This is a genomic window from Polymorphobacter sp. PAMC 29334 (genome assembly GCF_019431245.1).
Lineage (GTDB): Bacteria > Pseudomonadota > Alphaproteobacteria > Sphingomonadales > Sphingomonadaceae > Polymorphobacter_B > Polymorphobacter_B megasporae.
On record NZ_CP080242.1, the window covers coordinates 114,483 to 171,342 of the forward strand.

Here is a 56,860-nt window from a genome sequence, read left to right on the forward strand (position 1 = left end):
GCGCCGATCCGGCTCATCTGCGCGGCGTTCCCGATCACGACCGAACGGCCGCCAATCGTAGCGCTGACCCCCAACCCGGTCTGCGAGATGAAATCGGCAACCGTCCCGAGCTGCAATTTACGTTCCTTGGCGGCAACGACAATCGCGTGGGCGAGCGGATGCTCGGATTGCCCTTCAACCGCGGCAGCGAGGGCGAGCATGTCGTTTTCCTCGACAGCGCCGACCGTCTCTATCGCGATCAGCGACGGCTTGCCTTCCGTGAGCGTGCCCGTCTTGTCGATGACGAGCGTATCGACCTTTTCGAGCCCCTGTAGGGCTTCGGCATTCTTGACCAGCACGCCGGCCTGAGCGCCGCGGCCAGTCCCGACCATGATCGACATCGGAGTTGCGAGACCCAGCGCGCAGGGGCAGGCGATGACCAGCACGGCAATGGCATTGAGCAGCGCATGGCCCATGCGCGGTTCCGGGCCGACCAGCGACCACACCACGAATGTGGCGATCGAAATTAGCACGACCAGCGGCACGAACCAGCCCGACACTCGATCGGCGACCGCCTGTATTGGCGCACGGCTGCGCTGCGCGTCCGCGACCATACGGACGATGCGCGCGAGCATCGTATCCGAGCCGACTGCGCGTGCTTCCATGACAAGGCTTCCCGTGCCGTTGACCGTTCCCCCGGTGACGGCCGCCTCGACCTCCTTGAGGACGGGCGCGGGCTCTCCGGTGAGCATGGATTCGTCGACCGAGGAGCGTCCCTCGACTACCACGCCATCGACGGGGATCGCATCGCCAGGGCGAACGCGCAGTCGATCACCGGCCGCCACGTCGGCAAGGCTGACTTCTTCCTCGAACCCGTCCGATCGCAACCGGCGCGCCGTCTTGGGGGCAAGATCCATCAGGGCGCGGATCGCGCGCCCGGTCGCCGCCCTAGCACGCAATTCAAGGACTTGGCCCAGCAGCACCAGCGCCACCACCACCCCGGCCGCCTCGTAATAAACCGGGACCACCCCCCCGTGCATTCGGAAGGTCGGGGGAAAGATGCCAGGCGCGACTGTAGCGACTAGGCTGTAGACGAAGGCGGCCCCGACCCCGATCGAGATCAGCGTGAACATATTGAGATGGCGGGTACGAAGTGAGGTCCATCCCCGCTCGAAAAAGGGCAAGCCCGCCCACAGCACGATCGGAGCGCTGAGCGCGAGCTGTATCCAAGGTGATGAGGCAGGACTGACGACATGGATGCCGAGCATCTCGGCGACCATCGAAATCGCCAGCAGCGGCACGGCGAGCACACCCGCCACCCACAGACGGCGCGTGAAATCGACCAGCTCAGGATTGGGGCCATCGTCGAGCGACGGTTCTTCCGGTTCGAGCGCCATGCCGCAAATCGGGCACGTCCCAGGTCCCTCCTGACGGATTTGCGGGTGCATGGGACATGTCCAGATAGCCCCCGTTGTCCTCGTTGGCTCAGGCGTCGGCTTGTCGCCGAGATAGGCATTAGGGTTCGCGACAAACTTGGTTAGGCAACCGGCGCTGCAAAAATGATAGGTTTGGCCGGCGTGCTCGGCATGATGTGCCGTTTTCGCCGGATCGACCGCCATCCCGCACACCGGGTCCGTAACCGTCGCCGCGCTCTCGGCGGCCTTGCCGCCAGAGCAGCAACCGCCTGTTTTGCTGGTTTGTTCGGTCGTCACGGGGTTGTCAGAGCAGCAGGACGAGGGCGCGACAGCTGCCTCCTCCGCTGGCTTTGCCGAACAGCCGCAGCCCTTTGCTTCGGATCCGGATTGAGGGTCGTTCATGACATGAAACTCCTTCGACCCAAAAGCATGTAGGGTCTGACATCATGTCAGGGTCAAGGCCTATCCGCTGCGATGGTCAACTATCGGAATCTACGCGGCGCAGGCGGTTAACCCTCACGAAGTCGGATCAGCACGACCGCTCACTTCTTTTGCCTACCCTTCATTGCAATCCATGCTGAGGGGTAGGAGCCGCCCTCGCGTAACCTATGCTAGAGAGGAGGAGTGAACGATATGGACGACCTCGACAAAGTATTGAAGAGGCTGGCGAATGAACCCATGCCCGCGAGCCTCGACGGAGTAGAAGCCAGGGTGTTGGCGCGCATCGCCGCTCGACCCGCTGTGCGCGCCGGCATGGGCGTCGGCGCAATGACGATCGCTGCGGCGCTAGTCATGGGCATATTCGGGGCGGGCTTTCCCGCACGCGAGGCCCGTGCTGTATCGGTCCTTTCGCCGTTGGGGCCAGTGTCACCGCTCGCACCATCGAACTTGCTCATCGGGGCGCCATGAGCGGGCACGCGCGTCTGACGTTGTGCGTGATCGCGTGCTTCATCGCCGCCATCGGTGGTGTGTTCGTCGGCCGCGCGCTTCTTCCCGCCCCCGTGCCGCCCGGCGCGGCACTCCACGACGTGCTGCATCACAAGCTGGCGCTGGACGCAGAACAGGAAGCGCGTCTGCAAGTGCTGGAACAGCGGTTCGCGGTGCGACGGCGCGCACTCGAGCTCGAGTTGAGAGCTGACAATGCCAAGCTCGCGGAGGCGATCGAGGCCGAGCACGGCAACGGCCCGCGTGTCGCCGCCGCGGTCGATCAGAGCCACGCCGTCATGGGCGAGCTACAAAAGGCGACGCTCGCGCACATATTTGCAATGCGACAGCTTCTCCGGCCTAACCAGACCGGGAAGTTCGATCAGGCGGTGGTCAAGGCGCTTACTGACGACGCGCGGTGAGACTCGACTGGACGACGCTATCCGAGGGGGAGCTTGCGACACTCAGCATCGCCGGCAGGCAAGCCGCCTTTGCCGAGATCATGCGTCGGCATCGCCAATCGATCTTTCGCACGGTCCGGGCCTGTTGTGGCGACGCCGACGAGGCGCTCGACCTGGTGCAGGAGACATTCGTCGCCGCCCATCAGGCGCTACCCCGCTATCACGGTGACCGTTCGATGCGCGCATGGCTATCGACGATCGCGATCAACAAATGCCGTGATTGGGGCAGGAAGCGGACAGTGCGCCGCTTTCTGTCTTTCGCAATCCCGCTCGGCATGGAGGCCGAGGCGGTCGCGGACGACAGGGGAGCGATCGACGATGTAGCCGGCGATCGGCAGGAGCTGGACCGCGTCACACGCGCCATTTCCCGCCTGCCCCACAATCTGAAGGAGCCGTTGGTCCTCAGAACGATCGAAGGGCTGAGCCAGGCCGAGACCGCGGCCGTTCTATCGATCAGCGAGAAGGCGGTAGAAACCCGCTTGTATCGTGCCCGCGCGAAGCTGTTGGAACAATTGAGCCGAGTTTGAGGGCTAGCGCGGCGGGCCGCGTATGAAGGCTAGAGGGACACTCCCGTTTGAGAGCCTTGAGGATCGTATGAGCCGCATAATCGACCGCCGTCAGATGCTGCGCGGAGCCGCCCTAGCGGGAGGCGGACTCGCGCTATCGGCTTACATGCCGGCCTGGGCGCAGACCAATTCGGTAGGGATGACGACCCCGCGCCCGACCGTCACCGGTAACGACATCACGCTGCGGATCGCGCGCCAGACGATGATGATCGACGGTCGCCCGTCCAAGGCGATCGGCATCAACGGCACTGTGCCAGCTCCGCTGATCCGGTTGCGCGAGGGGCATAACGTGCGCCTCAGCGTTATCAACGATCTTGACGAGGACAGCTCAATCCACTGGCATGGGTTGCTCGTTCCGACACAGTTCGACGGCGTGCCGGGTGTGTCGTTCCCGGGCATCAAGCCCCGCTCGACGTTCGTCTATGAATTTCCGATCAAGCAGAACGGCACGTACTGGTATCACAGCCATTCGGGGCTTCAGGAGCAGCTTGGGCATTACGGCCCGATCGTGATCGATCCGGCCGGTGTTGATCCGGTTCAGTTCGATCGCGAGCACGTTATCGTGCTGTCCGACCACAGCCAGCTCAGCCCCGAAGCCATCTTCCGCGACATGAAAGTCGATCCTGGCCACTTCAGCTATCAGCAGCAGACGTTGGTGGGCCTTCTTGCCGGTGCGGATCAGCGGCTTAAGGATCGAATTCAGTGGGGCAAGATGCGGATGTCCCCGACCGACATCTCGGACGCGACCGGCCCCGCCTACACCTACCTCGTCAACGGGCATGGCCCGCGCGACAACTGGACGGCGCTGTTCACCCCCCGGCAGCGCGTGCGGCTGCGCGTCATCAATGCGTCGTCGATGACGACCTTCAACGTCCGCATCCCCGGCCTCAAACTCACCATCGTTCAGGCGGACGGGCAAAATGTTATGCCCGTCGAGGTCGACGAGTTCCAGATCGGCGTCGCTGAAACATACGACGCGATCGTTACTCCGAACGACGACCGCGCCTATACGCTTGTGGGCGAAGCCATCGACCGATCGGGCCTGGCGCGCGCGACGCTTGCCCCGCGCGCGGGCATGGCGGCCGAGGTTCCAGCACTTCGGCCGCGCCCACTTGCGACGATGAAGGACATGGGCATGGATATGTCGTCGATGGGCGGCATGGATATGTCGGGCGGCCAGATGCGCGGCCCCGACCCTACGGCCGAGAAGAATCCTTCGGCCAAACTTACCACCTTCGGCGCCGGTACGGCTGCGGGCGCGATGGCTGTGAGCAGCATGACGTCGGGCGGTAGCGCAATGCCCGGCATGGACCACGCGGCCATGAACCACGGCGCGATGGCGGTCGGCGGCAGCGCCGGAGGCATGGCCGGCATGGATATGTCCCAGCAAGGCGGCAACGGCGCGATGGACATGGGCTCGATGAAGATGCGCGACTTCTCGAATGCGCCCGAGGTGAAGAAGGGACCGGGCGTACAGACAATGTCGCCGATGCCCGTGGACCGGACCGGCGACCCGGGTCAGGGACTGGAGAATGTCGGGCATAAGGTGCTCGTGTACCGCGATTTGATGGCGCTCGACCGTAACCCCGACGTCCGCGCACCCGCACGCAGTCTCGACATCCACCTGACCGGCAACATGGAGCGCTTCATGTGGTCGTTCGACGGCGTGAAGATGTCCGAGACGATGGAGCCCTTCGCGTTCCTCGAGGGCGAGCGCGTACGCGTGACGCTCATCAACGACACGATGATGGGACACCCGATCCACCTGCACGGGCACTTCTTCGAACTCGTAACGGGGCACGGTGACCACGCGCCGCGAAAGCACACCGTCATCGTGCAGCCGGGCAGCAAGGTGACGTGGGATCTGACCGCCAATGCCGTCGGCGATTGGGCGTTCCACTGTCATCTGCTCTACCACATGCACGCAGGGATGATGCGGACCGTCAGTGTCCGCCCGCGTGGAGAGGCGGCGTGAAGCGCCTTACTTCCATGCTGGCGGGGACCGCCATGCTTATGATCGCGGCTCCTGTAGCAGCGCAGTCGATGCAGGGCATGAATATGCCCGGGATGACGATGCCGGCCAAGCAGAAGCCCGCCGTCGCAACGCCAAAGAATAAGCGACCCGGCAAGGCGAGCCACGTCTCCGCGAAGCGCAAAGCGCCGCGCTCGGCCGCACCGATGGCCGGCATGAACGGGGTGGACCATTCGGCGATGCCCGGGATGGACATGCCCGCCAGAACGCCCCCACAGGCACCCGGCGCGCAACAGCCGATGGCAGGGATGCAGCCGATGTCCGGCATGAAGATGCCGGACGATCAGCATGGCGGCCACGACATGCAGGGCATGGCGGGGATGGCCGGGATGGCGATGCCCGGTGTGGAGCAGACCGGCACCGCGCTTCCTGCCGGAAACGCGCCCGCACCCGCGCCGCCCACGGATCATTATGCCGATCGGTTCTTTCCGAACGACAATATGGAGCACGGGCGCGCGGCGCTGATGCGGCAGGAGGGCGGCCAGAATTTCTACCAGGTGATGTTCAATCTCGCGGAGTTTCAGGCGCGGCAGGGCCACGACGGCTATCGCTGGGATGGCGAGGCGTGGTTTGGCGGCGACATGAACCGCTTGTGGCTCAAAACCGAGGGTGACGGCGCTTTCCGACAGGGCGTCGAAAACGCCGAGGTGCAGGCGCTCTACAGTCGCGCGGTCGGGCCGTATTTCAACCTTCAGGCTGGCGTCCGCCATGACTTTCAGCCCTCGCCGACCCGCACCTATGCGACGGTCGGGTTCGAGGGCCTCGCGCCCTATATGTTCGAGGTCAACGGCGCGCTGTTCCTGTCGAACAAGGGCGATTTGCTCGGCCGTCTTGAAGGCTATTACGATCAGCGCATCACCCAGCGGCTGATCCTGCAACCTCGGGTCGAGCTGAACCTGGCGGCGCAGGACGTGCCCGAGAACCGGCTTGGCGCAGGGCTGACCGACGCCGAGTTAGGACTGCGGCTTCGATACGAGCTGCGCCGGCAGTTCGCCCCCTATGTCGGCGTGTCTTACCTCGCGCAGACCGGGCGCACCGCCAACTTCACTCGTGCCGAAGGCAAGAAGCCGCAGACGACGAGCTTCGTTGCCGGCGTGAGGTTTTGGTTTTGATAAGCCGGGGGATCAAGGAGGTGCAGCATGAATCGAAGTGACTTGAGGCGGCACCTGCCCAGCTTACCCTTTGTCGGCTCGCTGGCCGGGATCTTGGCGCTTGGCGCAGCTGCGTTTATCTACTTTGGCGTTTATAATATTGCGGCGGACGAGCCCCACACACCGGCTGTTTACGCGCTGTTGGAAAACCTTCGCGATCGGTCAATCCAGGCCCATGCACGCGGGATCGCGCCTCCGGCCGATCTTGCTTCCGCGCAGCGGATATCGACCGGTGCCGGCCTCTACGCCGAAATGTGTTCGGGATGCCATTTGGGCCCAGGCGTTGAGAAGTCCGAAATGAGCCAAGGACTTTACCCGCAAGCCCCCGAGCTGGCGACGGCTCAAGACCTCACCCCCGCCCAGCAATTCTGGATCATCAAGCACGGCGTCAAGCTGAGCGCGATGCCGGCATGGGGTAGCACCCATCCCGACCCGCTGATCTGGGATATGGTCGCGTTCGTCCGAAAACTCCCGGGTATGACGCCTGCACAATACAAGGCGACCGTCGCCAGCGCACCCGAAGATCACGATGCGATGATGAAAGATATGGCGCACAAATAGGGAGACCGGGAAATGGATAAACAGGAGGGCGGCGGAATGGGCCACGGCCGGTTCGCCGCAATGATCGCGACCCCCGGGAACGTATTCGCAGACGGAAAGCTACACCCGGCAGCCGTTCCGATAAGCCAGTCCATGCAATGATGTTCGCGACGTTTCCAGCTTGGCTTCATACGCTCGCGATCATCTCGCTAGCGGTAGGCGCAGTGTGTGCGATCACGATCGCGCTCGATGAGGCGCGACGCCCACAGAAAATGTGGATTATGAATCTGGTATGGCCGTTGACCGCGCTGTTCGGTAGCCTCCTATGGACAGCAGGCTATTATATCTGGGGACGCGCAACGACCGAAAACCAAAATGACGAGGCGAAACCGCCGTTCCCGGTCATGGTGGCCAAAGGGTCGAGCCATTGCGGCGCGGGCTGCACGCTTGGGGACATCATCGCGGAGTGGGCAGCGTTCGCAATCCCATCGATCGCGGTATGGTTTGGTTGGCACAGCATCTTTGCCGAGAAGACGTTTGCGGTCTGGATACCCGACTTCATTCTCGCTTTCGGGATCGGCATCGTCTTCCAGTATTTTACGATCGCACCAATGAGAGGCCTTGGCTTGGGTGAGGGTATCGTAGCTGCGGTGAAGGCCGATATCGCGTCAATCAGCGCGTGGCAGATCGGCATGTACGGGCTGATGGCCGCTATCCAGTTCGGATGGTATTCGAACGCTTTTGGCGGCATCGCAGCGGTGAATACCCCCGAGTTATGGTTCGCGATGCAGCTCTCGATGTTGGCGGGGTTCTGCACTAGCTATCCCGTTAACTGGCTGTTGATCCGCGCGGGATTGAAGGAAGAAGTGTAGCCAGAGTGCTGATGTCAAAACCGGTTGGTTTTAAAACCTGCGCCACGCTACCCGTCGATGCGGCTCTGCGAAGGTGAGAACCCCGCTCGACATGGTCGGCGTCTGCTATTGGCATTCGGGCTCGGTGATGACCGACACGGGGTCGCTAGCCGCTATCGGAACCGCAACTATGCGAACGGCAGCTATCCTGCGTACCACGCCCGAAAGCTGCCAGGCAGTTACCGGCCCCATGACGGCAATCAAATGTGGTGAGGTAGTCGGGTCTATGGCTAGTTGCGACTGCCAGTCCGCCTAATCTTGCCCAATTATGTTACACCGACAGCATTTGGTGTGGAAAGGCGTCGAAGCCGGACCCCGCTAGGTTCAAGGCAAGTGATTGTAATCTTTGCTTCCTCTTCCCGCAGAGGGGGTCATGATCGGCGCCGATCGGGACCCCCTGTTAATGGCCTTTTCAGTGTGACGTCAAGGGGTTACGAAGCGGAACAGGCGGGTCCCGCTTCGACGCCTATTCACAGATGAAAACGTGGTTGGGACGAATATCGAGCCCCTCGACGATCAGGTCGACCGGCATGCGCGTGTGGTACGGAAGAAGCTCATGGAGTAGCGTCGACACGGTCCTGAGGTGGTTCACGATTACAATCGCCGCTCCGAGGTCGATCGGGAAGTTTTCGAGCAGAAGCTTGTAGGCGTCCAAGCCGCCCGCCGAACCTCCCACGCATATGATTGGCACGTCCCGACCATCCATCGATTCATCTGGCTCCTTCGGAACTCTCAGCATCGGCGAATACCAAGTTAATAACATTGCGGCGCTTCGGGAAGGACTGAAGCACGCTCTGTGATATTTCCAGAGCTTTAGCAGGCTGGACAACATTGCTACCTGAACGGACCCGCCTATTGTCGGCAGTGGTCTCTCATCGCATTACATTTAGCCGTCAATACGTACGCGATGGCTCTGCCGGAAGCGAGTAAGAAGGGCGACCATGACCGATGCGAACGAGCCCGCCGCCGACAATTCTCCCGGTGCGGGTAAGCAGCCTAAACGACTGGGATTGCTCTTGGTTCTCGGCCCTGGGCTGATCACAGGGGCATCTGACGACGACCCGAGCGGCATCGCCACCTATTCGCAAGCCGGGGCGCAGTTTGGCTATGGCCTAACGTGGGTGATGCTGTTCAGCTGGCCACTGATGTGCGCAATTCAGGAAACGAGCGCGCGGATCGGCCGTGTCACCGGGCGCGGCATCGCGGGCAATCTCAAGCAGCATTACCCCCGCCCGATCCTCTACGCGTTGGTCGGCCTGTTGCTGATAGCGAACACGATCAATCTCGGAGCCGACCTTGGGGCGATGGCGGCGGCTGTCAAACAGGTCGTCGGCGGGCCGCAGCTGCTCTGGGTTGCCTCGTTCGCCGTCGTCACTGTGCTCCTTGAGATGTTCGTCAGCTATTCCCGATACGTGTCGGTGCTAAAATGGCTGACACTTTCGCTGTTCGCCTACGTCGGGGTCGCTTTCGCGGTCGCCGTGCCTTGGCCGACCGTCATGCGCAGCCTCGTCATCCCGCACCTTGCGATCGACAAGAATGCGCTGACCGTTGTCGTCGCCATTCTAGGCACGACGATCTCCCCTTATCTTTTCTTCTGGCAAGCTGAGGAAGAGGTTGAGGAGACCCAGGTGCGCGACGATGCGCGCCCGCTTGTCCGTGCCCCCGAGCAGGCAACGGCCGAGTTTGGGCGCATCCGCTGGGATACCTATCTCGGTATGGGGATTTCTAACCTAATTGCGCTGTTTATCATCGTCACGACGGCGGCGACGCTGAACACCCATGGAATCACCAATATCCAGACATCGGCACAGGCCGCGCAAGCGCTTCGGCCGATCGCTGGGCAGTATGCGTTCATCGTCTTCGCCCTCGGCGTGGTCGGCACCGGTTTACTCGCCGTGCCGGTGCTCGCAAGTTCGGCGGCGTACGCGATTGGGGAGACCGCGGGCATACACGTCGGGCTGGCGCGCAAGATCGGTCGTGCCAAGGGCTTTTACGCAATCATCGCCGCGGCGACGGCGATCGGGGCGCTGCTAAACTTCACACCTCTGGATCCGATCAAGGCGTTGTTTTGGACCGCGGTCATCAACGGCGTGGTCGGTGTGCCAATCATGGTTATGATGCTTCTGCTCGCAACCCGGCGCGACGTCATGGGCAACTTCAGTCTACCCCCAGTTCAAAGGCTCCTTGGCTGGGTCGCGACCGCTTTGATGGCACTTGCTGCGGCGGGAATGTTTGCGACGATGTGACCTCGCACAAGCCAGTCGATCGGCTTGTCCACATCGACGTCGTGGCATTGTTTAAACCGGACCATCGCGTTGTTCCAAATAGTAATCGCCCAAATGATGCTGAGAAAAGACCGCTTTCGGGTACCTCGTACGGCAAGACTCACGTCGCCAAAGGGGTCGGGAGCTGCCAGCTGGCTCGTGCGTCGGCGAAGGTCAGCTTTTCCCAATTACACTTCCGGAAGCGGTCAGGCGGCAAATGATGCGGTGGACGGCTCTCCTACCCAACCTGCGGTATAAGTCGCGGGTTGAGCCGGAAGGAGAGCAATGATGACGAAGGCAGTTGTAATGACGATCGGGCTAGATATCGCGAAGTCGGTGTTCCAGGTGCATGGGGTCGATGGGGCAGGGCAGGTGGTTGTTCGCCAGCGCCTGACGCGAGGTCGGATGCTGGGGTTCTTCGAGAAGCTGGCACCGTGCGTGATCGGGATCGAGGCGTGCAGCAGCTCGCATTACTGGGCGCGCGAGCTGATTGCGCGGGGGCATGACGTGAAGCTGATGCCGGCGCAGTACGTGAAGCCGTATGTCAAGCGCGGCAAGAACGATGCGGCCGATGCCGAAGCGATCTGCGAGGCGGTGACAAGGCCGACGATGCGCTTCGTCGCGGTCAAGACACCCGAGCAGCAGAGCGTAATGATGCTCCATCGGGTGCGACTGATGCTGAGCCGCCAGCGGACGCAGGTGTCGAACGCGATGCGAGCGCATCTGTCGGAGTTCGGCATTGTCGCGGCGATAGGGCGCGGCGGGATCGAGCAGCTCCTGGCGGTGCTCGCCGACCAGAGCGATGCGCGCGTCCCGCCCGACGCGCGGCTGTGCCTCGAGATGCTGGCGGCGCAGCTGGCGGTGGTGAAGGCGCAGATCCTCGACAACGACCGCCGCATCCGGGAGAGCGCGCGCGAGACCGAGGTCGGCCGCCGACTGATGGAGATTCCCGGCGTCGGCCGGGTGATCGCCAGCGCATTCGTCGCCGCGGTTGGCGACCCGGCCGTGTTCAAGAGCGGCCGCAACCTTGCGGCGTGGATCGGGCTCGTCCCGAAGCAGAACTCGAGCGGCGGCAAGGAGCGGCTGGGCGGGATCACGAAGGCAGGCAACAGCTACCTGCGCCAGATGCTGGTGGTCGGGTCGATGGCGGTGATCCGTACCGCCGAGCGACATGGCACCCGGCGACCGTGGGTGCTGCAGCTGTTGGCGCGACGATTGAAGGAGGTTGCCGCCGTCGCGTTGGCCAAGAAGATGGCGCGCATGATCTGGGCGCCGATGACTAACGGCGAGCGCTACCGCGATCCCGTCGTCGCGGCCGTCGCGGCATGAGCATAAGGACGCGGGAATAGGCGCGCACCGAAGCGCCGATGAAGTTGGGAAGGGCGGACACCAGTTAATGCACCAAGCCGGTCGATACCGCCGGATCAGGAAATCCCAGTGGGGCCGTGGCACGTTCGAGTGCGAGCAAACGATCGGGACCTGAGACGCGCGAATGGCATTATGGCCAGCGGCACATGATAAGGCCGCACTACAGGTCGAACACATGGCCGCACCGACCAACGAAAGTGCAGAAGCTCAAGAAAGCCCTTGCCAACCGAGAGCCGTCCACACACGGCCCCATGGCGCTAAATTGGTTTGAGCGGAGATCAAATAAAAGAAGATCGGATGAGCCAGTTTGCTATCGCAGGTCGCTGGCGGGGGAGATAGCAGATGTTATACCAGCTGGCGATTTAAGGATGGCGATGAACCAATTGTGGAAGCTTCGGTTACGAGCTGTGGTCCGTGTCGCGCTTGGCAGTGCCGCGATCATCTTGTTGGGCTTGCCGTTTGTCGACCCGGCGCCGACAATAGCACGGGGCCTGACTTCGGTTTCCGAGAACCGTTCCGAGCCGCTGCGTCCGCCGCTGGAATATCGTAGTGCCAATGGCGTGCTCGCTGTGACGATCGTCGCCGCGGAGACGCGTGTTCCGCTCGGCGACCGGACGATTGACGGATCGACCTTCAACGGCAGCTACGCCGGTCCGATCCTGCGTTTAAAGCCGGGCGACATCTTGAAGATGCACTTCATCAACAATCTGCCGCAGGTCACCAACGTCCATTTCCATGGCCTCGAGGTGTCGCCGCAAGGGCACGGTGATAACTCGATGTACATGATCGGACCGGGCAAGACCTGGGACTATATCATCCCGATCCCTAAGAATCATCCGCCCGGCGTCTATTGGTTCCACACCCACGGCCATGATTTCGCCGAGCACCAGGTGATGGGCGGGCTGAGCGGCACCCTTGTCATCGAAGGCTTTCAGGATGAGGTGCCCGCGACAAAGCCGCTGGTCGAGCGAATGTTCGCGCTCAAGGAGTTCTCGCCGTCGGGCTTGGGCAAGCTCAACAAGGTGCCTAAGCCAGTCAATGGCATGATCGACACGATCGCCGGACAGGTCGACCCCTTGGTGACGATGCAGCCCGGCGAGACGCAGCTGTGGCGATTCAGCGGTCAGACGGCGAACGGCTATTACCGGATGCGGCTCGCAGGCCTGAAGCTGGTAGAGGTCGGACGCGACGCGCGTCCCATCCTGCACCCGCACGAGGTCAACGAAGTTATCGTCGGACCGAGCGAGCGGGTCGACGTCCTCGTTACCGCCGCGGCGGCAGGCGCATTCCATCTCATGCAGGCAGGCTCGGCGACCGGTCCGGCGGGAGACCGCTTTCCGCGCCAGGCGCTGGCGGAGGTCGTGGTCGCGCGCAATCCCGCGCTTCCCGAGCCCGCACCGCTTGGCCCACTCGTCGTCAATGCGCCGGACCAGAAGCCGGTCCCGGGCGACCGGATCGCGGCGCACCGGCTCGTTGTGTTCTCCGAGGATCCGGTCACCGGCCTGTTCTTCATTAATCACCAGACCTTCGATCCGATGCGGGTCGATCTCAAGGTTCCGCTCGGTTCGATCGAGGAATGGACAATCCGCAACTCGTCGCAGGAGCTCCACGTCTTCCACATCCATCAGCTGGGTTTCGAGGTGCTCAGCATCAACGGCAAGCCTGTCCCGTTCCAAGGGCTGCAGGATACGATCGACGTGCCGATCCACGGAGAGGTCAAAATCCGGATCCCTTTCACTAACCCGTTGATGGTCGGCCGCTTCATGTACCACTGCCATATCCTCGAGCATGAGGACAAAGGTATGATGGCGCAGATCGAGGTGTTCGATCCCAAAACGGGACCGATGAAGGACATGCCGGGCATGGACGCGAAACCGCATGCGGGTTGAGTGTTGGGGCGGCATCGTCGCGGCCATGCTGATCTTCTCGCCGGTGGTGGCGCAGGTTCAGACGCCGGGCTCCGGGACGCTGCTCGGGGCCGCCTCTGCCCTGCCGCCTCCCGACGGCATGGGTGCCGAGCCGGTCGGCGATTTCCCCAAGTTAAGCTTAGCGACACTGGCGAACCTCGAATATTCCGGGCTCGGTGCCGCTTCCGGACCGAGCCGGGGTCCCCAGCCCTATTTCCGCTTCGATACGACAATGCTCGTCGACGTCAGCGACAAGCTGTCGTTTGACGGGCTGTTCCAGTTCAAGGCGCGCAAGCCACGGCCGGCGGACGATCCCAATCGCGATTTATACATCAACCAAGGTGCCGGACGGCGCGTCGGCGGCAAGATGCTCGAGCTGTACGCGCGGTACGATACGTGGCGCGTCGGCAAGTTCGTCCAGAACTTCGGTCGCGCTTATTATCTGCTGCCGGGGCCGTTCTCGGCCGACTTCATCGAAGAAGCCGAGGCCGGCTATGAACCCACTGAGATGATCGGGGTCGAGAAGCTCCATGTCTTCGGCAACGAGGACCACGGCTGGCAGCAGCTTTCGGTCTCTGTTTTCTTCGTCGACCGGACCTTCCTCCACGAAAGCCTGCCCTACAACGAAGGCATCGTCCATTACCGCGACGGCGGGGTCGGCAACACCCACCTGCCTGAAAACGTCATGGTCACTTACGACGTCCTCAACATGCCGGTTGGTCATGGTGCGCAGGCGACCTTCCAGGCGAGCGTGATCCGCTACGGGAAGAGTTATCAGGCGCAGCGCGGGGAGATCTGGACGACGCTTGGCAGCGACATCGCCATCCCGATCAACGGCAGCGTCGCCGCCACGCTGGAGGGCCGGTATTCGCAGCTTCACCTCTATGTCGAGGCAGCCCGGCGCGATAATTTCGAGGGCTTCGCGGGGCGGGCGCGCAACTACGTCAGCGTTTCTGCCGACTATCTGGCGGGACCGTGGGTCGTCGCCCTGACGACGACCCAGCGCTGGACTACCGACCGCGTTCTGCCTATCCAGAACGACGCGATCTACACTGCGACCATCGGACACGACCTGTCGTCGGCAATTCTCGGGTCGCTCAGCGTGGCGCAGGAGCATGTCGGCGACCGTTCGGGCGTCTACGCCGGCATCCGGTTGACGAAGACCTTCACCACCTGCGCCCGCTGTCTCACTCGTGGTCGTGCTTTTTGATTCAGATAGCATTGCGCGGATTGGTTACGGCAATTGGTCTCGATCAAGGTCACTGCGAGAGTAGGTATATATATGACAATGTCCTTTATCACATATAGCGTGCGGGCTAGTGAGGGCCGATGACCTACCGTGTTTGCATCGCCCCGATTCCCACCGTCATCGACGACAACGACGCGCCAGTTGTCGGCGCGCGGGTTCTGGAAATCATCTTCCCCGGCGACACCATCGAAACCGCTGCGGGCCGGATCAATATCATCGTCGGTGCCGGTACCGCCAAGATCATGGTCGCCGGCAAGATTTTGCGAAGCGTCCCGCTATGCTGAGCCGCATCGTTCCACTGCAGACGTTTGCGTTGCCGACCCTCGTCGCCACGGCTGACGATCGTACCCGCACCCGCTTTCTCGAATTCTTCGCCGTGATGATCCGCAACCCGAATACGCGCCGTGCTTATGTCCGGGCGACAGGTGAGTTTTTGGGCTGGTGTGAGGGCAGGGGGGTCGCGTCGATCGTCGCGGTGCAGCCGCTGCACGTTGCCGGCTATGTCGAGGAGCTGGGCCGGGTTCGCAGCGCGCCGACGGTCAAACTGCGCCTGGCAGCCGTCCGCCACCTGTTCGACTGGCTGGTGGTCGGCCAGGCAGTGCCGTTCAATCCTGCCGCCTCGGTGCGCGGACCGAGCCACAGTGTCCGGCGCGGCAAGACGCCGATGCTGGCTCCGGCCGAGGCCCGGCAGCTGCTCGATGCGATCGACGTGGCGACGCCGGCGGGCCTGCGCGACCGCGCCCTGATTGGGCTGATGGTCTATTCGTTCGCGCGGATCGGCGCTGCGCTGTCGATGCGGGTCGAGGACGTCTACGTCCAGAATCGGCGGCTATGGGTGCGGCTGCATGAGAAGGGCGGCAAGCGGCACGACATGCCGTGCCACCACAATCTTGAGGAATACCTGACCGCATATCTCGACGGGTGCGATCTGCGTGAGGACCGCAAGGGTCCATTGTTCCGGACATTGGCCCGGGGAACCCGACAACTAGGCGAGAGACCGCTGCCGCAGGCCAACGCCTTTGCCATGGTCCGCCGTCGGGCGGCCGCCGCAGGCATCGCGACGGCGATTGGCAACCACTCGTTTCGGGCGACGGGGATTACCGCCTACCTCAAAAACGGCGGCACACTGGAGAAGGCGGCGGCGATGGCCAACCACGCATCGACGCGAACAACCCAGCTCTACGATCGGCGTACCGACGAGATGAGCCTCGACGAGGTCGAACGAGTGCTGATTTAATTGGTTAACGTAAGTTAGCGTTATTTCATGTGACGTTAAGATATGCTATTCTCGATAGACAAACATAAAGGGGATAGCATCGCCATGAACCGTCTTATTTATGCCGCGTGTGTTGCTTCAATCACACTCACGGCCGCGCAAGCAGGCGCGTCGACGACGTTAATCGACTTCAATAACGGATCGGCCCCCGGGTTTTCCGGTAATTACAAGGTCACGTCGGGAACGGACGCGACGGCAGCCGCGCCAGTCATCAATGGCGTGCGCGACGAAACCAAGTATCTGGCTGTGCCTGGAACCGGTTCTTCGGGCAGCGCCTTCCTCAACGTCGGCGCACTTGGCGGTGGCAGCGTATTGACCCGTTTGAACGCCGACTGGGGTTCGATCGACAGCTACAACACGTTGACGTTCTACGCCGGAAACACTCTCGTTCAGACGATCACCGGGAGCATGTTCCCGCCCGCAAACGGCGATCAGAGTGCAGCAGATACTAATCGTAACGTCACCCTCGATTTTAACCGCAATCTCGGGATTACTCGCGTAGGCTTCAGCTCGGGCCAGTTGGCTCTTGAACTCGACAACCTTTCAGTCGGAGCTGTTCCTGAGCCAGCAACCTGGGCCATGATGCTGCTAGGCTTCGGCATGGTCGGCGCTGCCACACGGCGTCGCTCCACAGCGGTTACTGCCTGATTCAAGACTGGCAGGTTGGATCATTTCCGATCGCTCCAACCTGCCAGCTATCTTACTCACTGGGCGTCTGCAGAACCAAGTTTGGCCACAAGCCGGTCCGACGTTGACGTTGTCCTTGCTAGAGCAAAATGCCAGCTCGAGCTGCTTCTGGGTGCATGATCGACACCAGCGCGTCAGTTTCCGAAGGTAATTGGCAGCCGTAGCGTCGTTCTTACGTCGGCTGCGTCGCGTGTGGCACCCACTTCGACGTTCCAGTTGATCGTTGTCGCCGCTGCCGTTCGGTAGCTGACGCCGAATAAGAACCGCCCGATTTGAAGATCGCGCGTCGTCTGGTTGTAGGGTGTCGAGCCAGTCACAGCTCCAGTGCTGAAGCTAGTCTGGAGAATGCGGCCCTGGGTGCGCGTGCCAAACGACCAACTTTGGGCATAGCCAAATGACACAGCCACCCGCGGATTTAACGAGATGCCAATACCGGCGCTGCCTTGAACCGCATCGCCCGGCTTAACATAATCGACCAACACGTCGTTCGCCAGCTGGACGCCATCAAAGCCGCGCCCAAAGTTATGGGTGTATCCAAGCGATCCAAACAGCACCGCGGGATCCGACGGCAATAGCGCTGTGATCGTTGGAGTTACGCCCCAAAAACCGCCACCGGTTGCCGAGGCGAGCGCGACGCCAGTGCCGGGGTCGCGCGGTGTCGTGAACGGATTGGTTCCAGTCGGCGACACGACCTGCAGGCCACCGATCAAGATCGGGAAACCGCGTGTCCCGCTTGTAATCTGATAACGCGCACCAAACTCGATATCGCCGATGTCGTGGCCCCGGGCCGCAACATTCGGGGTCGTTACGGCATTGGTTCCACCACCTCCGGTGGTAACAGGAGCCAAGACCGACGAGTCGGCCCGGTAAACGAACGGGGCGCGGACGTTCAGCTCAAGGCGCGATGACAACCCGTAACGCGCTGCGATCGACGCAGTGACGATATCGGAGCGCGTCTCATTGATGTCGAACACACCGACAAGAACTGAGGTCGGTACTTCGATCCCCCGAAATATGACCGTATTGCGATCTGAGCGAGCGTATTCCAACGCGGGCTCAACGGTGAATCGCCCGCGCCGGGTGATGATGCCGCCCTGCTCGGAAAGCACCGCCACCTCGGCTTGGCGCTCACGCGGTGCCGGGGCCTGGCCAACCGGCTGCGACTGATCGGGCGCAGGCGCGGTCTGCGCGGTTTGCTGCGGCGAAGCCGTGCCTTGCGTCGGTGCCCCAGGGATAGGTTTGGGCGGATCAAGCTGCGCCTCTGCACCGCGTGCACGCTGGGTGCCGAGGACCTGGTCCTCGAGTGCATGGAGCCTTGCTTTTGTTGAGGCTAGATCGGCCTCCTGACGGTCGACTTGAGCTTCGAGTGCCTGGATCTCAACAAGCGACGGCGCCGCTAAGCTAGAGGAAACGGTCTGGGCTCCCGCAGCACTGCCAGCGAGCAGGGCGGGGATAAGAAGACGATACATGTTAATGAACCACAATGGCGCGAGCGTGCACTGGTCAGCGTCGATGCCAAGTTTGACGGCACCGGGATGCCGCGCAAATCGACACTGATCCAGGTCGTGGTGCTGATTGCTTGATTGTTGCCGGTGTTTTGAATGACAGCGCCGGTCGTCTGCCCGATCATTTGCTGCACATCGAAGTTATTGCCCATAAGTTCTGAGGTAAACCCACCACTGGTCTGGCGCAACGCGACGCTGCCAAGCGCCGTGGTCACCGGCGTACCATTGGGCTGGACCGCGAGCGCAGTGCCCACCGTCGGCGGCAACGAGCCGCCGGTACCAACGTTGAGCACGGCTGACGTCGGCGCTGGAGCCACCGTGATCAGCGTACCCGCGGCATTGCGGCTGTAGTCGACGACGGGCGCGGTGCTCCTGCTATCGGCTGCGACCGCACCGGTGGACGTCGCTGGGAGCCCGCCAGCGTAAACTTGCACCCCGGGCTGGCTTGTCGAGAACTGAGTACGGAGCGCGACTACGCCATTGACCTGTGTTTCGATCGCCACCCCGATCGCAACATCGGTGCCGTCGGGAAGTCGGATGCCGCCGCGCATCGTCGCCAACTCGTAATCGGTGATAGTCGCGCCAAGCGGATACGCTTCCGCGCTCGTGCCGCCAAAGAGGGTCGCAATAAGTAAGACAGCGCGCTTCATATGGCACCGGGTCCCGGTCTTGTCAGCGCAAGTGCTGCCTGGCTGATTGGCTCCATCGACAGAGTATTCCGCCCACCAGGAGATAAGGCAAGTTCAGACGCGCGACTGAACGAGGCGTGGGCTAGGTCGTCGCGACCGTTAATCACAAACAGCACTCCGTTCCAGTGCTTGGCGAATTCGGCCACGGACATTCGCCGCAAACCCACGGCGGGGTCGCCAAGCAGCACTGCGGCCCCATCGATCCCCTTGAGCACGACGAAATGTTTGTAACCAAAGACATCTATCAACGCGATGCCGGGCAACCGCGCGTGTGCCACCTGCGCCAGCGTCACCTTGTAGCCATCGGCGCTCATGTGGACACTGGCGAGAAACCGCTTCATGTCGAGCAACGAGAAGCCGAGCTTGCGGATCTGGTCTTTGTCGCCGTCGCGCCACATCCCGGCGAACGCGATTTTCTCGTCGACGGACTCGTCATAGTGGTAGCGCAGCAGAGTTGCCAACGCCGCCGACCCACAGCTAAAATCATATTGCTGCCGAACGACGGTCGTGAATTTCTGCTCGAGCATCGAATGGACGGGATACCCCGCCTCGATTTGGCCACCATAGGTCATCGCCGTACCGCCCGAATTGACCTCGGCGGCGCAGCCCGGGAGCAGCGCTGCCACGGCAATAAGGGTTGACCTACGGATGAACCGAAACATTGACGTTAAGCGATGAGCTGATCGCGACGTTGTTGCCCGTGTTGGCGCTGATGATCGCCAAGCCATTAAAGTTCGACAGCGCGTTATCGCTAATTGAGATAACGCCGGTAATCGAGTTGCCGTTGACCTGGTTGTCGGTCAGTGTCGTAGCATTGGTCGCGCGGATTGCCTGCGCGATATCGGTCTTGCCGGCGACCTTGCCGAGTTCGGCATCTGAAACAGGCGGTCCCAATTGCGCCATCGCGGGCGCGGTCAGACCAAGGCCCGCCAACAGAATCAGTCTCAACGTGACCATCTTAACGATCCTCGCGGTAGCGACGGGCGGAGTGGACCGCGGCCCACTCCGCCCGCCGAGGCGTTGCGCTTAGCGCTTAGCGAATGGTCAGCGTGCCGATCGACGGCGATACGTTGACCGCCGCGCTCTGCGAGGCGTTTGCGCCAGTGTTCACGTTCAGGCCCTGGATGCCGGCAAAACCGGAGAAGGACGATCCCGAGAAATTGACACTGTTGTTGACGTACGCCCCACTGCCGCCTGCGGCCGTGCTGCTGCCAGGCGTACCCGTGCTGCTGAAGCCGGTCGTCCCCGGTGTGGCTGTGCCACCTTCACCGCCGCCGAGCCCGTACGTGACGGTGTTTCCCGTCACATAGCTCGCCAAGGTCGAAGAAGCGACCACCGAGCCGCCGCCGAACTGGTTCGACGTTGCCGCTGAACCGGCGGCGTTGGTCGTCGCCTGGCCGCCCGTCATCGACGAGTCGACATAACTCGCCGAACCGCCATTGGCGGTCGACCCACGGCCACTGTTCGAAAGACTGGTTGTGGTCGAATGGTCCGAGTTGTCAGTGGTATTGTAACCGCTGGCTCGGTTCGAGTTGTCAGTCGTGGTATTGAACCCCGTCTGGCGATTAGAGTTGTCAGTATTGTAACCACTGGCACGGTTTGAAGCATCAGTCGTGGTATTGAAGCCGCTCTGATGGTTCGAATTGTCGGTCGCAGTGTTGTAGCCGCTCGCACGGTTCGAAGCGTCCGTGCTCGTTTTCGTCGTGCTGACCGAGCGGTTGCTGTTATCGGTGTTGTAGCCGCTGGCGTTGTTCGAGTTGTCAGTGTTGTAACCGCTGGCCCGGTTCGAGTTGTCGGTCGCGGTGTTGTAGCCGCTCGCCCGATTTGACGCGTCGGTGTTGTTCGTCGTCCGGTTCGTCGTCGTGTTCACCGAACGATTTGAATTGTCGGTGTTATAGCCGCTGGCATTGTTGTTGTAGCCGCTGGCGCGGTTCGAAGCATCGGTCGTTGTGTTGAACCCGTTCTTCGAGCTATTCGACGCGTCGGTGTTGGTCGACGTCGTGTTGTAGCCGCTGGCACGGTTAGATGCATCCGTGTTGGTCGTTGTGTTGTAGCCGCTTGCACGGTTCGACTGATCGGTCGCAGTCGTCGTGTTCGCGGTGTTATAGCCGCTGGCGCTGTTCGCGTTGTCGTTATAGCCGCTCGCGCTGTTTGAGTTGTCGGTCGCTGTCTGGTTGGTGACAGGGTTGTACGACCCGTTGGTCGAATCGTTGACCGGCCTGTTCGTGTTGTAAGAGCCCGTGATGCTGCTCGGCACCGTCTGCGCCGATGCCGCCGTAGCCAACAACGCCGCCATGGTTGTGAGAACGAATCTTGTCATAAGGACCTCCTGATTGCGTCTGCGGGCTATAAAAGGCCGCTAACAAGAAATCAAGGTTTTTGTTAACGAATATTACCAATGAATTCAACGAAAAGTAAAATTAGATTCAAAAATCAATTACGACTGGAAACCCTTTACCGAGACCTGCTATTAATCGCTGCTAACAGTCGCCCCTACCTAACGGTCAGGCCGACCGTATCAGGAGATAGTAGCACATTATTGTCCGCCGTGAGGATTACTCTTTATAATGGTCTGGTCGATCCCTTGACTTGATTGGCCATTGAGTGATTTCCAGCAGATGCCGAGAGGGTTATGACGGCGACATTGTCCTCGCACAGCTGCTTGAGCATGCGGCCGAGCGCGGCTCGGTTACGACGGGCACCGGACACCTTCTCCTCGAACGTCCGCCGGCATCCCACAGCCGTTAGCTCGGCCCGCTGAAGCGTGAGATCCAATACCAAATATCAACATCAGGCCTGACCAACATTCGCGTACGTTTCGACCGTCAAATCAGCCCGCATCTGCTGAAGCCCGCGGCGCACCCAGCTTTTGATCGTGCCGACAGGAATGTTGTCCCTCGCCGAAATCTCTTCGTATCGAAGCCCTTCAAAATAAGTGTCGCGGATCGCCGCTGAAGCTCGCGGTGGCAGTTTCGACAGCGCTGCTGGCAAGCGTCGCGCTTCTCTTGCGGCAAAGGCCAGGACATCGGCCGAAGGCGATGGGTCACTGATGTTATGCATTTGATCGATGCCGACACTTATGGTGACCGGCCGCCTCCGACGGTGGTCGATGGCCCTGTTGCGAGCGATCGTGCACAACCAAGTCATCGGCCGACCACGCACCTGATCGAAGTTCGCAGCTTTCAGCCAAATTTTTACAAAAGATTCCTGAAGGACTTCCTCAGCTTCACGACGATCAAACACGATCGTCAGGATGACGCGCAACAGCTTTACGGAGGTGGCATCGTACAGCGACCGGAATGCCACCCGATCGCCGTCGACAACTCTGGCGATCAACACCTCGAGCGTGTCCATCAACGTTGCCGCCCGCGGTGCTCTGCTCCGCTGTGCCAAGAATGTTCCTGCGCGACTATGGCTATGGCGCTCGCCCGGAACTCAGCGGCAAAACTCGCATGTCGCGCCTTCACACCGCGGTGGATCGATGCTGCCACCAAGCGGTCCTCGGTGGCGGCTCGGGCTACAAAACAACGCGATGACATATTTGGACGTTCCCGCAAGCTGACGGGAACAAGGCATAGCCTCTCTCCGCCGGCAGAAACTGATCAAGATCAATTTGCGCTGCGGTCCCATCTGGCAGCGGCGCCATTGCGGACCACCATGAATGTCCAAAGCTGACAATTGCTAGGAGACGGCAAGGTCGGACGTCGGCCACGTATCCAAGACTCGTTGAAGCATGGCTGGCGTCAGCGGCGGGACGATATCGTCAGTTCGCCCGACCTGCCACTTTTCCTGGTACAATTTGGCCAGCTTGAGATGCACGTCGCGAGCTTTCGGGTGCTGCGCTCGCTCGGCTGCATCATACGATGCGACCATCCGCCGATGGAGATATGTAACATCCTGAATAGTCATCGGTTCGCTCCCGCCCGTGTGCAAGTGAACGATGCGCCGATACTCATATGGGCGAGTTGATCGTAATCAGCGTCGCAGAAAAATGTCGCGGTCAGGCCAGCCGCGGAAAATGTGGCTCGGTCGCCGGCCGCTGCTCGGTGCCATCGGTTTCAAAGCTCGCCGACATTCGATTGAGCAAGCCCAGGGACTCCTCCATTCGACCATTTGACTCCCCTGCCGCTGTCGCAACTTCGCGTTTGACCTCGCTCGCCGCGGTCACGACGTTGACCGCTTCGGCGTTTGTTAGCACGGCGGCGTCGACCAGCATGTGCAAGATGCTCTCGGCCAGCAGCAGTGCCGCCTGCCCGTGGGCATCCGGCTCTACACCTTTCGCAACAGGCCGAATGGCTTCGACAAAACGGGCAGCGGCCATGAGGGTCACCCTGATCTGTTCAGGCGGAAGCGCGAATGTCTCCCTGCCGCCGGCGCCTGAGTCTGCGTGCCAGCGATGATCATAGTCTAACACTTTATCCTACGGCGGCGCTGATTTGGATTAACCGTCATCGTACAAAAGAGAGTAGGCTAGGAATATAGGGCCGTTACGCACTGGGGAAACGGCATGTCCAATGCGTTTATCGACAAGCTCTGTGCGCATGTTGACTTGTCGACCGCTGACATCGGCTTGCTCGAAGCTGAATGCGCCAATGCCCGCGATGTCCCCGCCCGCCATGACCTGATCCGGGAAGGCGACCCCTCGGGGCCGCTGTTCGTAATTTTGGCGGGCTGGGCCTGCCGATATCAAATTCTGCCTCAGGGGGCACGCCAGATTACGGCTTTTCTCATGCCTGGCGACTGCTGCGATATGCATCTCGCGAAGAACTATATCATGGACCACAGCATCGCCACGTTGACCGATTCCAGAGTGGCAAGCATACCTCGGGCGAGATTCGAGAATCTGATTGCAACCCGCCCGTTCCTCACACAAGCGCTATGGTGGGCGCAGCTGGTCGACGAGGGCGTGCTCCGGGCGTGGATCGTCAGCATGGGCCGCCGGAGCAGCGTCGAGCGTGTCGCCCATTTGATGTGCGAGCTTTACGTGCGCGCCCGCAACATGGGCCTGACGACCGGCGATCAGCTCGAACTCCCGCTATCTCAGCTGGTCCTTGGCGATGCGCTCGGCTTGACGCCGGTCCACGTCAACCGCGTCCTGCGGCGGCTCCGACTGGAGGGCATCATGCGGCCTCGCGGCGGCGTGCTGGTGATCGATGACATTACCAAGCTCGCCCTGCTGGCCGGCTTCGATGAGCAATACCTGCAGCGGAAACTGAAGCGAGCGGCTTAGAACCTGGTCGCGACCGCGCTTTCCTTAGCGTCGGCAGAATTGATTAGCGGATCGCGGTGCTGGCAGCCAACGCGATGCGTTGTCGGGCGATGGAGCTTGAATTTACCGCCAATGACATCGCCGAAGCCGCTCGCTTTAATCGCAAGCTCGACCGATTGCCTCGTCTACGGATGCAGACGCCCGTCGGCCGCGTGGTGCTCAACGGCCTGCTGCGCCTCGCCGAACTCTATCCCCTCCTGCGGCCGCGTAAGCTGCGTGCTGAGATGGAGCTTCGAACCATCGAAGCTCTCGGCCACCGCGTGATGGTCAGGATTTTCCGGCCCGCCGGCCCGTGCCGGGGTGTCGTCCTCGACTTCCATGGCGGTGGCTGGACGATCGGCAACGCGCGCATGGCCGATATCCCGAACTCCGAACTCGTCCTGCGCACCGGGCTCGCCGTCGTGAGCGTCGATTACCAGCTCGCACTCGCGGCTTCGCTCGACACCGTCATCGAGGACTGCGTCGCCGCCATGGCGTGGACGGTCGACCAAATCAGCGCCGAGTTCGGAACCAACCGGTTTTTGGTGATGGGATCGTCGGCCGGTGCCCATCTCGCAGCGTGTGCGCTCCTCAGGCTGCGCGACCGCGGCCTCATGGGCGATCATATCGCCGGGGTCATGCTCTACTTCGGCCTCTACGATTTCGCCGGCACCGGCATGGTGCGGCACGCTGGAGCCGACACGCTGGTTCTCCACGGTCCTACCGTTCGGGCGACGCTGTGCAAGCTGACACCTAACATGAACGACATGCAGCGCCGCGACGGCTCGCTTTCTCCGCTCTATGCCGACTTGTCGGGCCTGCCGCCGGCGTTGTTCATCGTCGGCACGAAAGACATCCTGATCGAGGATAACGAGCACATGGCCGAGCTATGGGACGCTGCCAACAGCAATGCCGAGCTTCATCTGGTGCCCGAAAGCCCACACGCGTTCGTGCTGTTTGGAACGGCCATTGCGCAAAAAGTAACGGCGTATGTCGACTGGTGGCTGCTTGAACGGATAGCAGCCGTAGCGACCGCGATCGTGACCAAGCCGGGCCGCTATACAGAAGCGGCATAATCCAGTTCGGTGTGCTGTTGTATCATAGCATACGAGCGAATCTGAGCCGCGACAGCACGTCCCCATGCGTTTCGCCTTCCCGCCAGTTCGAGGTCGGCAATCTGGCGGTCGAGATCGGCCTCGAAGGCGTCTCAGTGTCTGAGCCGAAATTAAGTTGGGTGATATCAATCGGTTGCGCTTGACGCGCAGGCAGCATGTTGATTCCGAGGTTTTGCGAAGAACCAGAAGGATCAACGATGTGGACTGCTACCACCCGTGCCCAGCATGCCCGTAAGGGACCGGGCTTGCCAAGCGATTTGACCGACGCGGAATGGGCGGTGCTGGAGCCATTGCTGCCAGCAGCGGCCTCGACTTTTGGTCGTCCGCGCGAATGGCCGATGCGGCGGATCGTCGATGCCATGCTGTATCTGCTGCGCGGCGGGCTGCCGTGGCGGATGCTGCCGCCGGGTTTCCCGCCGGCGACGACGGTGCAGCGCTATTTCTACGCCTGGCGCGATGACGGCGTGTGGCAAACGATCAACCACTATCTGCTGATGGCGATCCGCGAGGCAGAAGGCCGCGAAGCCAGTCCGAGTGCCGGCGTGATCGATAGCCAGAGTGTGAAGACCACCGAGAGCGGCGGCGTTCGTGGCTATGACGCCGGTAAGAAGATCAAGGGGAGGAAGCGTGTTCATGGCGGTGACAAAGCAGGCCACGGGAGCGCGGGTATTTTGCTGAGCGCGGCGGAGTAAAATCCGGCCAGTGGTAGGTTTGCCCTTTTGGGGGCGGCCGGGGATGTTTGCCGTGGAAGTCTATGCCGCCGTCCGGCGCTTTGTGTTTGTCGAGGGCAACAGCCGGCGCGAGGCCGCGCGGATCTTCGGGCTGAGCCGCGAGACGGTGCTGAAGATGTGCCGGTTCTCGCTGCCGCCGGGTTATACGCGGACGGCTCCGGTGACGAAGCCGAAGCTGGGCGTGCTGCTGCCGGTGATCGATGCGATCCTCGAAGGCGACCTGACGGCGCCGGTGAAGCAGCGGCACACGGCGAAGCGGATCTTCGAACGGCTGCGCGATGAGCATGGCTTTGCCGGCGGCTATACCGTGGTGAAGGATCATGTCCGTATCTGCCGGGCGCGAGGGCGCGAGACCTTCGTGCCGCTGGCGCACCCGCCGGGTCATGGCCAGGTGGACTTTGGCGAGGCGGTCGCCGTGATCGGCGGGGTTCGCCAGAAGATCCACTTCTTCTGCATGGACCTGCCACAGTCGGACGCCTGCTTCGTGAAGGCGTATCCGCGCGAGACGACCGAGGCGTTCCTCGACGGGCACGTGTCGTCGTTCGCCTTCTTCGGCGGCGTGACGCTGTCGCTGCTTTACGACAACCTCAAGATCGCGGTGGCGAAGATCTGCGGCGACGGCAAGCGCGAGCGGACGCGGGCGTTTACCGAGCTGGCCAGCCATTATCTGTTCGCCGACCGGTTCGGTCGTCCGGGCAAGGGCAACGACAAGGGCAAGGTCGAGGGGCTGGTCAAGTACGCGCGCGCCAACTTCATGACGCCGATCCCGGTGGTGGCAAGTTACGACGATCTCAACGCGATGCTGGCGACGCGCTGCCGCGCGCGCCAGGACGACCGGGCCGGGCAGCATGCTCAGACCATCGGCGAGCGCCTCATCGCCGACACGGCGGCGCTGCGGCCGTTGCCGGCGACACCGCTCGAGCCGTGCGAGAAGCGCGCCGGGCGCGTGTCGTCGACCGCGTTGGTCCGATACCGCTGCAACGATTACTCGGTGCCGACGCGCTATGGGTTCCAGGACGTCATCGTAAAGGGCTTCGTCGACGAGGTCGCGATCCTGTGCGGCGGCAAGGAGATCGCCCGGCACGCCCGTTCCTATGCCGAAGGCGCGTTCGTCGCCGATCCGTTGCACTATCTCGCGCTGATCGAGATCAAGCCGAACGCGCTCGACCAGGCGGCGGCGCTGCAGGGCTGGGACCTGCCGGAGGTGTTCCAGCATCTGCGCCATCGGCTCGAAGCGCGCATGGGCAACCGCGGCAAGCGCGAGTTTATCCAGGTGCTACGGCTGATGGAGGCGATGCCCCGGCATATCGTGACGTTGGCGGTGACCGAGGCGATCCGCCTCGGCGCGATCGGCTTCGACGCGGTCAAGCTGATCGCGCTGGCGCGCATCGAGCGGCGGCCAGTACGGCTCGATCTGGCGGCGTATCCGCATCTGCCGAGGCTGACGGTGCAGACGACCCGCGCCGCCGACTACGCGGTGCTCGCCGCGTGACCGCCGAGACGATGCCGACCGGGACGACGAGCGGTGCGCCGCAGGTGTTGCTGGCGCATCACCTGCGGCAGCTGAAGCTGCCGACGGTTCTGCGCGAGTACGACAAGGTCGCGCGCGAGTGCGCCCGCGACGGCGTCGATCATCCGCGCTACCTGCTGCGACTGATCGAGCTCGAGCTGATCGACCGCGAGCGGCGGACGGTCGAGCGGCGCATCCGCGCCGCCAGGTTCCCGGCAGTGAAGAGCCTCGACACGTTCGACTTCACCGCCATCCCTGGGTTGAACAAGATGCTCGTCCTCGAGCTCTTCCGCTCCGAGTACATCGTGCGTCGCGAGAACATCATCGCGCTCGGCAACAGCGGTACCGGCAAGACGCACGTTGCCCTCGCACTCGGTCTGGCGGCCTGCCAGAAGGGGTTCACGGTCGCGTTCACCACTGCCGCCGCGCTGGTCAGCCAGCTCCTCGAAGCACGCGACGAGCGGCGTCTGCTCAAGCTCCAGCGCGACCTTGCGGCGGTGAAGCTGCTGATCATTGACGAGCTCGGCTATGTACCGCTGTCATCGACCGGGGCCGAGCTGTTGTTCGAGACCTTCTCGCAACGCTACGAGCGCGGCTCGACCATCGTCACCTCGAACCTGCCGTTCGAGGACTGGACCCAGGTGCTGGGATCCGAACGCCTCACCGGCGCGCTGCTCGATCGGCTGACCCACCACGTCAGTATCCTGACCATGAACGGCGACAGCTACCGTCTCAGGGAATCTGCCGGTCGCCGCCGCGCCGACAGCAAAGCGGCGCAAAACCAGGCCACCGTCGACGCCGTCGATCTCGACACCGGCGAGATCACCACAGTCTGACCCCAGAAGATCGACGACGAGCAGGAAGGGGCCCCGCGGGGCCCTTCCTGCTCGTCACCAACACGCCGTCAGTGGCCTGCTTTTACACCGCCGCACTGGCCTGGAATCCGACCGCCGTTGACAGAAGCGCCACATCCTGACCGACACGTGCGGCTACCTCGTCCATACGGTCGTCCATGGTGCCGACATCCAGGACCGCGACGGCGCGCCGCTTGTCATGGCCGATATTGTCGCCCGCTTCCCTTGGTTGCGACATGTTTTTGCTGACGGCGGCTATGCCGGCGACAAGCTGCGAGATGCCCTCACGACCATCGGCAGCTGGACGCTCGAAATCATCAAGCGGTCCGACGCCGCCAAGGGCTTCAAAATCCTCCCGAGACGCTGGGTCGTCGAGCGTACATTCGCTTGGCTCGGCCGCAATCGACGCCTCGCCAAGGACTTTGAGAACACCATCGAAAGCGCCACCACCTGGCTCTTCATGGCATCGGTTCAGCTCATCACCCGGAAACTCGTAACCTCATGTAATTATGCAGGATAATTATGAGTCAGACTCTCAGGGATTATCATTTAGTAGCGATCATCGCGGCTTAACAACGTATTAAATCTGCTGTTCCTCTGTTAACCACGGAAGCGCAATATTAGGAACTCGGCGTATCGTGCTGTGCAGCACTGCAGCACTGAGGCTGCCGCGATAGAAATCTTCATCTGCTTACTGTCGACCATGTTTGGCAGGTCGGAGCACTAGTCGCGGTCAGCATCGCAGGCCTCGGTTTCCATCGCTAAGGTGGACCGCCGGAGAATTGGCCCGCGGGAACGAGCAGGTTAGCTAGGCGTTCAAAACGTGCACAATCCGGCGCAAATAAATCGTCGAAAGTAGGTCTTTGGCAAGCAGTGAGTTAGCGGTCGCAAGGATTGCGGCCTTCGGCGAGCTCGGCGTCAAGGACCTTGCGTCATTGGAGCAGATGGCCGCACCCGTCCGTCAATTAGGTCGTGGCAAGACCATCCGTCACGAAGGCGATCCCGAACCAAAAATGTATTTGTTGTTAAGCGGCTGGACAGAGAGCAGCATGCTCCTTCCCAGTGGGGAGCGTCAGTCGATCAAGGTGCATTTACCGGGCGACCTGTTGGGAATGCCCGGTCTCGCAATGCGTTACGCGCCCGATACAATCCGGGCCCTGACTGAAGTCCAAGTCACGACGATCGAACCTCGTTATATTGGGGGCTTGTTTAAGACTAACCCGCGTATCGCCGCTATGCTTTTTCTTGTGTCGCAAGAAGAGCGTGTATTCTTGATGGATCGACTGGCTTCGGTTGGACGTACCGGGTCGCTTAACAGGATAGCCGCATTGATTGCACAGCTTTCGATCAGGATTGGACGACAAGATCGGAAACCGGCCGACAGTTACTTCGCGCCTTTAACGCAGTCGCAAATAGGCGATATGACCGGTATGACTGCAATCCATGTCAATCGGACGCTTCACAAGCTTGAACTTGCAAACATATGCATTTGGCGTAACCGCACCGTGACGATAATCGATCGCATCCGGTTGCAAGAGTTGGCAGGCTTTCCAAGCCGTGAACTGGCCGTAGACCACTCTTGGCTCTGCGACGCCTGTTGAGCCGCGGTGCCCATCGTCACGTGGCTTCATTATAGATCACGACAGCTCCAGCCACGTCAGTTGCCGAACGTGATGGAAGCCGCAACATCGTCCTCACGTCGGCGGCGTCCCGTGTAGTGTAGATAGGCGTCGAAGCCGGACCCCGCTAGGTTCAAGGCAAGCGATTGTAATCTTTGATCCCTCTTCCCGCAGAGGGGGTCATGATCGGCGCCGATCGAGACCCCCGTTAATGGCCTTTTTAGTATGAATTCGAGGGGTTACGAAGCGGAACAGGCGAGTCTCACCTCGACGCCTATTCACAGCCTTGGCCATCGCACGGACCGTCCAGTGCGTCGCTTCATGGTCGGGGCGTTCAAGGGTCAGGGCCACGATCTTGTCGACGAGCCCCGCCTCGAGCGGGGCGATGCCCGGCGGGCGGGTCTTGTCGCGCAGCAAACCATCGACACCTTGGGCCATGAAGCGTTCCTGCCAGCGCCACACGCAGGTCTTCGACTTACCCGTCGCTGCCATGATCGCAACAGTGCCCAGGCCGCCCGCTGTCAGGAGAATGATCCGAGCCCGCCACACGTGCTTCTGCGGGGATCCGCGCGCCGCGACAATCGCTTCAAGCCGAGCCTTGTCCGAGGCCGTGACCTCGATCCTGATACCAGTACGCATCCCCTAACGTCGCACGTCCGACCGTCGCCGGGAATCTCCAACAGGACTCGTCCGTCTCGATCAATCCACTAGCTGCAACAGTTGCTTGGGTGCGCTGATCCGTTATTAACAGTCCACTCTCGCCGCCGGCGATCAGGCCTCGAAAGCGGAATTCGGCAAGGCCACGGCTCGATAGGCGCTGTTTCACGGCGCTGCCCGTGCAGCTCTCCAGAACTCGCCCATCCGGCGATCGAGCGATGGCGGGACGACCGGAAGCAGCCCTGAACCAGGGTAGACTGTAAGTTCGCCGAATAAGGGAACGCCATCGACCTCATAGAAATCAGCGCGGAGAAAATCATAGTCAGCCGCTAGCGTCTCGGCGGCTATGATGATGCGGTCGAGCGTCGCGGGCGCAATCGGATCAGGATCAGATGTAGCCGGAGAAACGCGTCGCCATCGGCGGTCCATTACAATCCATCGGTGCGCGCTCGCGCGGTTGAGGTGGACCTGAACGAACTCCACACGCCCACCGAACACAAAGCACTTGTAGTCAATCGGCAGGATCTGATCGGAACCAATGTACGGCTCCACAATCAGCCCGCGCGGCACCTTCCCGTAGGCCCACTCGTCTAGCCACTGGCCGTAGCGCGCGCCGGCCCAGCGCCGCGCCATTCGCCTCGCCATTGGCCAGTCATCAATCTTGCGAACGAACGCTACCTGGTTGCACCCACCCCGTGGCTTGACGACCAATGGCGTTGGCCAAGGTGTTAGGTGTGGCAGGTCGTTGCCTTGCCATAGCGTCGGGATGATCCACTCGGCCCCCAGCATGGCAGCGACCAGCGCCTTGACCGCCACCTTGTCGAGCAGCACCGGCAATCTGACGTCGCGATCGAAAAGCTTGCGGTGCTGCACCCATTCCGTGAACAGCTGTGGCTCGCGCAACCGCAATGCGCGATTGTGCCGCCACATATAGGTTAAATGAACTCGTGCAGGCGCAAAAAGTGACTCCGCTGTCATTCGCTAACGGTAGTGTTGCATAGCAAGAACGCCAGCCTCCGATTTCTCACCAGTCGAAAGCCGGGATCGGGTCTTAGGCCACCGCCGGTTTCGCAACGCGTCGAACAGCAGCTATCCCTTTCGGAACCTAAGAGCAGGCAGGCAGCGATCGGCTCCATTCTGGTGGCGCATGAAGGGGAACCACTCCTATTTGCGGCGTTCGACAAATCGTCGGCGATTATGGGCTCGTGATTTTATCGTGGCACCGAATTTCCAGAAACGCACGCTACGTTCAGACGGTCCTGCCCTGACAAGGGTCCAGCAGTCGCCGGCAGGTAGCGCAACGATGCGGTGGATATGTCGGGCTTCGATTTGGTGGACAGTTCCGGGTGCGCGGTGCACCAGTTCGCTATTCCAGCCGCCACCCGGCAGGGCGTGGAATACCTCTTCAACATAGCCGCCAGTCAGGATCTCGGTCTCAAAGCCCCATGGGTGATCGTGCGGATTGGCGCGCGGTTCCTCACGCCGGAAGTGATGAAGCGTCTGACCGTTGTTGAGGTGATATTTGATGAATGCCGGAGTAAGCCGCTCGACGCGGATGATCTCAGCCCCGGGCGGGACGCGCTCGCGGGCGGCAGGAGCTACTCGCAGTCCCATCGCACCATATCGATCTGCTGTCTTTGCATCGTGGCGATTCGCGCCATATCAGAGTTATGCCCGCTTCGCCCCCCGCTTCAGCTTATAGCCAGCGTAGCGCGCCTGAGCAGCTGGCGGGTGCGGTCGAGCGCATTACCTTCCACAGCATCGAGACTGGCTACTGCGTCCTCAGGGTCAAAGCCCGTGGACAGCGCGACCTCGTGACCATGGTTGGGCACGCCGCCGCGATTGGCGCCGGTGAGCATGTCGAGGCGACGGGCATCTGGATCAACGACCGCCAACACGGGCTCCAGTTCAAGGCGGAGACAATCCGCACAACCGTCCCGACGACGCTCGAGGGGCTCGAGAAGTACCTCGGCTCGGGAATGATCAAGGGCATTGGCCCGGTCTACGCCAAAAAGCTTGTGACGGCGTTCGGCCAGAACGTGTTCGACATCATCGAGCGCGAGCCCACCCGGCTGCGAGAGGTGACCGGTATCGGTCCCGGGCGCGAGGCGAAAATCATCCGGGGGTGGAGTGATCAGCGGTCGATCCGCGAGATCATCGTCTGGCTTTATGGTCACGGCGTCAGCTCGGCGCGCGCGGTGCGGATCCACAAGACCTACGGCGAAGCGGCGATTGCGACGATCAAGGCCGATCCATACCGCCTGGCCCGCGACATCGTCGGCATCGGCTTCAAGACCGCCGACGCGATCGCGAGCAGCCTTGGCTACACGAAGGATGATCCCCGCCGTGTCCGAGCCGGTGTCGCGCATGCGCTGACCACGGCGATGGACGCCGGCCATTGCGGCTTACCAAGAAAGGAGCTGACGATCTCGGGCGCGGAGCTTCTCGATATTCCGGCGCAGCTGATCGAGGCAGCCGTGGCGGTCGAGCTCATCGCTGGTGAGGTGGTCGCTGGAACGACCGATGACTGCGAGGTCATCTTCCTCGCCGGGCTCTACCGCGCCGAGCAGAGTATCGCCGACCGCCTGCTCCGCCTGCAGACTGGCCGCCTGCCGTGGTCGGCGATCGATGCGGGCAGGGCGGTACCCTGGGTCGAGCAGAAGACCGGGCTAGCCTTGTCGGCCGGACAAGCTAATGCGCTGCGTCTCGCCGTGCTGTCCAAGGTCTGTGTCATCACCGGCGGACCGGGCGTCGGCAAGACCACCCTCGTCAACTCGATCCTCAAAGTTCTCGCGGCGAAGAAGGTCGAGATCGCCTTGGCTGCTCCGACGGGTCGCGCCGCTAAGCGGCTGTCGGAATCGACGGGAATGGACGGCATGACCTTGCATCGTTTGCTCGAGACCGATCCCAAGGAGGGCGGCTTTAAACGAAACGCCGATAATCCTCTGACGTGTCAGCTGTTGGTCGTCGACGAGACCAGCATGGTCGACGTGCCACTAATGAACGCTTTGCTCAAGGCGCTCCCCCCCGAGGCGGCGCTGCTCCTCGTCGGTGACGTCGATCAGCTCCCCTCGGTCGGGCCGGGACAGGTGCTCAAGGATATCATCGCCAGCGGCGCGGTCCCGGTGGTCCGGCTGACCGAAGTGTTTCGCCAGGCGGCGTCGAGCCGGATCATCATCAACGCCCATCGGATCAACGACGGAGTGATGCCCGACCTGACGGCGCGAGACGAGGGCGACTTTTTCTACGTCGATGCCGACGATCCTGGCGAGGTCGCCGATAAGGTGGTCGATCTTGTCGCCAAGCATATCCCGCGGCGGTTCGGGTTCGACCCCGTGCGCGACATCCAGATCCTCAGCCCGATGCAGCGCGGCGGCGCCGGTGCCCGGGCCCTCAATGCCCTGCTGCAAGCCCGTCTCAATCCCCCGACCGATCAGGCGATCGAGAAGTACGGCCACCGCTACGGTCCGGGCGACAAGGTCATGCACATCATCAACGACCGCGAGCGCGATCTCTACAACGGCGATCTTGGCGTCGTCGTTCGGGTCGACCACACCGAGAGCGAGCTGACCGCGCGGTTCGGCACGACCGAAACCGTGTTTGATTTTGGCGAACTCGACGCCTTGCAGCTCGCCTACGCGACCACCATCCACAAGTCGCAAGGCTCGGAGTACCCGGTCGTTGTTCTGCCCCTGACGATGCAGGCGTACACGATGCTCGGGCGCGAGCTCATTTACACCGCCGTCACCCGAGCCAAGAAACTTCTCGTGCTGGTCGGGCCCAGGAAAGCGCTCGCGATCGCTGTAAAGCGAAGGCAACAGCGCCGCTGGTCGCTATTGCGTGACCGGCTCACAGATCGAAGGGCGACTTGAGGAACTTCTGCTTATCGCAACCGGTTCTTCGAAAGCGGCCAGGCAGAAATCGGCCCCCAATCAGGCTACTAAATCAAACGAAGACGATTTTCTGGCTGCACAGTTATAAGACAAAATTTACGCGTTGCCTGGATCACGTCTGCCGCTCAATTCGTTATTGTAGCATGTGGACGGCGGGTTCACTGACGGCGGTAACCGCAGGAAGATTTTAGCATGCCAAAAAAGTCTGCCGGCGAATATGGCTCGATCGTCTCGCTCATTGGCACGGAGCGCGTTTACGGCATACGGGCTCAGCTAACTATGCCCAGTACCTTTCGGGTCAACGATAAGCAGGAATTGGCCGACATGGTACTCGGCAGAAACGGCCGGATCCAGCAAGGTCACCCTGATAAATATAACTATTTTGATGCTTACTTTTCTCTATGCGCTCTACAAAATGGCGAGGACGGTCGCGTCGAAGCGGGCATTTTTAAATATTCCGGCGAAGAAGGTGACTGGCATGCCATTCGCACGGGAGTAGGCATGCTGCCGCCGCATGCACCGGCACCGTTTCACGGCAAGAAAATATCCGAGCATACGTTACGAAAGCCGTGTTTGATCGAAGTGTTATTTTTGCCGAACGATCCACGCCAAATTACGTTCAAAGTTGATGGAGAAATTATTGCCGGTCCGATGCAACTGAATGTTCCTATCAGCCAGCATGAATACGATACTGGCGGTTTGTTTCCGAAGGTATCGATTGGCATGTGTAATTACGCTGGCGACATCAGCTTCGGCCAAACGACATTTAGCGCGATAGAGGTGACACATAGCCGCGTCGATATCAGCGCGGGTCTGCGTAAATGGGTCGCTCCCAAGATCATGCACCTAAAGACTAAGTTTACAAATGGGGACAACATTCTCCACCGCTTTGACCAGCACTCTTTTACTGGGTGGATGCCTCCAGGGCCGCATGCAAGAGCAAAGTCCAAGCAACTTCCGAACCTAGCCGCACGACAATCGCTAAAGCCAGGGCAGGAGCGGCTAGAGGTTCCGTTCGTGCCAAACCGGCCGATGAGTTGAGCGACCAACGCACGTTCAAATACGAGAGGTAATACGCTTACCGGATCAGACATCGGTCTGAAGATGTGGGCACGTAATTCAGCTGAAAGCGAGGCCTTTGCTGGCGCCAGCGAGCCGGACCCCGCGCTGACGAGGAAGTCGCTGCTTCGCGGTAGGTTCAGCATGGCCGTATCTGGCGTAGGTCGAACGGCGGCTTTGCTGCTTTTCAACCCCTAAAGCCGCCGGGCGGTTATCGGCCCCATGCCAGTCAGCAGCCGACTTCGTCCATGCTCGGGCCGACTATGGGGTGGAAGCAGACATTGCAGACCGTTGCTAATAGCTAGCCCCGTCGACCAAACGCCGTGGCAGGTGGCTCCAAACTTCGGTGTCGAACATCCTGAGGTTGACGCCCATGCGAGCGTACGCTGGGTCTGTTGGTGTCCAGTGCGTCGTGCAGCCACACGTGGGGCAGTGCCATAGATCGAGCGCGCAATCGCCTTGCCGGTAGGCAATACCGGCGCCGTGAACGGTCACGGCGTCGGGCGGGCAATAGCACCAAAGCCCAGCGTTGCGCCGGCATATCGAGCAATTGCACTCGGTCGCTTCAATGGGCGCATGGCGCAGAATGATCTGAACATCACCGCAATGGCAGCTTCCCCGATAATCGCTCATCTTCGGCCCCCCACCGAGGCGCTTGACACTACTGTCAAGCAGAGGAAGAAACAAGGCCGATAGCCGCTGCGCGATTGGCTGACATCGACGGACCAGCCGAGTAAATCGACTATCGTGAATGGCGATATTCAAGTCACAGATCAAGCACCATTCATCAAAGCGGCTTACATTAGAATTCGCTGTATACATCCGCTTCTAACTCAATTACGAGTCTCGTATCAGTTACGTTGCGTAAAATTGTTTATGATTTATTTACTGTTTTGCAAGATGGTTCAAACTTATGAGGCTTGTGATTTTAACTACTGAATGGTTTCGCGGCGGGAGGGCTCGCGATTAAAGCCGAGGGGAACCCCTTACTTTAGCACATCCCAACAATCCCAGAGGCTTAAGTCCAAGAAAAGCAGTCTGCATTGACGCCTCTTGATAGCAGCGAGGGATGCGCCAAACGTTCTTACCGGTCTGGAACCCCGTGGCGGCACAATCGCTCTTCGGCGAGAAACCAAGAGGAGACAGACGATGTCAGATGCGCCCGAGGATCTAAAAGATCTGTACGCGGAGGAGATGAAGGATCTCTGGTCGGCGAATGACCAGATGACCAAGGTTGTCAAGAAAATGGCCGGCAAGGCGACCGACGCTGGTCTCAAGCAGATGTTCGATAAGGCGGTTGATGGCATCGGCAAGCATACCGAGGTCCTCAAGACGCTGATTGAAGCGGCGGGCGAGAAGGTCAAGAAGGAGCATTGTAAGGGCATGGAGGGCCTCGTTGCCGAAGCGACCAAGCACTGCCTCGGCGAGGACGCTCCCGAGGCGGGTCCGGTCCTCGACGCACAGATGATCGCGCAATACCAGAGGATGACGCACTACGGCATCGCCGGCTTCGGCACAGCCGCTGCGTATGCCAAGGCGCTCGGCGAGAAAGACGCGGCGTCGAAGCTGAGCGCAGCGACCAAGGAAATCTACGGTGGTGACGAATTCGCGACAAAGCTGGCCGACACCGCAGTCAATGCCAAAGCAAAGTAGTCTCGCAGTGGTTCTGAAAAGGGTACGTCACTTCATTTAATCGGCAGAATTACTGGGCCGAGACACGACTCACAACGTCGTAATTTTGTAATTTAGGGACGGGCCAGCGATGGCCCGTCCCTATCTATTTCTATTTCATGCTGTCGGGTACTTTTCCGCCATTCTCGGCGAGCTTGATCATCACCGCTTTGTGAAGGGCAATGTTTTCGTCGGCAGTGCCGTCGGCTCCGACATGGACCTTGAGCTCGTTGGCCAAGCCCTTGCGTGCATCAAGGCTCGAATCAAGTTCGAGGAGCTTGAGCAGATCGACGATCGACGTCTGCCAATTCCCTCCGCCGCCGTGTGTTGCAGCCATCGCCGTCAGCACCGCCTCGACATCAACCGGCGCGGCTGACGCAGGCGCCGAGGGAATTGCTCCGGCCTTGACGGGGGATGATGCTGATGCTGATGCCGCCGGTGCGGTCGCTGCTGGTGCAGTCGCCGCTGCCGCTGGATGGTGGAAAATCTTGTCCATGATGGTTCCGAATAGGCTCATTGCTCATACTCCGTGACAGTGGTTGCCGAACGCGCGGAAAGCGTCGTCCATGCGACAACTATCGTGTGGACGTGACGGGTGCGCTACGATACGCCACCGCCAAGCTCTAATTGATCCGCGCTACGGCAGCTATCCTGTTACGGATCTCGATAAGCTGCCCGACGTCTTTCGGCCCTTCCGTTGTGACGCGAAGATACTTCTGGTCGCTTTCAGTGCCGTGTTGCCGCCCCGATCGATAAGCTAGCGACGACGTCGCCGTCCTCGTCGACGATCTCTAAAACGCTTCCCGAAAGCTTCAAAGCGTGGTCGGCCTGGCGTCGTTCCTGCCGGGCTAATGTGAAGCGACCGATTGCGATCGCATCGGAAAGGTTGCCGAACTCCGCTTCTCCGCCGTTCGCATGCGTGGCATCGCCTGTCCGCACCTGAAAACTATATCGCGCCATGAAGTAACTCTCGATGATTAACTGTAACGCTCGTCCTGTCTGATCGCTATGGCTTGGATACACCACTGACACGCCTGATCGAGCCGCGACGTCGGGCCCCTGCGGCACCTGCACCGCCATGCAATCGGTCACCATATATTTAAGAATCATAGTTACCGCTTTGAAATGACTTGGACTTGATCTGTCGGTCGCGTAAACACTCTGTTAATATTCTGGAGGCCTGCGATGGCAGAGAAGATTATCGACTATGTCGTTCGATCGAGCGACGGCTCCTGGACGGTATGCCGGCGGAGTTTCGATCCGGCGCTGTCGTGGCTGCAAACGCGCGAAGTCTCTCAGCATTTCGCTCGTGAAGACGCTGTTTTGGAGATGCGGGACCGAAATTTGATGCATGCGCTAAATGGAATACCCTCCAACCTTGCTTGATCGATCCGATAGCGTTCTGGTAAATAAGTCCTGAAGTTTTGGGGGATTTGGAGTGGCTGAGGTTGTCGTCAATTTCGCCGTCCGGACCGGGGACGGCGCATGGACTGTATGTCGCCGCGAGCTCGACAGTCGGATTACGTGGCTGACGACGGCAAATGTCGCAAGGCGGGCTGAGCGACTACGCTGCGAACTTACATACGAAAATCCATCTCGGAACTCCCGCAGAGAGAGCTAGCTCTCATACGAAGACTTATGTCATCGGCGGTGGAGAGGCGGTAGCTGACCGCGGGCGAAGAAGGTGATAGTGAACGTGTCGCTTCGTCGTAGGAGTATGGCGCATGAAGACCTTGGCTCTTGCCCTCGCGCTGCTCGCGGTAGTGTCACCTGCCGCCGCGCAAGTGGCTCCCCGGCATCGCTTGACACCAGCGGACGCGGCCCGTTTGCTGGCGAACCCCGCAGCGCAGGACCTGATCGCGCAGAAGATCGCCTCGCTCGCGAGCATCGTACTTGACACCAAGATCGGGCCGCTTGCGGCGCTGACCGACCCGCGAGAAGATGTCCGCCCCGACGACACGCTGTACTCGATCGAGCGACGCCACGATCGCGATCTCGACCGACATCTTTACGAGAGATCACATCGCGCCGTCGCCACTGCCGGTTCGATAGCTGGCGGCGCGGTGACGGAGCGGCCGAGTTGCGCCGCACGGCTGCCCGTCTGCGCGCCGCGCTCGCCCCGTTAGTCGATGCGGCTGGGGCGCCCAAGTCTGGCCAGCAAAGACCCGGCTACTAGATAGAAAGGATCTAAGAGGACCCCCGTTGCACAATAGCGCCAAAGCTCGCAGATCTGAATGAACGGTTGGTTGGGGAAGGGGTTAGAGCGCCTCGTCGGTTGCTGGGTTTTCTCGGCGCACAGAGGTGACTGAACGAAACTCCGCTTTGCCACGTCGGACGCCCATAAGCTGCCAGGCGGCTTCCGGCCCCTTCTTGACGGATATCTAATATCGGGTGTTCGATCAGTCAGTTCGCTATCGCAGGTCGCTGGCAGGCGAGGGAACAGGTGCTATATCAGCTGGCATTTGAGGATGGTGATGATCCACTTTTGGAAGCTTCGGTTACGAGATGTGGGCCGTGCTGCGCTCGGGAGTGCCGCGATCATGTGGGTGGGCTTGCCGCCAGCCGACGCGGCGCCGACCCTGCCTTCGGTTCCCGAGACAGTCTCCGAGCCTCTTCGCCCGCCGCTTGAATATCGAAGCGCTAATGGGGTGCTCGCGGTGACGATTGTGGCTGCGGAAACCCGCGTCCGGCTCGGCGACCGAACGATTGACGGATCGACCTTTAACGGCACCTACGCCGGCCCGATCCTGCGCCTGAAGCCGGGCGACACGCTCAAGATGCACTTCGTCAACAATCTGCCGCAGGTCACCAACGTCCTTTCACGGCCTCGGAGTGTCGCCGCAAGGCCACGGCGACAATTCGATGTACATGATCGGACCGGGCAAGACGTGGGACTATGTCATCCCGATCCCCAAGGATCATCCGCCCGGCGTTTACTGGTTCCACACCCACGGACATGATTTCGCCGAACATCAGGTGATGGGCGGCCTCAGCGGCACCCTCGTCATCGAAGGCTTTCAGGACGAGGTGCCCGCGACAAAGCCGCTGGTCGAGCGCATGTTCGCGCTTAAGGAGTTTTCGCCATCCAGCTCGGGCAAGCTCAACAAGGTGCCGAAGCCGGTCAACGGAATGATCGACACGATAGCCGGGCAGGTCGATCCGCTCCTGACGATGCAGCCCGGCGAGACGCAGCTCTGGCGCTTCAGCGGGCAGACGGCGAACGGCTATTACCGTATGCGCCTAGCGGGCATGAAACTGACCGAGGTCGGGCGCGATGCTCGCCCAATCCTGCACCCGCATACGGTCGACGAAGTTATTGTTGGGCCAAGCGAGCAAGTCGATGTGCTTGTTACGGCCGACGCGGCGGGGGCCTATCAACTCGTCCAGGCAGGCTCCGCGACCGGCCCGGCGGGTGATCGCTTTCCGCGCCAGGCGCTGGCGGAGATCGTGGTCGCGCGCAATCCGGCGCTGCCCGAACCCGCACCGCTTGGCCCGCTCGTCATCAATGCGCCGGACCAAAAGCCGGTCCCGGGCAACCTCATCGCGGCGCACCGGCTCGTCGTGTTCTCCGAGGACCCGGTCACTGGCCTGTTCTTCATCAATCACCAGACCTTCGATCCAATGCGGGTCGATCTCAAGGTTCCGCTCGGTTCGATCGAGGAATGGACGATCCGCAACTCGTCGCAGGAGCTCCACGTCTTCCATATCCACCAGCTGGGCTTCGAGGTGCTCAGCATCAACGGCAAGCCTGTCCCGTTTCAAGGGCTGCAGGATACGATCGACGTGCCGATCCACGGCGAGGTCAAAATCCGGATCCCCTTCACCAACCCGCTTATGGTCGGCCGCTTCATGTTCCACTGCCACATTCTCGAGCATGAGGACAAAGGCATGATGGCGCAGATCGAGGTGTTCGATCCGAAGACGGGACCGATGAAGGATATGCCCGGCATGGGCGCAGGGCCGCATGCGGGTTGATCGGTGGGGCGGCATTCTGGCCGCCGCGCTGATCGTTTCGCCGGTGACGGCACAGGTTCAAGCGCCGGCCCCTGGGACTCTGCTTGGGACCTCGGCCACCCTGCCGCCTCCCGACGGCATGGGCGCCGAGCCGGTTGGCGACTTCCCCAAGTTCAGCTTCGCGACACTGGCCAATCTCGAATACTCCGGTCTTGGCGCCGCTTCTGGTCCAAGCCGGGGACCCCAACCCTATTTCCGGTTTGACGCGACCATGCTTGTCGATGTCAACGACAAGCTGTCGTTCGATGGGCTGTTCCAATTCAAGGCGCGCAAGCCCCGCCCGGCCGACGACCCCAATAGCGACCTTTACATCAATCAGGGTGCCGGACGGCGCGTCGGCGGCAAGATGCTCGAGCTTTACGCGCGGTACGACACGTGGCGCGTCGGCAAGTTCGTCCAGAACTTCGGCCGCGCCTATTACTTGCTCCCGGGTCCATTCGCGGCGGACTTCATCGAGGAAGCAGAGGCCGGCTACGAACCTACCGAGATGATCGGGGTCGAGAAGCTCCACGTCTTCGGGAGCGAGGAGCACGGATGGCAGCAGCTTTCGGTTTCGGCCTTCTTCGTGGACAGGACCTTCCTGCACGAGAGCCTGCCGTACAACGAAGGAATTGTTCATTACCGCAACGGCGGCGTCGGCAACACGCACCTGCCCGAAAATGTCATGGTCACCTACGACATCCTCAATATGCCGGTCGGTCACGGAGCGCAGGCGACTTTTCAGGCGAGCGTCATCCGCTACGGCAAAAGCTATCAGGCGGAGCGGGGAGAAATCTGGACGACGGTCGGCGGCGATATCGCAATTCCGCTTAACGGCAGCGTCGCCGCCACGTTGGACGGGCGCTATTCGCAGCTCCACCTCTACGTCGAAGCGGCCCGGCGCGACAACTTCGAAGGCTTTGCGGGGCGAGCGCGCAGCTTCGTCAGCGTTTCTGGCGACTATCTGGCCGGGCCGTGGGTGGTCGATCTGACGACGACACAACGCTGGACCACCGACCGGATTCTGCCGATCCAGAACGATGCGATTTACACCGCGACGATCGGACATGATCTGTCGCGGGCGATCCTCGGGTCGATCAGCGTTGCGCAGGAACATGTTGGCGACCGCGCCGGCATTTATGCCGGCATCCGCCTCACAAAGACCTTTACCACCTGCGCTAGATGCCTCACTCGCGGCAGGGCATTCTGAACGATGATCTTATCGCCTATCGTCCATCATCAAGTCCATCGGCCGACGTGTTGGGCTTGCTATGATCGGACGGCAGCTATGCCAGATTAGAAATCGGGAAGCGGACAGGCAGCAACCGGCCCCATCTCGGCGGAGTTCACCTAAAGACCCTGCTCGGTCAGTCTCTGCAAGAATTTAGGGTCGGCGCTGAATGAAACGATACATAATCCTTGTTCCCATTGCCCTAGCACTCGTGACTTCTGCCCGCGCGCAGGAAGAGCATCATAACCATCCGGCACCCGAGCATCTTGTCTCAACACATCTCGAAACGAGCTGCGCACGGGCGGTGACGCCGGCGTTCGACCGCGCCGTCGCGCTGCTGCATTCGTTCACCTACGAGGAGGCGGACGCGGGCTTCGCCGATGTTGCCGCCCGCGACCCGGGTTGTGCGATGGCGCAATGGGGACGGGCGATGACCCACTATCACCAACTTTGGGACGTGCCGGTCGGTCCCGGCCTCGCCGCCGGCGTTGCCCAGATCGGGCAGGCGGCGGCGATGACGACAGGCACGCCCCGCGAACGCGCGCTCATCGCCGCGCTCGGCGTTTATTATGCCGACGCGGGCGCGGTTCCAGCAGCTGACCGCGCGATGCGATACTCAGATGCGATGGCGACGCTGGCGCACGACTATCCCGCCGACGACGAGATCGCGACGTTCTACGCGCTGTCGCTGATCGCGACGGCAGCGCCGACCGATCACACGCACGTGCGCCAGAAGCACGCCGCCGATATCCTCGAGCCGATCTGGAAGCGCCAGCCGGGACACCCCGGTGTGCCGCACTATCTGATCCACGCGTATGACAGTGTCGAACTGGCGCAACGCGGCCTGCCAGCAGCGCGGCTCTATGCCAAGATCGCGCCATCCGCGCCACACGCGTTGCACATGCCGTCGCACATTTTCACGCGGCTCGGTCTGTGGGACAATTCGATCGCGTCGAACATAGCGGCGCGTGATGCCGGCCTCGCGCAAGGCGACGTCGGCGAGGCGCTGCACGCGATGGACTATCTGACTTATGCCTATCTCCAGCGCGGCCGGACCGCCGATGCCGCGCGCGAGGTCGCCGCGCTCAGGGCGATGACGCTGCCGCCCGGCACCGGCTTCAAGATCGGCTATGCCGGCAATGCGATGCCGGTCCGGCTCGCGGTCGAGACCCGTGACTGGGCGACCGCGTCGCAGCTCACCCCGATCGCCGGTTCCGGCCCGCAGGTGGCCGCGGTCGTGTGGTGGGCGCGCGCGCTGGGCAGGCTGCGCGCCGCCACGCCGGGTTTGGCCGACGCCGACATCGCCGGGCTGGCGGCGTGCCGCGAAGCGCTGCGGGTGGCGAACGACGATTATTGGATGGCGCAAACCGATGCGTTGCTCAAATCGGCGCAGGCGTGGCGCTTCGCGGCGACCGGCGACGCTGCCGCCGCCGCCGACGAGGAGGATGGACTCGAAAAGCTCCCGCTCACACCGGGGCCGATCGTCCCGGCGCGCGAGCAGCTCGGCGACCTATACCTCGTCGTCGGCAAGCCGCGCGAGGCGTTGGTCGCCTATGATGCCGCCTTGGCGCTGGCGCCGGGCAGGCTTGGCGCGCTGCGTGGCAAGGCCGCGGCGGAGCGGAGGATCGGCAGCCTTTAGACTGGTGGCAGCTATTTGATTTTAAACACAAAAAGCCGTCAGGCGGCTATTGGCCCCGATGCTGGCCGGGCCGCGAAAGCCGCGGCAATAGCGACTGAGGGGTGGCAAGCGGTCCATCAGCTTTTGGGATCTAATCCGGCTAGAGCGGACTTGTTGATAGCCGATAATTCAAGCCCTTTAGCGACCCGCGCCCGCGGCCGGACATGCTCCAGTCCGGCGCCCACTGTCGCGACCGCGGAAAGCGACCGTCACTTCGCCGGACCGTGCCTTGCCCGAAAAGCTGAAGTCATAGCCGTTCGCGCCATACGTACCTGAGCCGTCGACGCGGAGGGCAGGGTAGCGGCTGTCCTTGCACTCGCCGGCTGCGGTAATATTCCCGTTCGCCATCGCAAAGCCGGAAAAGCGGCACTGGATGGCGTTGCTGGCGAGCAGAAAGCTCCGTGGATCCGCCAGATCCGAAGCCGAGTAGCACGCCCGATAGGGTGGAGGGGACGGCAGCACGCTTTGCGCCTGGTCGGCGATGAACGAGGAGCCGTTAACCTCATCGATCACATAAACGACAGTATGCTCCCAGAGTCCGGGCATCGGCACGGGCGCCGACGCCGCGGCCATCAGGACTGGCAACAGGACTACGAGAGGAGTGATTCGACGCATGATTATCTCAACTCACAAACTGGTGTCATGACCTGCCGCATCGGAGCTGAACGAACAACCGAAGTCGAGAGCAGCGGGACAGAGGCGGCATGTCTGATCTTGGGTCTTCTCGGCGTGAGAAGCGAGCTCAAATAACGTCCGCTATCTAGCTGCGGTCGTCTCAAAGCAGCCAGTCCGCGATCGGCCCCTTTGCCGCTCAATGGCTGCATTCAGATCCACCGAGTACGATCAACCTGAACATACGGCCTTGTTGGCGTGCCTGAACGTTAGCTAGGTGGGCTGGGAGATGCTAAAATGACCACTAAACTTGTAGGAAGGCGGCCGACGATGGCTGTTACTAGAATTGTTGCCAACCTAACCGTGGCGAACCCGGTGGCGCTGGCAAAGTTTTATCAGGAGGTGTTCGACCTTGAGCAGACGTTTGATATGGGCTGGATCGCGTTTCTGAACAGCGATGCAACGCAGAAGATTGAACTGCACACTGCCTCTGGAGGCGGCCTGGGCACAGAATTGCCCGTGATTTCGATCGGCGTAGATGATCTAGTGGATTGATTCTAACGTTTGGTGCCCTCGCCTGACGGCGGCGATGATTTCGTCTGGATCGGCGCGCCAGACGAAGGGTCGGGGCTGCTGATTGTGCTCCTTGATGAAGCGGTTGATAGCGGCCTGGAGGTCGACAACGGAGCAGAAGACGCCGTTTTTCAGGCGCCGGCGGGTGAGCTTGGCGAAGAAGCCCTCGACGGCGTTGAGCCACGAACACGACGTCGGCACGAAGTGGAACGTCCAGCGCGGATGCCGGGCCAGCCAGGCGCGGACTTTGGGCTGTTTGTGGGTAGCGTAATTGTCGAGGATGACGTGGACGGCCTTGTCGGGCGGCAACTCGGCCTCGACGGTGTTCAGGAAGCGGATAAACTCCTGGTGCCGATGGCGCTGCATGTTGCGCCCGATCACCGAGCCGTCGAGCACGTTCAACGCCGCGAACAAGGTCGTCGTGCCGTTGCGCTTGTAGTCGTGGGTCATGGTCGCACCCTGGCCGCGCTTGAGCGGCAGCCCCGGCTGGGTGCGATCGAGCGCCTGGATCTGGCTCTTCTCGTCCACGGACAGCACGATCGCGTGCGCCGGCGGCGAGACGTAGAGGCCGACCACGTCGTGCAGCTTCTCGGCAAAAGCCTTGTCGTTGGACAGCTTGAAGCTCCGCCAGCGGTGCGGTGCCAGGCCATGGTCGTGCCAGATCTTGACGACCGAGGACGCAGCGATGCCGACCGCCTTGGCCATCGCGCGGACTGTCCAGTGCGTCGCTTCATGGTCGGGTGGTGCGAGGGTCAACGCCACGATCTTGTCGACCAGCGCAGTCTCGAGCGGCGCGATGCCCGGAGGTCGGGTCTTGTCGCGCAGCAAGCCATCGACGCCTTCGGCCATGAAGCGCTCCTGCCAGCGCCACACGCAGGTCTTCGACTTGCCCGTCGCCGCCATGATCGCAACAGTGCCCAGGCCGCCCGCTGTCAGGAGAATGATCCTGGCCCGCCACACGTGCTTTTGCGGGGAGCCGCGCGCCGCGACAATCGCTTCAAGCCGAGCCTTGTCCGAGGCCGTGACCTCGATCCTGATACCAGTGCGCATCCCCCAACGTCGCACGTTCGACCGTCGCCGGGAATCCCCAACAGGACTCGTCCGTCCCGATCAATCCACTAGCTGCCACCGAGGCGGCCGTTCGCGCCGCCGGGGCAAAGGTTGTTTACGGCCCGATCACGGAAGACTGGGGTCTCCGTCGCTTCTTCTTCCGCGACCCTGACGGCAATCTCGTAAACGTCGTCAACAGCTGAGCTTTTCCTTATTTCGGCTTTCATTAATAGACGCCTTTTGGGTTTGCGCGGCGACGAAAATCGCGGGAGGGTGGGAAGTTGCGAGCCTATCCATCCCGACGGACGGCACCTAATCGACGATTATCGCTCGCGACCGGACAGACTGCACCCGTCCCCATACATACCCTAGGGCGCGAACAGACTTACCGTTTGAAGCGCTCAGCGATCAGGTACGATATCGGCATGGCGCGCTACTTCGAGCCACTTCCCGTTATATAAATGCCGCCAGACCGCAATAAACCGGACCTTGGATGTTTGACCCGCCAATGAGAATTTACCGGCCCATCCGCAATTTTCGGTCCCGGCCAAGATGGTAATGTCCCCGTAGGCGTGGGTGTAGTCGATCGATCTTGTCAGCGAGGTGAAGCGTAGCACCCCGACCGTGACCATTGCTGCAACCGGAGGACCGGTGACAAATTTGCCGAGCGGGTTGTTGACGACAAAGGTATCGTCCCACAGCGAACTAAGCCCTTTGGCGTCGGCAGCAAGGAAGGCGCGAACCTCGGCGTCGTTGGCCGCTTGCAGGCCAGAGGCCATTTCTTCCGTCGCTGCTGCAACGCTGCAGGACAACGAGAGCATCATTGTCATGGCTATGGCGGCAGCTACGCGTTGCATGGATGACTCTTGCTAGTATCGATCAAGTTATGTCGGCGAACAGAAGGTGGCAAACCGCATATCATCGGCAATTTACCGTTGAGGTGAGATTGTCTTCAACATTTGAAGCGGCTTGGCGAGGACTTGTTTGATTCATCCGGTCCACCTCGCTGAGATTATCGCATTTGAGAGCCTCGGCCTGGTAGCGGCTTACGCCCGAGTGCCGTTCGATGAAAATGTGAGAGAATCCACGACATAGCAGGATCGATGTCCGCTTTCGCCGCCACCACTCCTAAAGCCGCCAGGCAGCAAATGATGCGGTGGACGGCTCTCCTACCCGACCTGCGATATAATCTGCGGGTTGAGCCAGAAGGAGAGCGATGATGACGAAGGCAGTTGTGGCGACGATCGGGCTGGATATCGCGAAGTCGGTGTTCCAGGTGCATGGGGTCGATGGGGCAGGGCAGGTGGTTGTTCGCCAGCGCCTGACGCGAGGTCGGATGCTGGGGTTTTTCGAGAAGCTGGCACCGTGCGTGATCGGGATCGAGGCGTGCAGCAGCTCGCATTACTGGGCGCGCGAGCTGATTGCGCGGGGGCACGATGTGAAGCTGATGCCAGCGCAGTACGTGAAGCCGTACGTCAAGCGCGGCAAGAACGATGCGGCCGATGCCGAAGCGATCTGCGAGGCGGTGACAAGGCCGACGATGCGCTTCGTCGCAGTGAAGACCCCCGAGCAGCAGAGCGTGATGATGCTCCATCGGGTGCGACTGATGCTGAGCCGCCAGCGGACTCAGGTGTCGAACGCGCTGCGGGCGCATCTGTCGGAGTTCGGCATCGTTGCCGCCATCGGGCGCGGCGGGATCGAGCAGCTCCTGGCGGTGCTCGCGGACCCGAACGATGCGCGCGTCCCGCCCGACGCGCGGCTGTGCCTCGAGATGCTGGCGGCGCAGCTGGCTGTGGTGAAGTCGCAGATCCTCGACAACGACCGCCGCATCCGGGAGAGTGCGCGGGAGACCGAGGTCGGTCGCCGGCTGATGGAGATCCCCGGCGTCGGCCCGGTGATCGCCAGCGCCTTCGTCGCGGCGGTTGGTGACCCGGCCGTGTTCAAGAGCGGTCGCAACCTCGCGGCATGGATCGGGCTGGTGCCGAAGCAGAACTCGAGCGGCGGCAAGGAACGGCTCGGCGGGATCACGAAGGCGGGCAACAGCTACCTGCGCCAGATGCTGGTGGTCGGGTCGATGGCGGTGATCCGTACCGCCGAGCGACACGGTACCCGGCGACCGTGGGTGCTGCAGCTGCTGGCGCGACGTTCGAAGAAGGTTGCCGCCGTCGCGCTGGCTAACAAGATGGCACGCATAATCTGGGCGTTGATGACGAACGGCGAGCGCTACCGCGATCCCGTCGTCGCGACAGCCGCGGCATGAGCATAGCGACATAGGAATAGGCGCACGCACCGACGCGCCGACGAGGTTGGAAAGGGCGGACACGAGATAATGCACCAAGCCGGTCGATACCGCCGGATCAGGAAAACCCAGTGGGGCCGCGGCACTTCCGAGTGCGAGCAAACGATCGGGACCTGAGACGCGCGAATGGCATTATGGCCAGCGGCACATGATAAGGCCGCACTACAGGTCGAACACATGGCCGCACCGACCAACGAACGTGCAGAAGCTCAAGAAAACCCTTGCCAACGGAGAGCCGTCCACACACGGCCCCGGAGCCACTTCACCGCACGTCGGGACAGCTTTGACGAGCCGATCCAGCGTCGGAATTGAAGTGACACGTTTGCTGGTCACCGCCCAGGCTCGAAGCGCTGGCAGGCATATTTAACCTTTCAATAAAGTCTGAAGCCGTTGCGCGTCAGGCGAGCCAAGACCGGTACATGCGTCCCAGCCCTTAGCCGCGCTGTAACCGACGCCGCTCACTTTATTGGTCCCTGATACGATATCGTGAAACGCTGCCCCATCTCCGTAGAGCTGTGGATGGGCAAACCCAACCGGCGTGGGGCGGGTTGCGTTGATGCTCGCAAACAGACCGGCCCAAAGCGGCGCGACCGCACTCGTCCCTCCGATCTGTTCAGTTTTGCCACCGACGACGATGATGTAGCCGCTGTTCGGATCGGCATTGCCCGCAACGTCGGGTACCCCGCGGCCGCCTCTTGGGCCGCCAGCGGCAGGCACCATAACATTGGCTTGATAGCCGGGCTTCGCAAAATTTACGCTGACGCCGCCGCCTGTGCCGCTACCGTTCGAGTTCCAAACCGTCTCGCTCGTGCGTTTGCCGCCACTCGCGTGCAGCAATGTGCCCCCGCAAGCGAGCACGTAGGGATCGGAAGCCGGAAAATCGACATGCACCTTGCCGTCACTTTGGCCGTCGGTAGCAAGACCGTCGCCCGATGCGGCACAGACGGTGATGCCAAGAATCGCAGCGTCCTTCAGCGCCGTGTTCATCGCGGAGAGGGCTTGCTGACTCCAGTTAGCCTCAGCCGAACCCCAGCTGATCGAGATCACCGACGGCTTGTTGATCTGATCGTGTACCGCTTGGCTGATCGCGTCTACAAAACCCTGCGATGTGTTCGGCGCGAAATAGACCGCAATGGCAGCGCCGGGTGCAACGCCGCCGGCGACCTGAATGTCGAGAGCGACCTCGCCGTCGGCACCGCTGGGGTTGCCGGGCGAATTGGCACCGCCCGATACATCGACAGACGTCACCTTTGGTACCGGGAGTTTCATCGCGGAGAAGGCGGCTGCAGTGTCCGCGTCAAGATACCCGCCGCCGAGCTCAATGATGCCGATGCACTGTCCCTTGCCGACGGTTCGACCCGCGGGAAAGCCGTAGACCTGCCCAACGGCGTTCGGAAAAAAGGCGCTAGTGGATTTGGGCTTGGCATTAATCTTGAACTTCGGCGTCGCGATCGGGCTCGTGTCGAGCCCGAGAACCGCGGCAATCCGATTGGCCATGTCTGCTGGCACCGTCAGCGAACCGTCGCGGCCACGTACACGTCGGCCGCCGACGTCGTACTCGCTTAAAACCGTGCCAAATGCGGCTTCGACTTTCGCCGCTGGCCCAGTGACACGGACGAGGCGCCGCGCCGCATTCTCCTCGACAATGCTCAGGCCATGCGCGCGGGCAAAGTCGGCGACAGCCTTGAAGTCGTCGCGATGCTCGACCTCTCGCTTGAGAGCGATCGCCGCCCGCGAACCTTGTGGCAATGTCGCCGAGGCACTCGGCGAGAGCGTGAGAAGCGGATCGGCATCACGATCCTTCAGATATATGCTGAGTTCGATAGTCTGATCGGACGGAACCGCGCCAACCCGCTTTCCGTCGGGGCTACGGTGTTGGCTGCCGGAAAGCTCCACCATCGTCTTAGTCATAACCGCGCTTCTCCTCGCACCGCGACTCGATCGTAGCTCAGATAATAGGGCAGACCGGGGCGCATTGGTCGAACAACAATTAAACCTACGACGGAATAGCGGTCAGTGCCGACGATCGAAAGGGCCCGCTGGTCCGGGCGCTACCCGTCGGCGAACGGCAGCTTTTCCCAAATTCGTTGCTAGCAGCAGTCAGACCGCTTTCGGCCCCGTGCCAGTCACCAGTCGGCGCCGTTAAGGCGAGAGCCGATTAGGGATAGATAGCGTCCGTCCGATTCTTAGAATATGTTCCGTTGGCTGGCGCAAAGTCTTTGTCTTTAGTCACCAAAGGTGGCCGAGGTCTTATTTCGCCTTCCCACTCCATCGCGGGTCGGCAGGATCGTAATCCACCAAGTCGAAGTCCTTGGCACCCATCGCATTGGCGGCATTGGTCGCCGAATTGATCTTCCACTCGCCTGCCTGCTTGCACAGCACCATCGTCAGATACCCAGACTGCTCATGGGTATCGTCGCTTGTCCACAAACCGCTCCACGCGCTGTAAACAATCGCCGTATTCGGGCCGATGAATTTAATTCGTGCGGGTTTATATGTCATTCGCGTCTTGTCGACGTTCATGAAGGCGAAGAATTTTGCATTTGCGTCGGTGATATCGCGACGTCCATCGATCTTTAGCCCGGGCATCGAGATGAAGGTGCCGTCCTTGGTAAAGAGCTTGCCGTAGCCAACGGCATCTCTTTTCCCGAATAGCTCGTATTGCTGTTTTACCACCTGTGTAATCAACACTTTATCGGCTGCAGTTTCACCATGCGCCGTCGACGCAGACAGGGTCGCCGTGCATACGACGACGACCATCCGCCTAAGACTGCCAACCATGACCTCTCCCGACCCCAAACTTTAAGGCTGAACCATGAGCCATGTCTGTCCGGATGGCCAGCAGACGTGGCGACCGATCCCGGACAATCTTCGTTCGACCGAATTGTCCACACTTGGGGCGGAAGCCGACGTCGGATCCGCAATTAGTCGATCGGCAGCTATGCTTATTTGACGCCGGGAAGCGGACAGACGGCTTCTGATGCGGTGGACGGCTCTCCTACCCGACCTGCGGTATAAGTCGCGGGTTGAGCCGGAAGGAGAGCGATGATGACGAAGGCAGTGGTGGCGACGATCGGGCTGGATATCGCGAAGTCGGTGTTCCAGGTGCATGGGGTCGATGGGGCAGGGCAGGTGGTTGTTCGCCAGCGGCTGACGCGAGGTCGGATGCTGGGGTTCTTCGAGAAGCTGGCACCGTGCGTGGTCGGGATCGAGGCGTGCAGCAGTTCGCACTATTGGGCGCGCGAGTTGATCGCGCGGGGACACGACGTGAAGCTGATGCCGGCGCAGTGAGTGAAGCCGTACGTCAAGCGCGGCAAGAACGACGCCGCCGATGCCGAGACGATCTGCGAGGCGGTGACGCGGCCGACGATGCGCTTCGTCGCAGTGAAGACCCCCGAGCAGCAGGGCGTGATGATGCTCCATCGGGTGCGGCTGATGCTGAGCCGCCAGCGGACGCAGGTGTCGAACGCGATGCGGGCGCATCTGTCGGAGTTCGGCATTGTTGCCGCCGTCGGACGCGGTGGCATCGAGCAGCTCCTGGCGGTGCTCGCAGACCCGAACGATGCGCGCGTCCCGCCCGACGCGCGGCTGTGCCTCGAGATGCTGGCGGCACAGCTGGCGGTGGTGAAGTCGCAGATCCTCGACAACGACCGCCGCATCCGGGAGAGCGCGCGGGAGACCGAGGTCGGTCGGCGGCTGATGGAAATCCCCGGCGTCGGTCCGGTGATCGCTAGCGCGTTCGTCGCCGCGGTTGGCGACCCGGCGGTGTTCAAGAACGGGCGCACGTCGCGGCGTGGATCGGGCTGGTGCCCAGGCAGAACTCGAGCGGCGGCAAGGAGCGGCTCGGCGGGGTCACAAAGGCGGGCAACAGCTACCTGAGACAGATGCTCGTGGTCGGGTCGCTGGCGGTGATCCGCACTGCAGAGCGACATGGCACCCGGCGACCGTGGGTGCTGCAGCTGCTGGCGCGACGCTCGAAAAGGTCGCCGCCGTCGCGCTGGCCAACAAGATGGCGCGGATGATCTGGGCGCTGATGACAAACGGCGAGCGCTACCGCGATCCCGTCGTCGCGGCCGCAGCGGCATGAGCATGAGGACACAGGAATAGGCGCACGCACCGACGCGCCGACGAGGTTGGAAAAAGCGGACCCGAGATAAGGCACCAAGCCGTCGATACTGCCGGATCAGGAAAACCCAGTGGGGCCGTGGCACATTCGAGTGCGATTTAACGATTGAAACCTTAGACGCGCGAATGGCATTATGGCCCGTGACGTGACCCCCGTTTTTTCCTCCATCTGGAGCTAGAGTCCGACCCATTGGGGGGACGGACAGATGAAGCGGAAGCAGTTTTCGGAAGAGCAGATAATTGGCATCCTGAAGGAGGCCGAGGCGGGCGCGGTGGTGACGGAGCTGTGCCGCAAGCACGCGATGTCGAGCGCGACCTACTATGCGTGGAAGGCGAAGTTCGGCGGTCTGGAGGTATCCGACGCGAAGCGGCTGCGGGCGCTCGAGGAGGAGAACGGCAAGCTGAAGCGGCTGCTGGCGGACACGATGCTCGACAACGCGGGGTTGAAGGATCTGCTGTCAAAAAAATGGTAGCGCCCGCCGCGAAGCGGGAGGCGGTCGCGCATCTCCAGACGACGCTGGGGATGAGCGAGCGGCGGGCGTGCATGGTCGTTGGGGCGGATCGCAAGAGCATGCGGTATCGCTCGTGCCGGGCCGATGATAGCGACCTGCGGTCGCGGCTGCATGAGCTGGCGCAGCAGCGCCGGCGGTTTGGCTATCGGCGCCTGCACATCCTGCTCCGCCGCGACGGCATCATCATCAACCGCAAGAAGACCCAGCGCCTGTATCGCGAGGAGGGGCTGACGGTCCGTCGCAGGAAGGGACGACGGCGCGCCGTTGGCGCGCGGGCACCTGCGCCCATGATCGCGCTGCCCAACCAGCGCTGGAGCCTCGACTTCGTGCATGACCAGCTTGCCACCGGGCGCCGGTTCAGGGTGCTCAACATCGTCGACAACGTGACGCGGGAGTGTCTGGCCGCGGTGGTCGATACGTCGATTTCGGGCCGACGGGTGGTCCGCGAGCTGACCGATCTGATTGCAAGGCGCGGTGCACCCAAGATGATCGTCAGCGATAATGGCACTGAGCTGACGTCGAACGCGGTGCTGGCCTGGTGTGGCGACGTCGGCATCGACTGGCACTACATCGCGCCGGGCAAGCCGACGCAGAACGGGTTCGTCGAAAGCTTCAACGGTCGCATGCGCGACGAGCTGCTCAACGAGACGCTGTTCTTCACGATCGGCCAGGCCCGAGCGATCCTTGCCCGCTGGGTCGACGATTACAACACCGAGCGGCCGCACTCCTCGCTCGGTTACGCCACCCCGGCGGCGTTCGCCGCCGGCCTCGAAAAGCAACGGGCGGGGTTAACCCCGCCCGTTGCTTCGCCCGCGCTCGTGCGCGACAACACCAACCGGTCTCTGGTTGCCGCTGGATGAAAGCCGGGGGTCACGTCAAGACCGCCAAGATCAACGCCGTTGACCCGCTCGCCTGGCTGACTGACACCCTCGAGCGCCTCGCCCGCGGCCACTCCAGCCAAAACCTCGATCAGCTCATGCCCTGGAACTTCCGCAGCTAAAGGGCCTCAAAACATCGCTTACCGTTGAGCAAAGGTTGGATGATGTCATTATCGTTCATCGCCGGGATGCTGACACAGCCGGGCAAGGGCGTCGGTACGATCCCGACCCGCTAGTCAGCACCTCCCGCACCCTATATGCTTAGCGTAAAGCACGGAGAGTAAACGTGGTCGACATCAACTCGAATACCCCAGTCATGCCTGATGAGGTCATTCCAACCGCAAATGTCGTTACAACGCCAAATGGCGCCGTTCCTTACAAGGTCGTTTTCCAGCTCGGGGATAAGATAATTTCCGAACATGCGGTGTCTTCGATGCGCGAGGGCGAGGCGTTTATCAAAGAGCAGCTACCCAATATCCGCGTGTCAGCGAGGGATCCGAACCGCAATGCCTAAAGGCCCAACTGAGAGAAGCGTCCCGCAGACGCGATCGGGCTTGCCGTGATGAACGGGCGCACAGCGACCGGCTAGATTGACGACGACCGTCCGGCGGCAAGCGCCGCCGCATAGCTCGGCAAGTCGGGCGGGTAGGCGCGAGCAAGCGTGGCTCGCCGATGTCCTCGGCCGCATCGCCGACCTCCCACAGCAGCGCCTCGCCGAACTGCTCCGGTGGAACTGGCGACCCGACACCTCAGACGTGCCGCTCGCTCAAGCCGCCTGAGCGTGTCGCAGCGACCCTGCGGCCCTCACCGGGTGCGTACGAAGAAGCGGCTTCGGCCGCTTTTGTTCATGACCTCGCCCTCCGCTCATCGCGGACATCCGGCGTCTGAATGCCAGACAAAATCCGCCCCTTGGCAAGCGGCGGGACAAGCGGCCTTCCTCTTTCTAATCAGCGGCGGAGGCGCTGCGGTGTCGCAACCGAGCGGTTTAGACGCCATCTCACCGCTTGATCGGAGCCTTACAGCTGCGAGGGCGTAGCTTGCCCGGTGTTGTGGAGGAGCCCACGGTCGTCTTCCCCGGTCCAGCGGTCATGGCTTTTGGAGGTGCGGACCGGGGCTTCGGTTGTGGGCTGAGCTTCGATGCGGCACGGACCGGGGCAGCCGGCTTCGCCGTCAACTCACGACGAACCGCCTTGATAACCTCACCGATACCTTGGGCGGCATTGACATAGGCAGCATCGCTGCTCGACCAACCCTCAGGCGGTATGCCGTCCTTGGGCATCAGTTTAAATCCGGCCGCACGGGTTTGCTTCCAATCACACGGCTTTACCACCACCGCGACTATCCGCATCAGCTTGCGCGCCCGGCGGGCCATGGCGCGCTTGTACTCGATGTCCCAGCAATAATGGCTGTCGAGATACGCGGGGCTGAACAGCGCGACAAAAATATGGGCATGTCGGAGTTCCCGGGCGATCTCCGTACTCAGCCCGGCTCCCGGTTCGATGTTTTCATCATACCAGACTGTGACACCATTACGTCGCCACGGCGCAAGGTGGGTATTCAGCTTCGCCTGCGCTGCCGCATCCTGGTGCGAGTAGGACATGAAGATGCGAATGTCGGGCTTGCCGGCGAGCGCAGCTGAACGTTTGGGCTTGCTTGCAGCACTGCGTTGCTTGCTTGATTTGGCCGCCCTTGCGGCTGATCCAGTGCTACGGGGTGTCGATGCCATGGCGAGACTATACCGATCGACGCGCCACCGCCTAGACCGAGGAGGAAGGTAGACCTTTTTACCGATGACAGAGAACGCTCAAGCCCGACGTCTCCGTGAATCCTCGCAGCTGTTAAACCGCTAGCGGCGGAGTATTACCAGCTCACAGGCAAGCCGCTGGGCGTCACTGGTGAGGTCGCCGAATATATCGCGGTGGAACTGCTGTGCCTCGAACTCGCCCCGCCCCGCACCAAAGGATACGATGCCGTCCGGCAGATGCCGGTTGGCGTGCGCGTACAGATCAAGGGGCGGGCCTATGGGGAGAAGGCAAACAGGAGCCAACGCCTCGGCACGATCAAGCGGGACGCCGACTGCGATACCGTGCTGCTCGTGCTGTTATATAATCTGACCCTCGAACCGCGCGAAATCTGGGAAGCACCTTACAGCGATGTCGAGCACCGGCTAGCTGTTCCAGGATCGAAGTCACGCGAAAGAGGCGCGCTCGGCGTACCCGAGTTCAAGAAGCTTGCCGAGCGCGTCTGGCCGGTACCTGACACGGGGTTCGGATACCTGCAAACTCACGGAAACACTGGTGCAGGGCGGCGGTGTCACAACCGACCGGTTCTGACACTACGCGTAGCTGCTTGCCATCATCGACGACCGTACTTGCGAACATCCGGCAGACCTGCTCACTTTTGAGTGCCAGCGAGGTTCGTCCGATGCTCGAATTATCCGCCAACGTGCTTGCCATCGTGCACTCGTGCTCGCGATCGACAGACCCTGCTCCGATTGCGTGCAGCGAGCTCCCAGTCCACGACTATCGAGCTGCAGAGATGTCACGCTCCTGTCGAAGCTTGATAATCTAGATTATGCTAAATGATATCAATAAGTTAGCCTAGGACCGATACTACGTTCATCGCTTC

General features: G+C 61.5%; 55 protein-coding genes and 3 pseudogenes (1 of these 58 running past the window's edge). 37 read left to right on the forward strand and 21 right to left on the reverse strand.

Annotated elements, in window-relative coordinates; translation table 11 throughout:
- Window positions 1-1,796: the 5' portion of a heavy metal translocating P-type ATPase gene (locus KZX46_RS00565; protein WP_370647429.1), read on the reverse strand. The gene continues 664 nt to the left of window position 1, outside the view; only the first 1,796 of its 2,460 coding nucleotides appear in the window; its start codon is at window positions 1,794-1,796; the stop codon falls past the left edge of the window.
- Window positions 1,797-2,027: 231 nt separating this feature from the next.
- On the opposite strand from KZX46_RS00565, the gene KZX46_RS00570 reads away from it, so the two are divergent.
- The 7 genes from KZX46_RS00570 to KZX46_RS00600 all read left to right on the forward strand — a co-directional run bounded on the left by KZX46_RS00570 (window position 2,028) and on the right by KZX46_RS00600 (window position 7,940).
- Entirely contained in the window at window positions 2,028-2,303 is a 276-nt protein-coding gene (locus tag KZX46_RS00570; RefSeq protein ID WP_219774049.1) for a hypothetical protein, read from the forward strand.
- Window positions 2,300-2,740: a periplasmic heavy metal sensor gene (locus KZX46_RS00575; protein ID WP_219774050.1), complete on the forward strand. Its 441-nt coding sequence runs from the start codon at window positions 2,300-2,302 to the stop codon at window positions 2,738-2,740. The genes KZX46_RS00570 and KZX46_RS00575 overlap by 4 nt, the downstream gene beginning before the upstream one ends.
- Window positions 2,737-3,306, forward strand: coding sequence for an RNA polymerase sigma factor (locus tag KZX46_RS00580; protein ID WP_219774051.1), 570 nt, complete (start codon window positions 2,737-2,739; stop codon window positions 3,304-3,306). Before KZX46_RS00575 ends, KZX46_RS00580 begins: the two co-directional genes overlap by 4 nt.
- A 67-nt stretch (window positions 3,307-3,373) precedes the next feature.
- Entirely contained in the window at window positions 3,374-5,320 is a 1,947-nt protein-coding gene (locus KZX46_RS00585; protein ID WP_219774052.1) for a copper resistance system multicopper oxidase, read from the forward strand.
- On the forward strand, window positions 5,317-6,489 hold the full coding sequence (locus tag KZX46_RS00590) for a copper resistance protein B (RefSeq protein ID WP_370647430.1): 1,173 nt from the start codon (window positions 5,317-5,319) through the stop codon (window positions 6,487-6,489). Before KZX46_RS00585 ends, KZX46_RS00590 begins: the two co-directional genes overlap by 4 nt.
- A 27-nt stretch (window positions 6,490-6,516) precedes the next feature.
- Window positions 6,517-7,089 (forward strand): cytochrome c, encoded by a 573-nt coding sequence (locus KZX46_RS00595; RefSeq protein WP_219774053.1) that lies wholly within the window; start codon window positions 6,517-6,519, stop codon window positions 7,087-7,089.
- A 137-nt stretch (window positions 7,090-7,226) separates the two neighbouring features.
- The gene (locus KZX46_RS00600) at window positions 7,227-7,940 is read left to right on the forward strand and encodes a DUF4396 domain-containing protein (protein WP_219774054.1); all 714 of its coding nucleotides are present in this window, start codon (window positions 7,227-7,229) and stop codon (window positions 7,938-7,940) included.
- Between the two features lie 514 nt (window positions 7,941-8,454).
- Here KZX46_RS00600 and KZX46_RS00605 read toward each other — a convergent pair.
- Window positions 8,455-8,685: pseudogene (locus tag KZX46_RS00605) on the reverse strand (chemotaxis protein CheB); the annotation flags it as partial.
- A gap of 235 nt (window positions 8,686-8,920) precedes the next feature.
- On the opposite strand from KZX46_RS00605, the gene KZX46_RS00610 reads away from it, so the two are divergent.
- The 7 genes from KZX46_RS00610 to KZX46_RS00640 all read left to right on the forward strand — a co-directional run bounded on the left by KZX46_RS00610 (window position 8,921) and on the right by KZX46_RS00640 (window position 16,691).
- Window positions 8,921-10,225: an NRAMP family divalent metal transporter gene (locus tag KZX46_RS00610; RefSeq protein ID WP_219774055.1), complete on the forward strand. Its 1,305-nt coding sequence runs from the start codon at window positions 8,921-8,923 to the stop codon at window positions 10,223-10,225.
- A gap of 306 nt (window positions 10,226-10,531) precedes the next feature.
- Window positions 10,532-11,572, forward strand: a complete 1,041-nt coding sequence (locus KZX46_RS00615) for an IS110 family transposase (RefSeq protein WP_219774056.1) — start codon at window positions 10,532-10,534, stop codon at window positions 11,570-11,572.
- 236 nt (window positions 11,573-11,808) lie between these two features.
- Window positions 11,809-13,500: a multicopper oxidase family protein gene (locus KZX46_RS00620; RefSeq protein ID WP_219774057.1), complete on the forward strand. Its 1,692-nt coding sequence runs from the start codon at window positions 11,809-11,811 to the stop codon at window positions 13,498-13,500.
- Complete coding sequence (locus tag KZX46_RS00625) at window positions 13,490-14,728, forward strand: hypothetical protein (protein ID WP_219774058.1); 1,239 nt, start codon at window positions 13,490-13,492, stop codon at window positions 14,726-14,728. The genes KZX46_RS00620 and KZX46_RS00625 overlap by 11 nt, the downstream gene beginning before the upstream one ends.
- Window positions 14,729-14,847: 119 nt before the next feature.
- Entirely contained in the window at window positions 14,848-15,051 is a 204-nt protein-coding gene (locus tag KZX46_RS00630) for a hypothetical protein (protein WP_219774059.1), read from the forward strand.
- Window positions 15,045-16,004 (forward strand): tyrosine-type recombinase/integrase, encoded by a 960-nt coding sequence (locus KZX46_RS00635; RefSeq protein WP_370647431.1) that lies wholly within the window; start codon window positions 15,045-15,047, stop codon window positions 16,002-16,004. Before KZX46_RS00630 ends, KZX46_RS00635 begins: the two co-directional genes overlap by 7 nt.
- Before the next feature lie 84 nt (window positions 16,005-16,088).
- Entirely contained in the window at window positions 16,089-16,691 is a 603-nt protein-coding gene (locus tag KZX46_RS00640; RefSeq protein WP_219774060.1) for a PEPxxWA-CTERM sorting domain-containing protein, read from the forward strand.
- Between the two features lie 173 nt (window positions 16,692-16,864).
- Here KZX46_RS00640 and KZX46_RS00645 read toward each other — a convergent pair whose 3' ends face one another.
- The 8 genes from KZX46_RS00645 to KZX46_RS00680 form a co-directional block, all read right to left on the reverse strand.
- Window positions 16,865-18,214, reverse strand: a complete 1,350-nt coding sequence (locus KZX46_RS00645; protein WP_219774061.1) for a hypothetical protein — start codon at window positions 18,212-18,214, stop codon at window positions 16,865-16,867.
- Window positions 18,127-18,885, reverse strand: coding sequence for a hypothetical protein (locus KZX46_RS00650; RefSeq protein WP_219774062.1), 759 nt, complete (start codon window positions 18,883-18,885; stop codon window positions 18,127-18,129). The genes KZX46_RS00645 and KZX46_RS00650 overlap by 88 nt, the downstream gene beginning before the upstream one ends.
- Window positions 18,882-19,550, reverse strand: coding sequence for a C39 family peptidase (locus KZX46_RS00655; RefSeq protein ID WP_226895869.1), 669 nt, complete (start codon window positions 19,548-19,550; stop codon window positions 18,882-18,884). Before KZX46_RS00655 ends, KZX46_RS00650 begins: the two co-directional genes overlap by 4 nt.
- Before the next feature lie 16 nt (window positions 19,551-19,566).
- Window positions 19,567-19,881 (reverse strand): hypothetical protein, encoded by a 315-nt coding sequence (locus tag KZX46_RS00660; RefSeq protein ID WP_219774063.1) that lies wholly within the window; start codon window positions 19,879-19,881, stop codon window positions 19,567-19,569.
- Between the two features lie 76 nt (window positions 19,882-19,957).
- Window positions 19,958-21,244, reverse strand: coding sequence for a hypothetical protein (locus KZX46_RS00665; RefSeq protein WP_219774064.1), 1,287 nt, complete (start codon window positions 21,242-21,244; stop codon window positions 19,958-19,960).
- Between the two features lie 242 nt (window positions 21,245-21,486).
- The gene (locus tag KZX46_RS00670) at window positions 21,487-21,705 is read right to left on the reverse strand and encodes a recombinase family protein (RefSeq protein ID WP_219774065.1); all 219 of its coding nucleotides are present in this window, start codon (window positions 21,703-21,705) and stop codon (window positions 21,487-21,489) included.
- 9 nt (window positions 21,706-21,714) lie between these two features.
- Window positions 21,715-22,278 (reverse strand): sigma-70 family RNA polymerase sigma factor, encoded by a 564-nt coding sequence (locus tag KZX46_RS00675; protein WP_219774066.1) that lies wholly within the window; start codon window positions 22,276-22,278, stop codon window positions 21,715-21,717.
- A gap of 646 nt (window positions 22,279-22,924) precedes the next feature.
- The gene (locus KZX46_RS00680) at window positions 22,925-23,245 is read right to left on the reverse strand and encodes a hypothetical protein (protein WP_219774067.1); all 321 of its coding nucleotides are present in this window, start codon (window positions 23,243-23,245) and stop codon (window positions 22,925-22,927) included.
- 186 nt (window positions 23,246-23,431) lie between these two features.
- Between KZX46_RS00680 and KZX46_RS00685 the strand changes: the two genes are divergently transcribed.
- The 7 genes and pseudogenes from KZX46_RS00685 to KZX46_RS00715 all read left to right on the forward strand — a co-directional run bounded on the left by KZX46_RS00685 (window position 23,432) and on the right by KZX46_RS00715 (window position 29,983).
- Window positions 23,432-24,154: a Crp/Fnr family transcriptional regulator gene (locus tag KZX46_RS00685; RefSeq protein WP_226895871.1), complete on the forward strand. Its 723-nt coding sequence runs from the start codon at window positions 23,432-23,434 to the stop codon at window positions 24,152-24,154.
- 56 nt (window positions 24,155-24,210) lie between these two features.
- Window positions 24,211-25,248, forward strand: a complete 1,038-nt coding sequence (locus tag KZX46_RS00690) for an alpha/beta hydrolase (RefSeq protein WP_219774068.1) — start codon at window positions 24,211-24,213, stop codon at window positions 25,246-25,248.
- Between the two features lie 236 nt (window positions 25,249-25,484).
- Window positions 25,485-25,979, forward strand: a complete 495-nt coding sequence (locus tag KZX46_RS00695; protein ID WP_255614818.1) for an IS5 family transposase — start codon at window positions 25,485-25,487, stop codon at window positions 25,977-25,979.
- A 43-nt stretch (window positions 25,980-26,022) separates the two neighbouring features.
- Window positions 26,023-27,510 carry an IS21 family transposase gene (gene istA / locus KZX46_RS00700; RefSeq protein ID WP_219774069.1) on the forward strand — a complete coding sequence of 496 codons (1,488 nt, stop codon included), beginning with the start codon at window positions 26,023-26,025 and terminating at the stop codon, window positions 27,508-27,510.
- A gap of 11 nt (window positions 27,511-27,521) precedes the next feature.
- Entirely contained in the window at window positions 27,522-28,364 is an 843-nt protein-coding gene (gene istB / locus KZX46_RS00705; protein ID WP_219774205.1) for an IS21-like element helper ATPase IstB, read from the forward strand.
- 121 nt (window positions 28,365-28,485) lie between these two features.
- Window positions 28,486-28,902, forward strand: a pseudogene (locus tag KZX46_RS00710) (transposase); the annotation flags it as partial.
- 343 nt (window positions 28,903-29,245) lie between these two features.
- Window positions 29,246-29,983, forward strand: a complete 738-nt coding sequence (locus KZX46_RS00715; protein WP_219774070.1) for a Crp/Fnr family transcriptional regulator — start codon at window positions 29,246-29,248, stop codon at window positions 29,981-29,983.
- A 198-nt stretch (window positions 29,984-30,181) separates the two neighbouring features.
- Here the strand turns inward: KZX46_RS00715 and KZX46_RS00720 are convergent, their stop codons facing one another.
- The 3 genes from KZX46_RS00720 to KZX46_RS00730 form a co-directional block, all read right to left on the reverse strand.
- A complete protein-coding gene (locus KZX46_RS00720; RefSeq protein ID WP_255614819.1) occupies window positions 30,182-30,640 on the reverse strand; it encodes a helix-turn-helix domain-containing protein in 459 nt (152 codons plus the stop codon).
- A 183-nt stretch (window positions 30,641-30,823) separates the two neighbouring features.
- The gene (locus KZX46_RS00725) at window positions 30,824-31,561 is read right to left on the reverse strand and encodes an ATP-grasp fold amidoligase family protein (protein WP_226895872.1); all 738 of its coding nucleotides are present in this window, start codon (window positions 31,559-31,561) and stop codon (window positions 30,824-30,826) included.
- Window positions 31,562-31,822: 261 nt separating this feature from the next.
- On the reverse strand, window positions 31,823-32,272 hold the full coding sequence (locus KZX46_RS00730; protein WP_219774072.1) for a hypothetical protein: 450 nt from the start codon (window positions 32,270-32,272) through the stop codon (window positions 31,823-31,825).
- A gap of 56 nt (window positions 32,273-32,328) precedes the next feature.
- Here KZX46_RS00730 and KZX46_RS00735 point away from each other — a divergent pair, with 56 nt between their 5' ends.
- The 3 genes from KZX46_RS00735 to KZX46_RS00745 all read left to right on the forward strand — a co-directional run bounded on the left by KZX46_RS00735 (window position 32,329) and on the right by KZX46_RS00745 (window position 37,263).
- Window positions 32,329-34,530, forward strand: a complete 2,202-nt coding sequence (locus KZX46_RS00735) for an ATP-dependent RecD-like DNA helicase (RefSeq protein ID WP_219774073.1) — start codon at window positions 32,329-32,331, stop codon at window positions 34,528-34,530.
- Window positions 34,531-34,743: 213 nt separating this feature from the next.
- A complete protein-coding gene (locus KZX46_RS00740) occupies window positions 34,744-35,592 on the forward strand; it encodes a hypothetical protein (RefSeq protein ID WP_219774074.1) in 849 nt (282 codons plus the stop codon).
- 1,167 nt (window positions 35,593-36,759) lie between these two features.
- Window positions 36,760-37,263 carry a ferritin-like domain-containing protein gene (locus KZX46_RS00745; protein ID WP_219774075.1) on the forward strand — a complete coding sequence of 168 codons (504 nt, stop codon included), beginning with the start codon at window positions 36,760-36,762 and terminating at the stop codon, window positions 37,261-37,263.
- Window positions 37,264-37,393: 130 nt separating this feature from the next.
- Here KZX46_RS00745 and KZX46_RS00750 read toward each other — a convergent pair whose 3' ends face one another.
- Window positions 37,394-37,798, reverse strand: coding sequence for a DUF3597 domain-containing protein (locus KZX46_RS00750; protein ID WP_219774076.1), 405 nt, complete (start codon window positions 37,796-37,798; stop codon window positions 37,394-37,396).
- A gap of 209 nt (window positions 37,799-38,007) precedes the next feature.
- Entirely contained in the window at window positions 38,008-38,391 is a 384-nt protein-coding gene (locus tag KZX46_RS00755; protein ID WP_219774077.1) for a hypothetical protein, read from the reverse strand.
- A 75-nt stretch (window positions 38,392-38,466) separates the two neighbouring features.
- On the opposite strand from KZX46_RS00755, the gene KZX46_RS00760 reads away from it, so the two are divergent.
- The 5 genes from KZX46_RS00760 to KZX46_RS00780 all read left to right on the forward strand — a co-directional run bounded on the left by KZX46_RS00760 (window position 38,467) and on the right by KZX46_RS00780 (window position 44,144).
- Entirely contained in the window at window positions 38,467-38,667 is a 201-nt protein-coding gene (locus KZX46_RS00760; protein ID WP_219774078.1) for a hypothetical protein, read from the forward strand.
- A gap of 338 nt (window positions 38,668-39,005) precedes the next feature.
- Window positions 39,006-39,407: a hypothetical protein gene (locus KZX46_RS00765; RefSeq protein WP_219774079.1), complete on the forward strand. Its 402-nt coding sequence runs from the start codon at window positions 39,006-39,008 to the stop codon at window positions 39,405-39,407.
- 667 nt (window positions 39,408-40,074) lie between these two features.
- Window positions 40,075-41,256 (forward strand): multicopper oxidase family protein, encoded by a 1,182-nt coding sequence (locus KZX46_RS00770; RefSeq protein ID WP_255614873.1) that lies wholly within the window; start codon window positions 40,075-40,077, stop codon window positions 41,254-41,256.
- Window positions 41,246-42,484 (forward strand): hypothetical protein, encoded by a 1,239-nt coding sequence (locus KZX46_RS00775; RefSeq protein WP_219774081.1) that lies wholly within the window; start codon window positions 41,246-41,248, stop codon window positions 42,482-42,484. Before KZX46_RS00770 ends, KZX46_RS00775 begins: the two co-directional genes overlap by 11 nt.
- 325 nt (window positions 42,485-42,809) lie before the next feature.
- Window positions 42,810-44,144, forward strand: coding sequence for a hypothetical protein (locus KZX46_RS00780; protein WP_226895873.1), 1,335 nt, complete (start codon window positions 42,810-42,812; stop codon window positions 44,142-44,144).
- 177 nt (window positions 44,145-44,321) lie between these two features.
- On the opposite strand, the gene KZX46_RS00785 is transcribed toward KZX46_RS00780, so the two are convergent.
- Complete coding sequence (locus KZX46_RS00785; protein ID WP_219774083.1) at window positions 44,322-44,756, reverse strand: DUF3617 family protein; 435 nt, start codon at window positions 44,754-44,756, stop codon at window positions 44,322-44,324.
- Between the two features lie 336 nt (window positions 44,757-45,092).
- On the opposite strand from KZX46_RS00785, the gene KZX46_RS00790 reads away from it, so the two are divergent.
- Window positions 45,093-45,350 (forward strand): hypothetical protein, encoded by a 258-nt coding sequence (locus KZX46_RS00790; RefSeq protein WP_219774084.1) that lies wholly within the window; start codon window positions 45,093-45,095, stop codon window positions 45,348-45,350.
- On the opposite strand, the gene KZX46_RS00795 is transcribed toward KZX46_RS00790, so the two are convergent.
- Window positions 45,339-46,418: an IS630 family transposase gene (locus tag KZX46_RS00795; protein WP_219774085.1), complete on the reverse strand. Its 1,080-nt coding sequence runs from the start codon at window positions 46,416-46,418 to the stop codon at window positions 45,339-45,341. The two genes, KZX46_RS00790 and KZX46_RS00795, sit on opposite strands and share 12 nt — an antisense overlap.
- Before the next feature lie 59 nt (window positions 46,419-46,477).
- Between KZX46_RS00795 and KZX46_RS00800 the strand changes: the two genes are divergently transcribed.
- On the forward strand, window positions 46,478-46,621 hold the full coding sequence (locus tag KZX46_RS00800; protein WP_219774206.1) for a VOC family protein: 144 nt from the start codon (window positions 46,478-46,480) through the stop codon (window positions 46,619-46,621).
- 198 nt (window positions 46,622-46,819) lie between these two features.
- Here KZX46_RS00800 and KZX46_RS00805 read toward each other — a convergent pair whose 3' ends face one another.
- Entirely contained in the window at window positions 46,820-47,275 is a 456-nt protein-coding gene (locus tag KZX46_RS00805) for a nuclear transport factor 2 family protein (protein ID WP_219774086.1), read from the reverse strand.
- 362 nt (window positions 47,276-47,637) lie between these two features.
- Here KZX46_RS00805 and KZX46_RS00810 point away from each other — a divergent pair, with 362 nt between their 5' ends.
- A complete protein-coding gene (locus KZX46_RS00810; protein ID WP_219774087.1) occupies window positions 47,638-48,678 on the forward strand; it encodes an IS110 family transposase in 1,041 nt (346 codons plus the stop codon).
- A 402-nt stretch (window positions 48,679-49,080) separates the two neighbouring features.
- On the opposite strand, the gene KZX46_RS00815 is transcribed toward KZX46_RS00810, so the two are convergent.
- Together KZX46_RS00815 and KZX46_RS00820 are read right to left on the reverse strand one after the other, a co-directional pair.
- Window positions 49,081-50,628, reverse strand: coding sequence for a protease pro-enzyme activation domain-containing protein (locus KZX46_RS00815; protein WP_219774088.1), 1,548 nt, complete (start codon window positions 50,626-50,628; stop codon window positions 49,081-49,083).
- A 339-nt stretch (window positions 50,629-50,967) separates the two neighbouring features.
- Window positions 50,968-51,498, reverse strand: coding sequence for an SgcJ/EcaC family oxidoreductase (locus KZX46_RS00820; RefSeq protein WP_219774089.1), 531 nt, complete (start codon window positions 51,496-51,498; stop codon window positions 50,968-50,970).
- Window positions 51,499-51,765: 267 nt separating this feature from the next.
- Between KZX46_RS00820 and KZX46_RS23130 the strand changes: the two are divergent.
- The 5 genes and pseudogenes from KZX46_RS23130 to KZX46_RS00845 all read left to right on the forward strand — a co-directional run bounded on the left by KZX46_RS23130 (window position 51,766) and on the right by KZX46_RS00845 (window position 55,011).
- Window positions 51,766-52,804 (forward strand): annotated as a pseudogene (locus KZX46_RS23130) (IS110 family transposase).
- A 244-nt stretch (window positions 52,805-53,048) separates the two neighbouring features.
- Window positions 53,049-54,214, forward strand: a protein-coding gene (locus KZX46_RS00830; protein ID WP_370647433.1) for an IS3 family transposase whose coding sequence is annotated in 2 segments (ribosomal slippage) — window positions 53,049-53,301 and window positions 53,301-54,214 — 1,167 coding nt in all. Because the reading frame shifts where the segments join, the coding sequence is not laid out codon by codon here.
- Window positions 54,211-54,354 (forward strand): transposase domain-containing protein, encoded by a 144-nt coding sequence (locus tag KZX46_RS00835; RefSeq protein ID WP_219774091.1) that lies wholly within the window; start codon window positions 54,211-54,213, stop codon window positions 54,352-54,354. The genes KZX46_RS00830 and KZX46_RS00835 overlap by 4 nt, the downstream gene beginning before the upstream one ends.
- 164 nt (window positions 54,355-54,518) lie before the next feature.
- Window positions 54,519-54,746, forward strand: a complete 228-nt coding sequence (locus tag KZX46_RS00840; RefSeq protein ID WP_219774092.1) for a hypothetical protein — start codon at window positions 54,519-54,521, stop codon at window positions 54,744-54,746.
- Between the two features lie 76 nt (window positions 54,747-54,822).
- Window positions 54,823-55,011, forward strand: coding sequence for a hypothetical protein (locus KZX46_RS00845; protein WP_304610420.1), 189 nt, complete (start codon window positions 54,823-54,825; stop codon window positions 55,009-55,011).
- Between the two features lie 218 nt (window positions 55,012-55,229).
- Here the strand turns inward: KZX46_RS00845 and KZX46_RS00850 are convergent, their stop codons facing one another.
- Window positions 55,230-55,958, reverse strand: coding sequence for a toll/interleukin-1 receptor domain-containing protein (locus tag KZX46_RS00850; protein WP_219774093.1), 729 nt, complete (start codon window positions 55,956-55,958; stop codon window positions 55,230-55,232).
- Between the last annotated feature and the right edge of the window lie 902 nt (window positions 55,959-56,860).

Bases quoted from the DNA above. Each gene is read 5' to 3' on its own strand.
- KZX46_RS00730 (WP_219774072.1), bottom strand. From the start codon at position 32,272: ATGGGACTGCGAGTAGCTCCTGCCGCCCGCGAGCGCGTCCCGCCCGGG.
- istA (WP_219774069.1), top strand. From the start codon at position 26,023: ATGTTTGCCGTGGAAGTCTATGCCGCCGTCCGGCGCTTTGTGTTTGTC.
- KZX46_RS00785 (WP_219774083.1), bottom strand. From the start codon at position 44,756: ATGGCCGCGGCGTCGGCGCCCGTGCCGATGCCCGGACTCTGGGAGCAT.
- KZX46_RS00675 (WP_219774066.1), bottom strand. From the start codon at position 22,278: ATGGACACGCTCGAGGTGTTGATCGCCAGAGTTGTCGACGGCGATCGG.
- KZX46_RS00720 (WP_255614819.1), bottom strand. From the start codon at position 30,640: ATGCGTACTGGTATCAGGATCGAGGTCACGGCCTCGGACAAGGCTCGG.
- istB (WP_219774205.1), top strand. From the start codon at position 27,522: ATGCCGACCGGGACGACGAGCGGTGCGCCGCAGGTGTTGCTGGCGCAT.
- KZX46_RS00680 (WP_219774067.1), bottom strand. From the start codon at position 23,245: ATGGCCGCTGCCCGTTTTGTCGAAGCCATTCGGCCTGTTGCGAAAGGT.
- KZX46_RS00735 (WP_219774073.1), top strand. From the start codon at position 32,329: ATGCCCGCTTCGCCCCCCGCTTCAGCTTATAGCCAGCGTAGCGCGCCT.
- KZX46_RS00745 (WP_219774075.1), top strand. From the start codon at position 36,760: ATGTCAGATGCGCCCGAGGATCTAAAAGATCTGTACGCGGAGGAGATG.
- KZX46_RS00775 (WP_219774081.1), top strand. From the start codon at position 41,246: ATGCGGGTTGATCGGTGGGGCGGCATTCTGGCCGCCGCGCTGATCGTT.
- KZX46_RS00815 (WP_219774088.1), bottom strand. From the start codon at position 50,628: ATGACTAAGACGATGGTGGAGCTTTCCGGCAGCCAACACCGTAGCCCC.
- KZX46_RS00625 (WP_219774058.1), top strand. From the start codon at position 13,490: ATGCGGGTTGAGTGTTGGGGCGGCATCGTCGCGGCCATGCTGATCTTC.
- KZX46_RS00665 (WP_219774064.1), bottom strand. From the start codon at position 21,244: ATGACAAGATTCGTTCTCACAACCATGGCGGCGTTGTTGGCTACGGCG.
- KZX46_RS00660 (WP_219774063.1), bottom strand. From the start codon at position 19,881: ATGGTCACGTTGAGACTGATTCTGTTGGCGGGCCTTGGTCTGACCGCG.
- KZX46_RS00570 (WP_219774049.1), top strand. From the start codon at position 2,028: ATGGACGACCTCGACAAAGTATTGAAGAGGCTGGCGAATGAACCCATG.
- KZX46_RS00685 (WP_226895871.1), top strand. From the start codon at position 23,432: ATGTCCAATGCGTTTATCGACAAGCTCTGTGCGCATGTTGACTTGTCG.
- KZX46_RS00795 (WP_219774085.1), bottom strand. From the start codon at position 46,418: ATGCGCACTGGTATCAGGATCGAGGTCACGGCCTCGGACAAGGCTCGG.
- KZX46_RS00805 (WP_219774086.1), bottom strand. From the start codon at position 47,275: ATGCAACGCGTAGCTGCCGCCATAGCCATGACAATGATGCTCTCGTTG.
- KZX46_RS00835 (WP_219774091.1), top strand. From the start codon at position 54,211: ATGAAAGCCGGGGGTCACGTCAAGACCGCCAAGATCAACGCCGTTGAC.
- KZX46_RS00760 (WP_219774078.1), top strand. From the start codon at position 38,467: ATGGCAGAGAAGATTATCGACTATGTCGTTCGATCGAGCGACGGCTCC.
- KZX46_RS00765 (WP_219774079.1), top strand. From the start codon at position 39,006: ATGAAGACCTTGGCTCTTGCCCTCGCGCTGCTCGCGGTAGTGTCACCT.
- KZX46_RS00650 (WP_219774062.1), bottom strand. From the start codon at position 18,885: ATGAAGCGCGCTGTCTTACTTATTGCGACCCTCTTTGGCGGCACGAGC.
- KZX46_RS00595 (WP_219774053.1), top strand. From the start codon at position 6,517: ATGAATCGAAGTGACTTGAGGCGGCACCTGCCCAGCTTACCCTTTGTC.
- KZX46_RS00810 (WP_219774087.1), top strand. From the start codon at position 47,638: ATGACGAAGGCAGTTGTGGCGACGATCGGGCTGGATATCGCGAAGTCG.
- KZX46_RS00820 (WP_219774089.1), bottom strand. From the start codon at position 51,498: ATGGTTGGCAGTCTTAGGCGGATGGTCGTCGTCGTATGCACGGCGACC.
- KZX46_RS00610 (WP_219774055.1), top strand. From the start codon at position 8,921: ATGACCGATGCGAACGAGCCCGCCGCCGACAATTCTCCCGGTGCGGGT.
- KZX46_RS00615 (WP_219774056.1), top strand. From the start codon at position 10,532: ATGACGAAGGCAGTTGTAATGACGATCGGGCTAGATATCGCGAAGTCG.
- KZX46_RS00635 (WP_370647431.1), top strand. From the start codon at position 15,045: ATGCTGAGCCGCATCGTTCCACTGCAGACGTTTGCGTTGCCGACCCTC.
- KZX46_RS00575 (WP_219774050.1), top strand. From the start codon at position 2,300: ATGAGCGGGCACGCGCGTCTGACGTTGTGCGTGATCGCGTGCTTCATC.
- KZX46_RS00600 (WP_219774054.1), top strand. From the start codon at position 7,227: ATGATGTTCGCGACGTTTCCAGCTTGGCTTCATACGCTCGCGATCATC.
- KZX46_RS00755 (WP_219774077.1), bottom strand. From the start codon at position 38,391: ATGATTCTTAAATATATGGTGACCGATTGCATGGCGGTGCAGGTGCCG.
- KZX46_RS00740 (WP_219774074.1), top strand. From the start codon at position 34,744: ATGCCAAAAAAGTCTGCCGGCGAATATGGCTCGATCGTCTCGCTCATT.
- KZX46_RS00790 (WP_219774084.1), top strand. From the start codon at position 45,093: ATGACCACTAAACTTGTAGGAAGGCGGCCGACGATGGCTGTTACTAGA.
- KZX46_RS00585 (WP_219774052.1), top strand. From the start codon at position 3,374: ATGAGCCGCATAATCGACCGCCGTCAGATGCTGCGCGGAGCCGCCCTA.
- KZX46_RS00640 (WP_219774060.1), top strand. From the start codon at position 16,089: ATGAACCGTCTTATTTATGCCGCGTGTGTTGCTTCAATCACACTCACG.
- KZX46_RS00850 (WP_219774093.1), bottom strand. From the start codon at position 55,958: ATGGCATCGACACCCCGTAGCACTGGATCAGCCGCAAGGGCGGCCAAA.
- KZX46_RS00630 (WP_219774059.1), top strand. From the start codon at position 14,848: ATGACCTACCGTGTTTGCATCGCCCCGATTCCCACCGTCATCGACGAC.
- KZX46_RS00750 (WP_219774076.1), bottom strand. From the start codon at position 37,798: ATGAGCCTATTCGGAACCATCATGGACAAGATTTTCCACCATCCAGCG.
- KZX46_RS00695 (WP_255614818.1), top strand. From the start codon at position 25,485: ATGTGGACTGCTACCACCCGTGCCCAGCATGCCCGTAAGGGACCGGGC.